This window comes from Paenibacillus phyllosphaerae, from assembly GCF_014192105.1.
Lineage (GTDB): Bacteria > Bacillota > Bacilli > Paenibacillales > Paenibacillaceae > Paenibacillus_Z > Paenibacillus_Z phyllosphaerae.
In genome coordinates, this window is sequence record NZ_JACHXK010000013.1 from 1 (window position 1) to 57,671 (window position 57,671).

The 57,671-nt window shown below is 57.0% G+C and carries 42 protein-coding genes and 3 riboswitches (1 of these 45 running past the window's edge); of the genes, 16 read left to right on the forward strand and 26 right to left on the reverse strand.

The annotated features are described in order from the left end of the window. Window positions 1–618: 618 nt before the first annotated feature. Complete coding sequence (locus tag FHS18_RS22600; protein WP_183602649.1) at window positions 619–1,467, reverse strand: alpha/beta hydrolase; 849 nt, start codon at window positions 1,465–1,467, stop codon at window positions 619–621. A 296-nt stretch (window positions 1,468–1,763) separates the two neighbouring features. On the opposite strand from FHS18_RS22600, the gene FHS18_RS22605 reads away from it, so the two are divergent. Further along, complete coding sequence (locus FHS18_RS22605; RefSeq protein ID WP_183602650.1) at window positions 1,764–3,296, forward strand: MDR family MFS transporter; 1,533 nt, start codon at window positions 1,764–1,766, stop codon at window positions 3,294–3,296. 110 nt (window positions 3,297–3,406) lie between these two features. Here the strand turns inward: FHS18_RS22605 and gcvH are convergent, their stop codons facing one another. Beyond that, window positions 3,407–3,796, reverse strand: coding sequence for a glycine cleavage system protein GcvH (gene gcvH, locus FHS18_RS22610; protein ID WP_183602651.1), 390 nt, complete (start codon window positions 3,794–3,796; stop codon window positions 3,407–3,409). Window positions 3,797–3,846: 50 nt separating this feature from the next. Then, window positions 3,847–4,050 (reverse strand): hypothetical protein, encoded by a 204-nt coding sequence (locus tag FHS18_RS22615; protein WP_183602652.1) that lies wholly within the window; start codon window positions 4,048–4,050, stop codon window positions 3,847–3,849. Between the two features lie 122 nt (window positions 4,051–4,172). After that, window positions 4,173–4,285, forward strand: a riboswitch (glycine riboswitch). A 3-nt stretch (window positions 4,286–4,288) separates the two neighbouring features. Beyond that, window positions 4,289–4,404, forward strand: a riboswitch (glycine riboswitch). Window positions 4,405–4,513: 109 nt separating this feature from the next. On the opposite strand from FHS18_RS22615, the gene gcvT reads away from it, so the two are divergent. The 3 genes from gcvT to gcvPB are packed head-to-tail and all read left to right on the forward strand — an operon-like array spanning window position 4,514 to window position 8,509. Then, on the forward strand, window positions 4,514–5,614 hold the full coding sequence (gene gcvT, locus FHS18_RS22620; protein ID WP_183602653.1) for a glycine cleavage system aminomethyltransferase GcvT: 1,101 nt from the start codon (window positions 4,514–4,516) through the stop codon (window positions 5,612–5,614). Between the two features lie 52 nt (window positions 5,615–5,666). Further along, window positions 5,667–7,043, forward strand: a complete 1,377-nt coding sequence (gcvPA, locus tag FHS18_RS22625) for an aminomethyl-transferring glycine dehydrogenase subunit GcvPA (protein WP_183602654.1) — start codon at window positions 5,667–5,669, stop codon at window positions 7,041–7,043. After that, on the forward strand, window positions 7,040–8,509 hold the full coding sequence (gcvPB, locus tag FHS18_RS22630; RefSeq protein ID WP_409348588.1) for an aminomethyl-transferring glycine dehydrogenase subunit GcvPB: 1,470 nt from the start codon (window positions 7,040–7,042) through the stop codon (window positions 8,507–8,509). The genes gcvPA and gcvPB overlap by 4 nt, the downstream gene beginning before the upstream one ends. Window positions 8,510–8,590: 81 nt before the next feature. Here the strand turns inward: gcvPB and FHS18_RS22635 are convergent, their stop codons facing one another. After that, the gene (locus FHS18_RS22635; RefSeq protein WP_183602655.1) at window positions 8,591–9,712 is read right to left on the reverse strand and encodes a KamA family radical SAM protein; all 1,122 of its coding nucleotides are present in this window, start codon (window positions 9,710–9,712) and stop codon (window positions 8,591–8,593) included. Between the two features lie 140 nt (window positions 9,713–9,852). Further along, window positions 9,853–10,077, reverse strand: a riboswitch (cyclic di-AMP (ydaO/yuaA leader). Window positions 10,078–10,407: 330 nt separating this feature from the next. Continuing rightward, window positions 10,408–11,022, reverse strand: a complete 615-nt coding sequence (locus tag FHS18_RS22640; protein ID WP_183602656.1) for a phosphatase PAP2 family protein — start codon at window positions 11,020–11,022, stop codon at window positions 10,408–10,410. Window positions 11,023–11,314: 292 nt separating this feature from the next. Between FHS18_RS22640 and FHS18_RS22645 the strand changes: the two genes are divergently transcribed. Next, window positions 11,315–12,250 carry a GH25 family lysozyme gene (locus FHS18_RS22645; RefSeq protein ID WP_183602657.1) on the forward strand — a complete coding sequence of 312 codons (936 nt, stop codon included), beginning with the start codon at window positions 11,315–11,317 and terminating at the stop codon, window positions 12,248–12,250. A gap of 103 nt (window positions 12,251–12,353) precedes the next feature. On the opposite strand, the gene FHS18_RS22650 is transcribed toward FHS18_RS22645, so the two are convergent. Continuing rightward, a complete protein-coding gene (locus FHS18_RS22650; protein WP_183602658.1) occupies window positions 12,354–12,620 on the reverse strand; it encodes a hypothetical protein in 267 nt (88 codons plus the stop codon). A gap of 175 nt (window positions 12,621–12,795) precedes the next feature. On the opposite strand from FHS18_RS22650, the gene FHS18_RS22655 reads away from it, so the two are divergent. Further along, entirely contained in the window at window positions 12,796–13,695 is a 900-nt protein-coding gene (locus FHS18_RS22655) for an SDR family oxidoreductase (protein ID WP_183602659.1), read from the forward strand. Between the two features lie 112 nt (window positions 13,696–13,807). Here FHS18_RS22655 and FHS18_RS22660 read toward each other — a convergent pair whose 3' ends face one another. Continuing rightward, the gene (locus tag FHS18_RS22660; RefSeq protein WP_183602660.1) at window positions 13,808–16,063 is read right to left on the reverse strand and encodes a GDYXXLXY domain-containing protein; all 2,256 of its coding nucleotides are present in this window, start codon (window positions 16,061–16,063) and stop codon (window positions 13,808–13,810) included. A 214-nt stretch (window positions 16,064–16,277) separates the two neighbouring features. Here FHS18_RS22660 and FHS18_RS22665 point away from each other — a divergent pair, with 214 nt between their 5' ends. The 4 genes from FHS18_RS22665 to FHS18_RS22680 are packed head-to-tail and all read left to right on the forward strand — an operon-like array spanning window position 16,278 to window position 20,405. Next, window positions 16,278–17,852: a spore germination protein gene (locus FHS18_RS22665; RefSeq protein ID WP_183602661.1), complete on the forward strand. Its 1,575-nt coding sequence runs from the start codon at window positions 16,278–16,280 to the stop codon at window positions 17,850–17,852. Continuing rightward, on the forward strand, window positions 17,849–19,027 hold the full coding sequence (locus tag FHS18_RS22670; RefSeq protein ID WP_183602662.1) for a Ger(x)C family spore germination protein: 1,179 nt from the start codon (window positions 17,849–17,851) through the stop codon (window positions 19,025–19,027). Before FHS18_RS22665 ends, FHS18_RS22670 begins: the two co-directional genes overlap by 4 nt. Window positions 19,028–19,050: 23 nt before the next feature. Next, on the forward strand, window positions 19,051–19,251 hold the full coding sequence (locus tag FHS18_RS22675; protein WP_183602663.1) for a hypothetical protein: 201 nt from the start codon (window positions 19,051–19,053) through the stop codon (window positions 19,249–19,251). A gap of 20 nt (window positions 19,252–19,271) precedes the next feature. Then, the gene (locus FHS18_RS22680) at window positions 19,272–20,405 is read left to right on the forward strand and encodes a GerAB/ArcD/ProY family transporter (RefSeq protein WP_183602664.1); all 1,134 of its coding nucleotides are present in this window, start codon (window positions 19,272–19,274) and stop codon (window positions 20,403–20,405) included. Between the two features lie 137 nt (window positions 20,406–20,542). On the opposite strand, the gene FHS18_RS22685 is transcribed toward FHS18_RS22680, so the two are convergent. After that, complete coding sequence (locus tag FHS18_RS22685; protein WP_183602665.1) at window positions 20,543–20,806, reverse strand: YqkE family protein; 264 nt, start codon at window positions 20,804–20,806, stop codon at window positions 20,543–20,545. A 121-nt stretch (window positions 20,807–20,927) separates the two neighbouring features. Then, on the reverse strand, window positions 20,928–25,076 hold the full coding sequence (locus tag FHS18_RS22690) for a choice-of-anchor I family protein (protein WP_246427848.1): 4,149 nt from the start codon (window positions 25,074–25,076) through the stop codon (window positions 20,928–20,930). Window positions 25,077–25,326: 250 nt separating this feature from the next. Here FHS18_RS22690 and FHS18_RS22695 point away from each other — a divergent pair, with 250 nt between their 5' ends. Then, window positions 25,327–25,755 (forward strand): organic hydroperoxide resistance protein, encoded by a 429-nt coding sequence (locus tag FHS18_RS22695; RefSeq protein ID WP_183602667.1) that lies wholly within the window; start codon window positions 25,327–25,329, stop codon window positions 25,753–25,755. A gap of 121 nt (window positions 25,756–25,876) precedes the next feature. On the opposite strand, the gene FHS18_RS22700 is transcribed toward FHS18_RS22695, so the two are convergent. The 4 genes from FHS18_RS22700 to cysK form a co-directional block, all read right to left on the reverse strand. Beyond that, window positions 25,877–26,398: a DUF402 domain-containing protein gene (locus tag FHS18_RS22700; protein ID WP_183602668.1), complete on the reverse strand. Its 522-nt coding sequence runs from the start codon at window positions 26,396–26,398 to the stop codon at window positions 25,877–25,879. Window positions 26,399–26,411: 13 nt separating this feature from the next. Then, window positions 26,412–29,021, reverse strand: a complete 2,610-nt coding sequence (locus FHS18_RS22705; protein ID WP_183602669.1) for a hypothetical protein — start codon at window positions 29,019–29,021, stop codon at window positions 26,412–26,414. Between the two features lie 168 nt (window positions 29,022–29,189). Further along, window positions 29,190–31,745: a beta-mannosidase gene (locus FHS18_RS22710; RefSeq protein ID WP_183602670.1), complete on the reverse strand. Its 2,556-nt coding sequence runs from the start codon at window positions 31,743–31,745 to the stop codon at window positions 29,190–29,192. 327 nt (window positions 31,746–32,072) lie between these two features. Beyond that, window positions 32,073–33,005, reverse strand: a complete 933-nt coding sequence (gene cysK / locus FHS18_RS22715; protein WP_183602671.1) for a cysteine synthase A — start codon at window positions 33,003–33,005, stop codon at window positions 32,073–32,075. A 256-nt stretch (window positions 33,006–33,261) separates the two neighbouring features. On the opposite strand from cysK, the gene FHS18_RS22720 reads away from it, so the two are divergent. Together FHS18_RS22720 and FHS18_RS22725 are read left to right on the forward strand one after the other, a co-directional pair. Beyond that, the gene (locus FHS18_RS22720; RefSeq protein ID WP_183602672.1) at window positions 33,262–33,882 is read left to right on the forward strand and encodes an NAD(P)-dependent oxidoreductase; all 621 of its coding nucleotides are present in this window, start codon (window positions 33,262–33,264) and stop codon (window positions 33,880–33,882) included. 654 nt (window positions 33,883–34,536) lie between these two features. Beyond that, entirely contained in the window at window positions 34,537–35,868 is a 1,332-nt protein-coding gene (locus FHS18_RS22725) for an FAD-dependent oxidoreductase (RefSeq protein ID WP_183602673.1), read from the forward strand. Window positions 35,869–36,000: 132 nt separating this feature from the next. Here the strand turns inward: FHS18_RS22725 and FHS18_RS22730 are convergent, their stop codons facing one another. The 13 genes from FHS18_RS22730 to FHS18_RS22790 form a co-directional block, all read right to left on the reverse strand. Further along, window positions 36,001–36,831, reverse strand: a complete 831-nt coding sequence (locus FHS18_RS22730) for a mechanosensitive ion channel family protein (RefSeq protein WP_183602674.1) — start codon at window positions 36,829–36,831, stop codon at window positions 36,001–36,003. 314 nt (window positions 36,832–37,145) lie between these two features. Next, window positions 37,146–38,273, reverse strand: coding sequence for a C40 family peptidase (locus FHS18_RS22735; protein WP_183602675.1), 1,128 nt, complete (start codon window positions 38,271–38,273; stop codon window positions 37,146–37,148). Window positions 38,274–38,415: 142 nt separating this feature from the next. After that, entirely contained in the window at window positions 38,416–38,943 is a 528-nt protein-coding gene (locus tag FHS18_RS22740) for a YfiT family bacillithiol transferase (protein WP_183602676.1), read from the reverse strand. Between the two features lie 13 nt (window positions 38,944–38,956). Then, entirely contained in the window at window positions 38,957–39,277 is a 321-nt protein-coding gene (locus FHS18_RS22745; protein WP_183602677.1) for a thioredoxin family protein, read from the reverse strand. A 36-nt stretch (window positions 39,278–39,313) separates the two neighbouring features. Next, on the reverse strand, window positions 39,314–39,871 hold the full coding sequence (locus FHS18_RS22750) for a hypothetical protein (protein ID WP_183602678.1): 558 nt from the start codon (window positions 39,869–39,871) through the stop codon (window positions 39,314–39,316). 33 nt (window positions 39,872–39,904) lie between these two features. Continuing rightward, the gene (locus tag FHS18_RS22755) at window positions 39,905–40,462 is read right to left on the reverse strand and encodes a GNAT family N-acetyltransferase (RefSeq protein ID WP_183602679.1); all 558 of its coding nucleotides are present in this window, start codon (window positions 40,460–40,462) and stop codon (window positions 39,905–39,907) included. Between the two features lie 94 nt (window positions 40,463–40,556). Continuing rightward, on the reverse strand, window positions 40,557–41,072 hold the full coding sequence (locus FHS18_RS22760) for a hypothetical protein (RefSeq protein WP_183602680.1): 516 nt from the start codon (window positions 41,070–41,072) through the stop codon (window positions 40,557–40,559). A gap of 43 nt (window positions 41,073–41,115) precedes the next feature. Further along, window positions 41,116–41,535 (reverse strand): metallothiol transferase FosB, encoded by a 420-nt coding sequence (gene fosB, locus FHS18_RS22765; protein ID WP_183602681.1) that lies wholly within the window; start codon window positions 41,533–41,535, stop codon window positions 41,116–41,118. A 109-nt stretch (window positions 41,536–41,644) separates the two neighbouring features. Continuing rightward, window positions 41,645–42,139 (reverse strand): GNAT family N-acetyltransferase, encoded by a 495-nt coding sequence (locus FHS18_RS22770; RefSeq protein ID WP_183602682.1) that lies wholly within the window; start codon window positions 42,137–42,139, stop codon window positions 41,645–41,647. A 256-nt stretch (window positions 42,140–42,395) separates the two neighbouring features. Beyond that, a complete protein-coding gene (locus FHS18_RS22775) occupies window positions 42,396–48,932 on the reverse strand; it encodes a hemoblobin-interacting domain-containing protein (protein ID WP_343060635.1) in 6,537 nt (2,178 codons plus the stop codon). Window positions 48,933–49,467: 535 nt separating this feature from the next. Continuing rightward, window positions 49,468–51,249 carry an extracellular solute-binding protein gene (locus FHS18_RS22780; protein WP_183602683.1) on the reverse strand — a complete coding sequence of 594 codons (1,782 nt, stop codon included), beginning with the start codon at window positions 51,247–51,249 and terminating at the stop codon, window positions 49,468–49,470. A gap of 229 nt (window positions 51,250–51,478) precedes the next feature. Beyond that, window positions 51,479–52,357, reverse strand: a complete 879-nt coding sequence (locus FHS18_RS22785) for a carbohydrate ABC transporter permease (RefSeq protein ID WP_183602684.1) — start codon at window positions 52,355–52,357, stop codon at window positions 51,479–51,481. Window positions 52,358–52,369: 12 nt separating this feature from the next. Continuing rightward, window positions 52,370–53,266: an ABC transporter permease gene (locus FHS18_RS22790; protein ID WP_183602800.1), complete on the reverse strand. Its 897-nt coding sequence runs from the start codon at window positions 53,264–53,266 to the stop codon at window positions 52,370–52,372. A 405-nt stretch (window positions 53,267–53,671) separates the two neighbouring features. Between FHS18_RS22790 and FHS18_RS22795 the strand changes: the two genes are divergently transcribed. The 3 genes from FHS18_RS22795 to FHS18_RS22805 form a co-directional block, all read left to right on the forward strand. After that, the gene (locus FHS18_RS22795) at window positions 53,672–55,405 is read left to right on the forward strand and encodes a sensor histidine kinase (RefSeq protein ID WP_183602685.1); all 1,734 of its coding nucleotides are present in this window, start codon (window positions 53,672–53,674) and stop codon (window positions 55,403–55,405) included. 154 nt (window positions 55,406–55,559) lie between these two features. Next, window positions 55,560–57,191: a response regulator transcription factor gene (locus FHS18_RS22800; protein ID WP_183602686.1), complete on the forward strand. Its 1,632-nt coding sequence runs from the start codon at window positions 55,560–55,562 to the stop codon at window positions 57,189–57,191. Between the two features lie 371 nt (window positions 57,192–57,562). Beyond that, window positions 57,563–57,671 carry the 5' portion of a hypothetical protein gene (locus tag FHS18_RS22805; protein WP_183602687.1) on the forward strand. The gene runs 62 nt beyond the window's last position, so only the first 109 of its 171 coding nucleotides appear in the window; its start codon is at window positions 57,563–57,565; its stop codon lies off the right edge, out of view.

Genomic DNA, 57,671 nt, shown 5'->3' on the forward strand with positions numbered 1-57,671 from the left:
GTGGAGAAGGATTATTTGTTATGCACAAAAATAAGTATACCAATAAAACTCGTACTCACCAAGTCCAAAAGCTTGACAAGTATTAGCTGGTTTTCTTGCGTGGCCCGCTTTTGTTCCGTCGTGGATTGCTTGGTGCAATCCACGACGGAACAAAGCTCACGTGCGAGCTTCGTTCGCGGCTTTGGTGCCTTGTGGAGCAGACCTGGGGCTTCGTGCACGATGCAGCTTCCCTGCTGACTCTCGCTTGACGTCCACTTTCGTGGACACGCTTTATGCGTCGGCAGCAAACCCTCGGGCTTCGTGCATGATACAGCTTTCCTGCTGACTCTCGCTTGACGTCCACTTTTCGTGGACACGCTTTGTGCGTCGCCAGCAGACCTGGGGCCTCGTGCATGAATGCGGCTTTCCTGCTGACTCTCGCTTGACGTCCACTTTCGTGGACACGCTTTATGCGTCGTCAGCAGACCTGGGACTTCGTGCACAAGGCGGCTTCCTTTGCTGACTCTCGCTTGACGTCCACTTTGTGGACACGCTTACCTTTTTCGTCTTGCGTGAGCTTTGCCCACGCAAGGCGTAAAAAATCCCAAGCCACGCTTGAGGCTCGGGATTTTTTTGCGTTTATGTTAGTGCCGCGATTCGCTTTTCCAACCAGTCCACGATAGCCGCGAATACTTCGCTGCGCCTTGTTTCGTTATGAAGTTCGTGTTTGAAAGCCGGCCACTCTTGGAATTCGCACAACCCGCCCGCTCCTTCCGCGAATTCTCGGCTGGCCTCGATCGAAGTGACCTTGTCGTCTCCCCCGTGCATCAACAGGATTGGCACAGAGAGCTCATTCGCATGCTGGATCGCCCACAGTCCCGCGCGCTGGACGCTGAAGAAGAACCGTACCGATATGTCGCCGTGGCCCAGCGGGTCTTCGACGTAACGCTGCATCATCTCCGGGTCGGACGTCAGGCTTTTCACGTTAAGCGGCCGCGTGTTGATGTAACCCGGGAAGAAACGTTCCACGACCCGGCCGACCGCCACCGTTACAGGCGGCGCTTGAAAAGCCAGTTTCAGCCACGGGCCGGTCACCACCGCTCCGGCTAGATTGGGCTTGCTACGCAGCAAGTAATTGAGCGTAACGTTGCCGCCCATGCTGTGCCCATATAGAAAAAGCGGCAGCGCCGAATACTGCTCGGCAGCCAGGCTTAGCATCCAATCGACACCTTCCAGCAGTCCCTCGTACTCCGGCACATGGCCGCGCTTGCCCTCGGTTTTCCCGTGGCCGCGCTGATCAAAGGCCAGCACCGCGAATCCATTGTCCGTCAGTTCCTGCGCCACATGCCCATATCGTCCCGCATGCTCGCCCATGCCATGAACCAGACAGACGACCGCTCGGATCGGCACGTCCTGCTCGGGCGTCCATGCACAGCCATAGGCCAGCGTGCCGTCCGCCGTCCGCCATTTCGTCTCGGAGTGTATCATCCTATTCCTCCTTTATCCACCAGCCCATAATCATCGTTACCCCATTATACACCTTTCACTCCCCGCGCCTGCAAAGGGTCGCCGAACCTCATCCGCCTGAAAATGATCGACGTCCTAATAAGACTTCGAGAAACCTTGACACACTCTTGTCAGTGTTCTTTTGTTATTGTAAAAACAGAAATTTGCCGCTGTTAAAATCGAGGGCGCCAAGGTATCATATGGAAGCCGGCATTGGGCTCCTATGCCAGTCCTCGAATCCTGGCAAACAATCCAACCGTGAAAGGAAACTAGAGAGAATGAGTAAGACTAAAAACAAAACCGGCGTGGTCGTCGCCGGTCTGCTGCTCGCCATCTTGATGGCTTCGATGGACAACACAATCGTGGCCACCTCGATGGGCAATATTATCGGCGAGATGGGCGGCCTGGACAAATTCGTCTGGGTAACTTCAGCCTATATGGTGGCCGAGATGGCGGGCATGCCGATCTTCGGCAAACTGTCCGACATGTACGGACGCAAACGGTTCTTCATCTTCGGCATCATCGTCTTCATGATCGGTTCAGCGCTGTGCGGAACGGCGAATTCCATCGTCGAGCTGTCGATGTACCGCGTCATTCAAGGGATCGGCGGCGGCGCGCTCGTGCCGATTACGTTCACGATCATGTTCGATGCCGTCTCGCCTCAAGACCGAGGCAAGCTCGGAGGCTTGTTCGGCGCCGTATTCGGGATGTCCAGCATCTTCGGCCCGCTCCTTGGCGCCTACATCACCGATTACATTTCGTGGGAATGGATTTTCTACATCAACCTGCCGCTCGGACTGATCTCCTTCGCCATGATCGCCTTCTTCTATAAGGAGTCGCCGGTTCACAACAAGCAGCGGATCGACTGGTTCGGCGCCATCACGCTGGTGGCCGCGATCATCTGCCTCATGTTCGCTTTAGAGCTCGGCGGCAAGGAGTATGCGTGGGATTCGGCCCAAATCATCGGTCTGTTCACCGGATTCGCGGTCTGTGCCATCCTGTTCCTGATCATTGAGACGCGCGTATCGGAGCCGATTATCTCCTTCGGCATGTTCCGCAACCGGCTCTACGCCTCCAGCAATGCCATCGCGATGCTGAGCGGCGCGGCCTTCATTACGGCTTCGGTCTACATCCCGATCTTCATCCAGGGCGTGCTGGGCGGAAGCGCGACGAACTCCGGCCTGGTTCTGCTGCCGATGATGCTCGGCTCGGTCGTTACGGCAACCGCCGGCGGTTTCCTGCTGACCAAGCTGCCGTACCGGACGATCATGATCCCGACGCTGATTCTGCTGGTCGTCGGCCTTGCGCTGCTGACCACAATCGGTACGGACACGTCCCGTTTCGTCGTGACCATCTATATGGTTCTCGTCGGCCTAGGCATCGGCGCTTCGTTCTCTGTCCTGAGCAATGCCGCAATCCATTCGTTCAAAGCGAACCAGCGCGGCGCAGCCAGCTCGACGCTGAACTTCCTTCGTTCGCTCGGCATGACGCTCGGCATTACCATCTTCGGCATCCTGCAGAGCCATGCGCTGACGAAGAAACTTTCGGATTCCTTTGCAGGCGCGGACCAACCCGCCGTTCCGGAAGGAATGGACTTTAGCGACCCGCACGCGCTGTTGAATCCCGAGGTCCGCGCGAACATTCCGCAGGAGGCGCTTGCGAAAGTTACGGAAGGCCTCTCCGACTCCATCGTCTTCACGTTCGCATGGGGTATCATCCCTGCCGCGCTGGCGGTTGTGTTCGCACTCGTGATGAGCAAGGAAAAAATGGATCCGGCTGCGGAGCAAGAGGAATATGCCGCAGGCCACTAAGCCGCTTGGCTGTTGGCCAGCCTGACTACGAAAACCTCCGGTTCACCTTACGGTGAGCATGGAGGTTTTGTGCGTTGGTGCCAAGCGGACGGGGATCACAGAAATTGTCGCTATTCGATATGCGCTCGGTATTGGTCGGGCGTCAGCAGTTTGGCGAACGCCTCCTCTGCGGGCTCGGACAGCTCGATCTCGACGATCCAGCCGCCCTCGTAAGGCTCGGCGTTGAGCAGCTCCGGGCGATTCTGCAGCTCCCCGTTGACGCTCACGATGGTGCCGCTCACGGGGGAATAGAGCTCGGAGACCGTCTTCACCGACTCGATCGTGCCGATGCTTGCATCCGCTTCTACAATGTCGCCCACCTGCGGATATTCCACGAAGACGATGTCGCCGAGGAGATCCTGCGCATGATCAGTAATGCCGACGCGCACGCGATTGCCCTCCGCCAGTCCCGCCCACTCATGCTCCTTGCTGTAGACCAGATCGTCTCTGATTTCGCTCATTCCCTATCGCCTCATTCCCTGAAATAATGACTATTCTTTGCGCATCCGCACTATACAGCACATAGAACCGCCCTGCTCTCCATCGCATGCATTACCGATTCATACGCTTGCCCTCGTAAAGACATGCCTGTTGCAGGCAGCATGCCGAAGATTGCCCAAGGACGGGCCGACTTCCACATGGCAGCCCCCTGCGTAATGTCGTTCTTCACCCCGTCCAGTCCTACGGCCGACATAATGCCAAGCAGGAGCCGCATAAGTTAGGAAGACCACTACTCATCGTCCACGCTGACTGGCGATAGCCAGAACTGCACATAGCCGTATTCGGACTACGAGCCCTATTCACCGGTTCTGCAATACCACCCAACTGAATAAGCGGATGAACGCGTGGGGAGAGATTACCAGCAATGGCCTAAAGGTTATGGCTGGTAACGCCGAAGGAGTAAGCCAGTTACGGGTGAATCTCTCAGGCAAAAGGACCTTTGCGGGACGCATCTCTGGAGAGCATCCTCCCAAGGGGGGATCACCGACGGGGAAACTTGCGGCGGAGGCGAGGCTACAGGACATGTCTCCTCCAGTCGCGAGGCAACTCTCAGGTACCAAGGACAGAGCGAAAGGATCAAGGAAAGGCGTCCCGGCAAGGACGCGCACCCTGAACCTTTTGCCTGTCCTTTTTGGCTTAGACGTCTTGATTCGAAGAAGAATGAGGTGATCGAAGCGATGGCTGTTCTGAAACGCACCCCGCTTTATCCGCTGTACGCGGGTTACCCGTCGGCGCGCTGCATCGATTTCGGCAGCTGGGAGCTGCCCGTGCAATTCCTCGGCATTACCTTCGAACACGAAGCTGTGCGCACGCGGGCAGGACTGTTCGACGTGTCCCACATGGGCGAGTTCATCGTAACGGGCCAATATGCGGAGACGTTCGTGCAGCGCCTGACGACCAACGATGTCGCCAAGCTGACCGACGGGCAGGCGCAATATACGCTGATGTGTACGCAAGACGGCGGCACGGTCGACGACCTGCTCGTCTACAAGTTGTCCGCCGATCAATTCATGCTCGTCGTGAACGCTTCTAACATCGAGAAAGATTGGCAGTGGCTCATGGACCATCTGATCGGCGACGTCTTCATCCGCGACGTGTCGAGCGAGACCGCGCTGCTTGCCCTTCAGGGACCGCGCGCTGCCGCCATCCTATCCCAAGTGGTCGATGCGAACGCCATTGCATCCCTGAAGCCTTTTCACTTTGTCCGCTCGCTCGACATCGACGGCGTTCAGGCGCTCGTCTCGCGCACCGGCTATACGGGCGAGGACGGATTCGAGCTCTACGTTCCTGCCGGGGATGCGCAGCAGCTGTGGCGGTCGCTGATCGTCGCCGGCCAGCCGGAGGGGCTCGTCCCTTGCGGCTTGGGCGCCCGCGATACGCTTCGCTTCGAAGCGCGGCTTCCGTTGTACGGGCAAGAACTCGCCGACGATATTTCGCCGCTCGAAGCCGGCCTTGGTCCGTTCGTTAAGCTCGATAAAGGCCCGTTCATCAGCAGCGATGCGCTGAGCGAGCAGAGACGCAGCGGCTTAAAGCGCAAGCTGGTCGGCATCGAGATGATCGACAGGGGCATTCCCCGCTCCCGCTACCCGATTCATGCTGAGGGTCAAATCGTCGGCGCCGTTACGACGGGCACGCAGTCTCCGACCTTGAAGCGCAATCTCGGCCTCGCCCTCGTCGAGACCCCATATGCCGCCCTAGGCACGAAGTTGCTCGTCGAGATCCGCGGCAAGCTGCTGAGAGCCCAAGTCGTCCCCACCCCTTTCTACAAAAGAAGCTGAATTAACCAAGGAGCGCCTCCCGCGGCGTTTCCTGCAGAAGGAGCCGATTGCCATGAAGCACCGCTATATCCCGATGACCGGGCAGGATGAAGCCGAAATGCTGGCCGTCATCGGCGCGGATACGATCGAAGCGCTGTTCGCGGACATTCCGGCAGCCATCCGCTACGAAGGCGTCCTGCCGATGTCCGGACCGCTCGATGAGCCCGCCCTCCTCCGCCATATGCGCCTGCTTGCGGGGCGCAACGCTAATTTCGACGAATATGTCAGCTTCCTCGGAGCCGGCATCTACGATCACCATATTCCCGTCGTCATCAACCATGTGATTTCGCGCTCCGAATTCTACACCGCCTATACGCCGTATCAGCCGGAGATCAGCCAAGGCGAGCTGCAGGCGATCTTCGAATTCCAATCGTATATCTGCGAGTTGACCGGCATGAAGGTCGCCAACGCCAGCATGTATGACGGGGCGACCGCTTTGGCCGAAGCGGCGGCGCTCGCCGGCGGCTATACGAAGCGCAGCCGGATCGTCGTCTCCTCCGCCATCCATCCCGAAGCCAAGGAAATCGTGCGCACCTCCGCCCGCGGCTTGAATCTGGACATTGTCGAGGTCGCCGCGAACAATGGACTCACCGACCTTGAAGCGCTTGAATCGGCGCTTACGGACGATACGGCAGCCGTGCTCATCCAATCGCCGAACTTCTTCGGCGCTATCGAAGACGCAAGGGCCATCGAGCCGGTCATCCACGGAAGAGGCGGATTGCTCGTCATGAGCGTCAATCCGCTGTCGCTCGCGCTGCTCGAAGCCCCCGGCGAGCTTGGCGCCGACATCGTCGTCGGCGATGCCCAGCCGCTCGGCATTCCCGCTTCGCTCGGCGGACCGACATGCGGCTTCTTCGCCGTCACCGACGCGCTCATGCGCCGCATTCCGGGGCGGATCGTCGGCCAGACCGTCGATAAGGAAGGCAGACGCGGCTTCGTGCTGACGCTGCAAGCGCGCGAACAGCATATCCGCCGGGAGAAAGCGACGTCCAACATATGCTCCAACCAGGCGTTGCTCGCCCTATGCGCGTCCGTCTACATGTCGACGCTCGGCAAGACCGGCATGCAGGAAGCCGCCCTTCTCAATGTGCGTAAGGCGCATTATGCCGCAGACAAGATCGCAAGCCTTCGCGATCCGCATACGGCGGCGCCGGTATTCGAGTTGCCCTTCCAAGCGCCGTTCTTCAACGAATTCGTCGTGAAGCTGCCCCAAGCTCTCGACGCTGCCAAGCTGAACGCCAAGCTGCTCCGCAAAGGGTTCATCGGCGGGTACGATCTGGCGCTTGCCGACCCATCCTTGAGCGGCCACATGCTGATCGCCGTCACGGAACGCCGAACGAAGGACGAGATCGACCGATTCGTCCATGAGCTGGAGGAATGTTGCCGATGAACATGAAGCCGACGCCGGATAAAGCCCTTATATTCGAGCTGAGCAAGCCCGGACGCGTCGCCTACTCGCTGCCTGCCTGCGATGTGCCGGAGACGGAAGCCGCTTCGCTCATTCCGCCCCATCTGTTGCGCGCCAAGCCCGCCGAGCTGCCCGAAGTGTACGAGGTTGATGTCATCCGCCATTATACCGAGCTGTCCCGCCGCAACTTCGGCATCGACAACGGCTTCTACCCGCTCGGCTCCTGCACGATGAAATACAATCCGAAGATCAACGAGGATGTCGCCCGCTTCCCGGGCTTCGCCAAGATCCATCCCTATCAGCCGGAGGAGAGCATCCAAGGCGCATTAGAGCTGCTCTATACGCTGCAAAACGACATCGCGGCGCTGACGGGCATGGATCAAGTGACGCTCCAGCCGGCGGCCGGCGCCCATGGCGAATGGACCGGGCTGATGCTCATCCGCGCCTATCATGAGAGCCGCGGCGAGAAGCGCACGAAGGTCATCGTTCCCGACTCTTCCCACGGCACGAATCCGGCGAGCGCGACCGTCGCCGGATTCGAGACCATCACGATCAAATCCGATGCCAAGGGGATGGTCGACCTTGATGCACTGAAAGCTGCGGTCGGTGCGGATACGGCGGCGCTCATGCTGACGAATCCGAGCACGCTCGGCCTGTTCGAAGAGCGAATCGTCGAGATTGCGAACATCGTGCACGAGGCGGGCGGCCTGCTCTACTATGACGGCGCCAACTCCAACGCCATTATGGGCATTACTCGCCCTGGCGATATGGGCTTCGACGTCGTTCACCTGAATCTGCACAAAACGATGAGCACCCCGCATGGCGGAGGCGGTCCGGGCGCAGGCCCGGTCGGCGTGAAGAGCAAGCTGATCCCTTTCCTGCCGAAACCCATCGTCAGCCGCCGCACGGACGGCGCTTACTATTGGGACTATGACCGACCGGCCTCGATCGGCAGAGTAAAGGCCTATTACGGCAACTTCGGCATTCTCGTCCGCGCTTATGCGTATATTCGCACCTACGGGCCGGAAGGATTGCGCCGCGTCTCCGAATGCGCCGTTCTGAACGCCAACTACATGATGCACCGTCTCGCGCCTTATTACGAAGTCGCCTATCCGGGGCTGTGCAAGCATGAGTTCGTCCTCTCCGGCCGCAGGCTGAAGTCGTTCGGCGTGCGCACGCTCGATGTGGCCAAACGGCTGCTCGACTTCGGCTACCACCCGCCGACGATTTATTTTCCGCTCAATGTGGAGGAGTGCCTTATGATCGAACCGACGGAGACGGAGAGCAAAGAAACGCTGGATGCCTTCATCGACGCGATGATCAGCATCGCCCAGGAAGCGGAGCAGACGCCTGAGATCGTACGGAATGCGCCACATACGACGGTCGTGAAACGGCTGGATGAGACGACGGCCGCCCGCAAGCCGGTGTTGAACTGTACTTGCGGCTAGCGCGGCCACCCGTGGAGCCGCAAGACAAAAAAAGCGCTCCTGCACCAGCAAGTCTGGTGTCAGAGCGCTTTTCCCTATAGACTAATCGCCAATCGGCATCATGTTGACGGATACGACATCTTCAATGCTCGGCCTCAGATCGATCTCGATCTCCAGATCGGGCACGCGCTTCACCCACGGCTCTTCGGCGGCCGGTGCGGCTTCCGCAGCCGATTGCTCCAGCTCGTCGATCCACAGCGCGTCCTGCGGACAATCGACCATCAGGAAGCGGCCCTGCTGTCCGTTGCCCGTCGGATAATGCTTCAGATAAGCCTTCGTCTGCTCGATGGCCAGAATTTCGACCATCCCGCTCGCATGGCTCATCGACAGCCGCACCCTTTTGCCCAGCCCGCTTGCGAGGGCCTTCGCCTCTTCAATCAGCTGATAAGCGCGCGCGAGCGGCAGGACGAACTCCGCGTTCGACTCCGTAGGCGCTTGAACGAAGAAATAAAACGGCGCAACCCCGCTCCACACCAAACGGTCGAGCAGCTCAGCCAGCACGGCAGCCTCGTCGTTAATTCCCCGCAGCACATGCGTACGGTTCACGAGAATGGCACCTGCCTGCTGCAGCGATTCCAACGCTCGCTTGGCTTCTTCCGTAATCTCCCGCGGATGGTTGATATGAACAGTCAAATAGATGCGCTTCTCCGGGGTGGAATGCGTGCGGATGACCGAGAGCAGCGCCTCATGCGCATAGATCCGGGACGGTTCTCTCACCGGCAGCTGCGAGGCGAGCCGGATAATCCGGACATGGTCGATGGCGCGAAGCTCCGACACGACGAACGCAAGGCTCTTCTCATCCAAAGCCAGCGCGTCGACCCCCGTTAGCAGGACTTGGTTAATCTCGGGATGCTCCGCGATATAGCCGAGGCTTCGCTTAAGCTCCTCAAGGCCAGCGATACCGTCCTCGGTCAAATTCAACGTCGCATTCGTCCCGTACACATGCTGCAGCCCAGGCATAATCTCCTGTCTGCTGAGCCCTTGAGTTTCCCAGCGGTTCAGACCGCCGAGTCCCCCGGACAGAGGTGAGGCAAGCTTGCGGATCGGATCATCGGGATTAGCCCAATCAATAAGGCTGGCGTAATAATTATCGTGTGGCGGAGTGGAAACATCAGGTGTCGTAGCTGCATGATTGGCGCTTCGTACATTCTCCGGTGCAGTCATGAATCATCCTCCTTCGTCCTGAAATCTGCAGGCTGCGTTAACCGCAGCGATAGGTTCGGGTCTTTCTTTATTGAAAAACAAAAAAAGACCCCAAAAAAAAGCGGGTCTTCTGGTTTGTATTCAGTAAGGTATGAACACATCAGACCCATCTTCTGCTGACGAGGTTAGCTGACGGACTCGGGATAGATGGTTCCCTACGTTACGATGCGTAACGATTCGCCCCTGCCGCAGGCGTGAATCCTCAAGCCTGCAAGCTTCCCAATCGGATGACCTTGCTGCAGACCCGGTCCGCTGCAAGCACGATTGAAAGTGGTTCCCCCGCTTCTTCATGCCATAGAGACACGAGAATTAAGCGTACTCCGAGTTTAACCCCATTAATCTGAAAAGTCAAACGAATATTACAAGGTGAAACGCCTTTCGCCGTCCTATGGCGGCGTATTAAGTTTCATTCCGGAGAAATAGAAGATGAAGTATAAGGTGAAACATATACTTGCTTATATTTGAGGGAAATAGGCCAGCCCTTTTATCCGAAAAAAAGAACTGGCCCTGCCCGTCCGCTCCTGGCATAAGACAATCCCGCCCGGCGATATGCTTGAATTAAGGCACACCCGTTACCGCCGATGGCGACGATGGGTGTGCTACGGCATTACCTAAACGCTTCCCCTCCGCACCTTCGGACGAGCACCTTTAGCGCTTTAGCGGCGGACATGGGCAAGCCGGCGGAACAGCTTGATGCATACCGCCAGCCAGCATGCGCTGACCCAATAACCGCCGAGCAAGTCGGACGGATAATGAACGCCGAGATACACGCGGGACAGACCGATGCACATGATCATGATCACGCCGAAACCGATGAGCACGCCTCGCCATAACCGCGACGGCATATGGCGCCACAGCAGATAAGTCAGCAACCCATAGAACGTAAAGGCCGCCATCGAGTGGCCGCTCGGGAAGCTGTAGCCGGTCTCCTCGACGATGCGGTGAATATCCGGCCGTGCCCGCTCGTAGAGCCCCTTGAGCACGACGTTCAGCAAGGTCGAGCCCAGCATCCCGCCGATCAGCAGGAACAGCTCCTTCCGATGTTTCAAGAAAATATACAGCACGACCGCGACGACCAGCACGAGCGGAATGACCACCGATGAAGAGCCGATTTTCGTGAACAGTTTGGCAGCAGCCGTAAGCCCGTCCGATTCCGTCCCCTGAATCGCATCGATCAGGGACAGGTCGAATCGCATCAGTTTCTCGCGCGTGACCAGCATGGCCAGCCCTTGGAACCCCGCAAGCGCGAGGATGAGATAAATCCACCACATTGAAGCCATGACCTCCGATAGTCTGAAAATAAGCGAAGCCGATGAAACAGATGACTTTACAGTTTCTTATTATACGGGACAGCCCGCGCGAAAATCCAAAAAATATGCTGAAATTTGGCCGTTTGCCCGTTGCGGCGTCCCGCTTTTTCACGTATGTATAGAACAAGGTGAAACGGCTTGCGCCGTCCTGGCGGCGGATGAAGTTTCATTCCGGAGAAATAGAAGTGTCATTTATAAGCGTGCAACTTATAAAATGCTTCTATTTCAAGAAGGAGAAGGAAGGTGGGACAACATGCAAGCTCGAAGAGACAGCAATATAGACGGGATTGACGTCAGCCGTTATCAGGGCAACATTAATTGGAGCTCGGTCAAGGCAGGCGGGATTGCATTCGCGTTTATTAAAGCTTCCGAAGGCACCGGCTCCACTGATCCCCAATTCGAGCGCAACGTTACAGGAGCGAAAGCGGCCGACGTTAAAGTAGGGTTCTATCATTACGCACATCCCGAGCGCAACAATGCGGCTGCCGAAGCGGCCCATTTCATAAGCACCATCAACGGCTATGAAGCCGATTTCCCCCATGTGCTGGACGTGGAAGGCGATGCTTCGGCGATCGGGGCGGCAGCGCTGACCGATTGGGTCGACGCGTGGCTGAAGGAAGTCCGCAAACAGACCGGCCATCCGGTCATGATCTACTCCGGCGCCAGCTTTGCAAGGTCGTATCTGGGCAAGGAGCTGGGCGATTATCCGCTCTGGATTGCGCATTACGGCGTCAACACGCCGATGGCCAACAGCACCTGGAACCGATGGGCCGTATTCCAATACTCGCAGACGGGCCGGGTGAACGGCATTAGCGGCGATGTGGACTTGAACGTGATGGAGCGCGCCTTCTACGACCAATTCACGACGACCCCGCAGGAAGTCGAAGATGTCGATGCGACAAGTCCGGATACGATCAAGGTCGTCATCAACGATAAGCTCGCCACGCATGGCCGCGCGATCGACGGCCATGTGTACGCCCCGCTTCGCCAGATCGGCGATGCGACCGGCAACACGGTCGGCTGGAACAACGAGCTGAAGGTACCTGCCTTCAACGGACAGCAGGTCGACAACTTCACCGTCATCGACTCCACGACCTACGTGCCCGTGCGGACGGCAGCAGATCTGCTCGGCGGCAATGCCTTCTGGCACGCGGACACGAAGAAAGTGTATATCTACTATAAGCTGTAACGCCGTTTTCTACGCTCGCGCAAAAAAAGACCGTCCTCGCCCGAAGCATCAGCTGCTTCGGCGGGACGGTCTTTCATACCTATAAGGGATATGCGCCTATGTCTTAAGCTTCGCTGCCGATCTTCGTCAGGAACTCAGCCTCGAGCTTATCGAGATGCTTATCCATGCATTTGCAGTAGTAATCCTTGCGGCACATTGGGCAAGGGATGTTCAGCAGACGATTCGCCGATTGCAGGTTCCACTCCGGGTTCTTGCTCAGGAACAGACGATACTTGGACTTGTCATGAAGCGTGACGACATATTGGTACAACTTCGTCTTGTCATTGATATCCGATACTTCCATGTCCGTAATTTTAGGGTTGAATGCCATTGTTCAGACCGCCTATTTTCAAGATTTTTATGTAAAATAGCATAGCGTGTTAACCCTTGTGTTGTCAATTTTTCTATCCGTGCCCGCCGCGTAATTATGCCATATAGCTGTCAGTATTCCCTGGATACAATAGAAGTATGCAGTGGAACAATGATCAGATAAGGAGTTATATGACATGACACAACCATTACTAGGCAAAGTTGCGGTCGTCGCGGGAGCGACACGGGGCGCGGGGCGCGGCATCGCCGTCATGCTGGGAGAAGCCGGGGCCACCGTCTATGTGACCGGACGAAGCACGCAAGGGAATCTCTCGGATATGGGGAGAAGCGAGACGATCGAGGAGACGGCCGCGCTCGTCGATGCGCGCGGCGGACGCGGCATACCGGTCCGCGTCGATTATACGGCGGAAGCCGATGTGGCGGCTCTTGCCGCCCGCATAACGGACGAGCAGAACGGCCAGTTGGACCTCTTGGTCAACGATGTATGGGGCTGTGACTCCCTCACCTCCTGGGGCGTGCCCTTCTGGGAAGATTCGCTCCACAACGGGCTGCTCATTCAGCAGCGGGCGGTGCATACGCATCTGACCGCCAGTCTCCATCTCGTTCCACTAATAGTCCGCCGGGGATCGGGGCTCGTCATCGAGATTACGGACGGATTCGATTACCGCTATCGAGGCAACCTGTTCTACAGTCTGGCCAAAGTCTCGACGATCCACCTCGCGCAAGCGATGGCGGCCGACCTGCGCCCGCATAACGTGGCAGCGGTCTCCTTGAGCCCTGGATTCCTCCGCTCGGAGGCCATGCTCGAACACTTCGGCGTGACGGAAACGAACTGGCAGGACGGTGCCGCCAAGGATGTCCACTTCCTGCAGTCCGAGACCCCGTCCTACGTCGGTCGGGCGGTCGCCGCGCTTGCCGCCGATCCGGGTATTATGTCGCTAAGCGGCCACATCCTTACCTCTTGGGGGCTCGCAGATCGCTACGGCTTCACCGACCAGGACGGCCGAACGCCGCATTGGGGCCGTTACGCGGCAGAACAGGGCTTCTATGAGCCATATATCCATTCCGGCGAATAACTTCATTCCATGAGACCGCAAAAGGCACCTTGAGCAGCACAGCGCCCCGTAACGAGGTCGCTGCTGATACAAGGTGCCTTCTTGTTCGCGGGAAGCTAATGGGAAGAAGAACTCACGGCTTCGGCAGCAGCTCGACGATCATCCCGTTGCTGGAACGGCTGACGATCACCCTTGCATACTTGGCCTCCTCCTCTACCTTCGCCCCCGTCCCTTCCGGAATAAAATAGTTCTCGATGCCGTAGGTCACTTCGCTCGCGTATTTCCGCGTCCCTTTCAGCACCACCTCGCCTGTTCCCAATTCCTCGCCCGGTTTGTACAGACGGTCGTACACATAGACGCCATCTTGCCCCGGCTTCAGGACGACCTGTATCTTGTCTCCGTCCTCAGCGCCCGGATTCGGCACCGTGGAGATATCGTAACGCAGCTGAACGTAATCGCCTTGGAGCATTGATCTAGGATCGATTGGCGCAAGCTTCAGCGTAATCTCGGTCCCGCCGCGAAGCGCCGCCTCATTCGTATAGATCGCTGCGCCGAGCAGCAATGCCTGCAGAACCAACAGCGTGGCAACCGTTGCGCGTGCCGTCCGCATGAAGGAAGTCTCCTGCAGGGAGGAGATGCCTGAGCGGCGGTCCAGCCAAACGGCGATGCCGATGACGATCAGGCCGGCGCAGGCCAGGCTGAACGATTTGTGCAGCAGCTTCCATGCCGTCTCGTAATATTTGACCGCAAGGAACAGACTCCAAGCCGCCACGCCCCATCGGAAGTAGAAGCGTTGGCTGCGCTGTGCCTGGCTGATCAGCAAGGCCGTTAACGCAATGAAGAAGATGATGCTTGCCGCCAGATGGCGGTAGGTGCTGCCGTAATCGTCCCATGTCAGCATAAGGCCCAGGCCAAGCAGGGCTACATAGGCAACGCGCTGCTGATGCTTGGACTTAGCGGCTCCGAGCAGCCCTTTCCAGGCCAGCCCGAATACGATGAGATTGAGCACGAACAGCAGCGCGAGCAGGTTCCAGCCCCGATCGTACGGATCAGGGAACGCCAGATCCGCCAGCTGATAGACATAAATATTCGCCAGCAGGTAGAACATGGCCGGACCGAATCTTCCCTCCGTACGCAACCACACGAAGACGGTCAAGACGAGATAAAGCAGCGCGTAAGCGATCGATTCGGTGCCGACGATGATGACCGTTCCCGTCAGGGCCGCGATCAGAGATACGGTAAAACGTACCGGAGCAGGCAGTTTTGCGCGCAGCAGCATGCTCGCCAGCACCAAGGCCACGCTTACGAAAGCTAATACGTGCTGCGCCGCATCTTCGGCGATGATCATGATCATGCCGACCAGGCTGCTGAAGCCGATCAGCACGCCGACAGCCGAGACGACCGACCAGAGGATGCCTTGAACGTCGAACGCCGGTTTGCGGCGCGGTTTAGGCGCAGGATTCTCGCTGCCCAAGGTATCCGAATCCGCCGGTCGGGACGGATCGTCCTTCTGGGTCGCGCCAGCTTCGGTTGGCCCGTCATAGTACCGATTCAGGAAGCGGATGAACCACGTGCAGCCGACCAGCAGCGCCGCAACGAAGAGGAGTCCAAGGCCGAAGAACGACAAATTCCAATAGTGAATCGTAAGCTCGATATATTTGGATATGGCGAACAAAGCGATGAACACGCCGGCGATCGTCAGCAGCCGCTTGCCCTCTTCCTGAGAGTTAAGCGCATGCAAGATGCAGCGCAGCGCCCATGCGGCAAACAAGATATTCAGCCATAGGCCCGCGTCGTCGAAAATAAGGCTGTTCGACAGGATGATCAGCTGGGCCCACACCATCAGCAGCGTAAGGGTGGTGATCAGCTTCTCGCCTGAATGCTTCCGCTCAAGCCACATGTAAAGCAGAACGTTGATCGTTGCGATGACTGCCGCAACAACCAGCCAGGCATACGGATCCTCGACCCTCATCAACCATGGCGCAACGTCTGCGTAAGCATATACGGTGATATGGAGCAGTATGAACGCCAGCAGCTTGAACGGCCAATACCGGGTCACGATCGCGAACCCAAGCGCCGGAACGCTCCAGAGCAAGAACAGTCCGTAGCTGTCCGCGTGGGAGTTGTAGATGCGTCCTACCAGGGCGACGCTCGCGCCGAAAGCGATGCAGCCGGTGACCGCCGCCACCTTGCTGAGCCATGCCGTGCGCGGACTGGCGGACAACGCATAGGCCGCTCCGTAGAATAATGCGGTCAGCAGGACGCTAAGCGTAATCTGCGCCGTTCGTCCAAGCGCTTCCCAGCCGGAAGCGAAGAAATAAATGATCGCGGCCGCCACCATCGCGGCGCCAAGCGTATATGCGGTACGGATGCCGTAATTTGTCCTCATCGATGTAACCTCCTGCATGTGGACGGCCCATCCTTCAGCCGCCCCTCGTAGCTACAGTATATCCATTGCCGCTTCGGATCGGTAAGTACCATCTTTTCTTGGTACCCCGGTCATTAACCGCTTAAACGAACACGCAACTCCGCGCGACTTTTACATAGAAAGACCTCGCGTGGCAAATAATGTTTTCAGTTGCGTCAGTCGAGGTGAATCCGCCATGTCCTTCTTCCGTTCTATCCTGCATCGTTCCCAAACGTCTGATCTAGCGAACACCGCCGCTCCGGCCGAGATTGAGGAGCCCGGCATTGGCGCATCCCTGCACGACCGTACCGCATGGATCCATGCAAAGATGCAGCCCGCCTTCGATCTGATCATCCATGAGTTCCAGGCTGCGGGCGGGCTGCCCTGCGCCGTCGTCTATATCGCCAGCATGATCGATCTGGAGACCTTGCAGGATAATATCCTGCATGCGCTCACGGCCCCAGGCTCCGCTTCTTCCAGAGAAGAGCTGGTACGCCAGGTCTTCGAGACGCGCCAGCTCTCGGTCGCGGCCTGTGCCATCGATACCCGGCTTAGCTCGGCGCTGAATGCCGTGCTCGAAGGCAATATCGTGCTGCTGATCGACGAGGAACCTCGTATCGCCATGTACCCGCTCGCCTCGTTCGAGAAGCGGCAAGTAAGCGAATCGAAGAACGAAGGCGTCATCCGGGGCCCGCGCGAGGCGTTCGTCGAGGATGTCGGCACGAATATTACGATGATCCGCCGCAGGGTGAAACGTTCGGAGCTCAAGCTGCTTCAGCTGCATGTAGGCGAGTACACGAAGACGGACGTGGTCGTTTTTTATATTGAAGGCTTATGCAAGCCCGAGCTGGTGGAAGAAGTACGCTCGCGAATCGAGAACATCCGGATCGACAGCATTATTGGAAGCAGTTACCTGGAAGAGTGCATCGAAGACAATCCCTTGTCGGTCTTTCCCCAGATGCAGAACACCGAGCGGGTGGATACCGCATCGTCCGCCCTGCTGGAAGGCCGCGTCATCATTATGACGAACGGGACGCCGATCGCGCTCATCGCGCCGGCGACGTTCTTCGTCTTCATCCAATCCGCTGAGGACTATTACGAGCGCACCTTCACTTCCAGCTGGATTCGCTGGATCCGGTTCTTGTATTTGATTCTGGCCGTCTTGCTGCCGTCCATCTATATCGCGCTGACCACCTTTCACCCCGAGATGATTCCGACCTCACTGCTCATCAGCCTTGCCGCGGCAAGGGAGGGCGTGCCGTTCCCTGCAATCGTGGAAGCGCTCATTATGGAGATTACATTCGAAGCGCTGCGGGAAGCAAGCATACGCATTCCGTCGTCCATCGGGCAAGCGGTATCCATTCTCGGGGCGCTCGTGATCGGGGAAGCGGCGGTTAAAGCCGGCATCGTATCCGCACCGATGGTCATCGTCGTCGCTTTGTCCGGCATCTCTTCTTATATCGTGCCGAACTTCAGCATGGGGCTGTCGCTGAGGCTGCTCCGCTTCCCGATCATGTTCCTGGCCGCGAACTTCGGCGTCATTGGGATCGGGGCCGGCATTACGATCATTATGCTCCACATGGTGTCGCTGCGTTCGTTCGGCATCCCGTATTTCGCGCCGATCGCGCCGCTGTCCATGAACGAGATGAAAGACGTATTCTGGCGTTCCTCGAGACGGTACATGGAAGAACGCCCCACGCTATTCGGGGCAGCTCCGGGTAAGCGCATGTCTTACCGCAGGAGCCCCCGTAATGAGGAGGATTCCGATTGAGCCTGCATCCTCGATGTAGCCGTTTCCTTCGCATACTCGCCTTATTCGCCTGCACCGTTCCGCTGGCGGGCTGCTGGTCGCGCGTCGAAGTGAATGACAGGGCTTTCGTGCTTACGATGTATGTGGACGCCGCTCCCGACGGCAAGGTAGAACTGACACTCAGCCTCCCGCTGCCTAATCAATTAACCAGCGAAGGAAGCTCAGGAGGCGGGGCGAGCAACGAACCGCCGTTCGGCCCTATCACAGCCAAAGGGAGAACGATCGCCGATGCCTATCGCGAGCTGAACGCGGACCTCTCCCGGGAAATCTATTGGGGCCAGATCAAAACCATCATCATTGGGGATGGCTTCGCGAGGCAGGGCATCGAGCCGCTCATTGAGTTCGCTTCGCGCAATTCGCAATTTCCCATTAAAACGTTCGTGATGGTGGCGCCGGGCAAAGCAAAGGATGTGTCCGAGATTATTCCGAGGTTCGAGACCTTCCCGTCCGATGTCTTCCGGGAATTCGCCAATCGCAGGGTCATGCTCGATACGAGCGTCCGCGACATTCTGATGGCACGCGAATATACGAACGACTTCATTATCGGGAGGCTGGATATTCGAGAGAGTCAGAATTTCGGCAAGGTCAAGAAACGCGTGCTCTCCGACGGAGGCGTCTACTTCAAGGACGGCAAGCTTGCGGCCACGATACCCGAACGAGGCATGCGGGGCGCGATGTGGCTCATGGACCGGATGAAAGACGCCGTCATTACGATCAACGCCCCGGTGGACGACAAGCCCATCAGCATTATCGTCCATCGGACGACGACCAAGATTAAGCCGAAGCTCGTGCAAGGGAAACCGGTTTTCCATGCCAAGATGAAGCCTGTCGCCCAGATCGTTTCCTCGGACTCGGCCGCGGATCTGGCGGATCCCCGGCAGCTGGAGGCATTGGAGAAGCTCTTCAATGCGGATATTCAATCGCGCGTGCGCCTTGCCTTCGACAAATCGAAGCAGGTCGGGGCCGACGTCTTCGAGCTGGCCGCCTATCTGAACTGGTACAAGCCCAAGCAATGGAGTCATTGGAAGAGCGATTGGGATGAGGTCTATCGGAACGACGTTCAATTAGAAGTGGATGTGGAGACGAAGCTCGAGCTGCCCGGGCAGATCATTCGCAATACACAGCCCAGGCAATAGGAAGTCCGGATAGGGGGATAATCATGCTGATGCTCGTGGTCATATTCGCGCTAATCGCTTACGTGGAGTTCAGATACTTGAAGCTGCATAACCGGAAACGCAAGACCTATATCAAAGTCTTCGCCTTGCTTGCCTTTGTATTCATGTACAGTGTGCTGCTATCGTTGTCCCCCCTGCCCTCCTTGACGAAATGGGTTAGCGCGGTTCTCCAATCATTGGCCTGACAGAAAGCGTGGTGAACACGATGAATCGATTAACGCCGGGGCTCATCTTCACCCTGATCTGCGTGGCAAACGTGGGGAATATCTCCAACGTCATGTCAACCGTCATCCCCGTAGCCGGGTTCGTATCGCCCGTAAGTCTTCTAATCGGCTGTTCGATCGGCTTGTTGCTGACTTTGATGGCCTTGAAGCTAGCGCTTCGGTTGCCGGCTCATAACTTCCTGGCCGATGGCTCGGCCATAACGGGCAAGGTGATTCATCGTCTGGCCGTATTCGCCTTCTTTATCTATTTCCTGAGCCGCGCCGCCTTCGAGCTGCGCGGACTGACGTTTCAAGTGAATGCCATGTATTTGCCGCAGACGCCCCATATCGCGATTGCGGCGCTCTTCTGCACCGTAACGGCCATTGCCGTCCGGTACGGGATACTAACGATCGCATACATCGGGCAATATTTTGCCTTAATGGTGTTCCCGACCTTCTTCATCATTATCGGCTTGTCCGCGACGATGCCGCTTAAGACCGACATGCTCATTGCCTTCATCACCCATATGAATGCGCAGCAACTGCCAAAGGCGATTGCAGGCGGGATATTCTGCGCGCCATGGTTCGGCGAGTCCATCTTTATCTTGTTCCTGGCTCCCCTGTTCGCCAAGGAGAAGCGCATGAAGCATGCCTTGATAGCGGCTTTCGCCTTCTTTGCGGTACAATCCCTGAGCCACCTCATTACGATTCTGCTTTCATTCGGGCCATTGGTGGCCGGGAACATGGTCTTCCCGATCGCGGAACAGCTGCGGTATATCCGGGTCAGCGATTTTCTGGAGAATTTGGACCCATTCCTGCTTGTGCTGCTCTTCCCGATTGTCACGATCAAAATCAGCTTGTACGTGTATCTGGCTACGCTGACATTAGGCCAGCTTATGGCGATGAAAGATCTACGCCCATTATCTTTGACCGTTACGGCGCTTACCTGCGCGTTATCCTTCCACATCGTCTCGCGCTTGTCGGAGCTGCCGCTCTTCACCCGAATGTTCTGGACGTGGTACGCCTGGCTGATTCAATGCATCCCGCTCCTGTACCTGCTGATCGCCACGTTAAGAGCCCGAATCGCCGGCAAGAAGCATACGCCGGAACCCGCCGCTCCGGCAGCTGATTCATAATTCATAGGACGACAAGACGCTAAGCGATAATGAAAAAGATGTTCGCCTGTGGTAGACGAACATCTGGGTGGGTTTCTCTTAAAAGGGCGTAAGCGCCTCCCGGTATGCTTAGGCAAGAGCGCTGCTAGGCGCCCGCCTTACTTGTGCTTGCGCCAGTCCATCTTGCTGTTCTCGAGCAGATAGGAAAAATCGTTATCGCGTCGCTTCTGCTCCGCTTTACGCTCTTCCTCGGCTTTCAGCCGCGCCTCTTCCTTGCGCCGCTCCTCCGTCGCTTTCATCTCGCTTGCCTGCTCCTTCAGCTTGCTGAGCATCTCGGGCTTCAACAGATCGGCTAGCGTCGTCGGTTTGTCCTGCGCCTCTGCTGCGCGCGGGGCGGGAGCCGTTCTCTTCTTCTTGGCCATACGATCACCTCGATTCCTTGCTTCTCATTATAGCATGTTTGCCGCGCTTGATCGCCCCTGCCGCGCAGCGCGAAGAGGACGCCGATTCCGGCGCCCTCCTTGCGTTCTTACCTTGTTTCAATTACTCGGACATGCCTTGCAGCAGCGCCGCCAATACCATGGCTGCTTCCGCACGGGTTGCCGTATCTTTCGGCGCAAAATTCACCCCGCCGCCGGCAGCGGGCTTGCCGCTGATGATGCCGGCCATCTGTACCGCCTCTACAGCCTTACGCCCGAAGGAAGCGATGGACGAGGCATCGGCGAATGCAATGGCAACCGTCGTCTTCGGCAGTTCATAGCCCGTTGCCTCGGCGAAGCGCACGATCATCGTCACCATTTGCTCCCGGGTAATGGAAGCGAGCGGATCGAACACCCCGTCTCCGATCCCGCTGACGATGCCCTGCTGGACCGCCCATGCTACGGCGCCGGAATAATAAGCTTGAGGCGATACATCCGCAAATGCGGTTTCGCTAGTGCCGAGAGTTTCCCCTGCCAGACGGGAGAGCAATACGACGAAGTCAGCACGCGTAACATGATCGCCCGGTGCGAAGTGAGTCGCATCTACGCCGGTAATAACGCCGCGCGCAGACAGGTACGTAATCGCGGACGAAGCGAAACTGTTCGCGGAATCGCTGAACGACAATTTGTTATAACCGACCGCATAACGGGAGAAATGTGCCACGCTGAAGCTTACGGCACCCGTCGCTGCATCATAACGGCCGTTCGTGACGACTTCCAGCTCTCCGTTGTCCTTCACATAATAGATCACGATTGCGTTCGGATCTTCGCCTGCCGCCGGTGCGTACGGTACCGCTATCGAGACCGCTCCGCCGCCGAAGGCGGTTACCGCCTTGCCGCCCGCCGTGATCGTAAAGTCATAGACCGGGCGATGGTTCAATGCGCCTTCTCCGAGCTGTGCCACGGCTACGGATACCGACACATCGCCGTTTGCGCCCGCATTGCCTACAGCCGCCAAAGTAGCCGCATCCAGCGTGAGCTCAGCCAATCCCGCATTCAACGTCACGTGCTGAACGCCGCTGCTTGCGATCTGGCTGAAGGCGTCGCCAGCAACGGTAAAGCTCACTTGCTTCGCATCGGCAGGCGCAGTCGCTTTCAGTTCCAGCGCCTTGGACGTACCGCCCGCTTGCGCCAGTTGGCCCAGCGCCTCGGTGATCGTCTCCTTGCCAACTGCCGCCGTAGCCTTGCCATCTGTGCCCGTTACTGCTGGAACGCTGACAGCTGCGGTTGTCACGCCGTCGGTTGTCGTTGTGCCGTTACCTGAACCATTGCCCTCGGTTGGCGTGGTTGTGCCGCCTGTCGAGCCACCTGTCAGATCGCCTGGGAAGTTCGCCCCCGTATCCGCCGCCGTTACGGTCACAACCGCTTGTCCCGAGCCGTAGCCGTCAGCGGACAATGCCGTAATGATAGCCGTACCTGCCGCGACCGAAGTGACTTTCCCCTGCTCATCGACAGTTGCCACCGACGTATTCGAAGAAGACCATGTTACGTTCGTCGAGCCGCCCTCTTCCATCGGTTCCACCGTTGCCGTGAGCTGAGCCGTTTTACTGCCGGTTTTCAGCGCCACGGTCTTATGGTCGAGCGTCACTTTCGTCACATTCAGTTCCATCAGCGATACTTTGCCGCCGACCTCGTACGCGACGAGCAGGAGCGGACGGCCTGTCGGGCTGTCTGCCGCCGGAATGAACTCAAGGCCTTCGGGCGCCGAATCCGTGTCCAGATCCGCATTGAAATCGCGCGTATTCGTGTAATTCATGAACACGGGGTTCGCCGGATTCGTAATATCGTACGTCATGATGCCGCCGATCCGTTCCAGGCCCGTGAACGCGAACGTTCTGCTGCCGACCTTGCCTACTTTAACATCCTCCGGCTCAGGCCCTTTTTTCCTGCTGCGGCTGTCCAGTTCGGCATCGTCATTGCCCGCATTGAAATAAGCCGGGAGACGCTGCGCGGTGATCGTCTCGAAATCGTTGCCCGAGTCGAACACCTGCTCCATCGTCGTGGCATTCCAGATCGAGAAGGAGCGGCCGCCGAACATGTAGATGGTGTCGTTGCCCATATCGGTCGCGACTTCGACCTTGTCGAACCTGGTCGCGTTCTCCGGAAGCGCAAGGAATTCCGCCGCTGCCGATCCCTCTGCCAGATTATCTCTGACGTCCTTCAGATCAGCGCCATTCTTCCGGTCGGCTGCATCGCCCTCACGATCTGCCCACTCCGTCACGTCGCCTTCGTTCGCGGTCAGCACATACGTCTGGCCGTCCAACGTATACGAAGCGATGCCGTCCGGCATGTACATGCTCTTGAACGGTACATTCTCCGGATTGATCTTGCCATTCTTGTCCAGATCAAGCGCATTCTTCGGATCGCTCAGATCCTTGAAACCCAGACTCTTGACCGCGGTAAATGACTTGCCTGCAATATCGAGCACCGCAATCGCGTTGTTCTCTTGCAGCGAGACGTACGCTTGTTTGCCGTCTGCAGACAACGTGATGTATTCCGGCTCCAGGTCGAACACGGCATCTGCCTTAGTGCCGGAAGTCGTAATTTGACCGTCGCCGTCCTTGCCGCGGATATGAACGTTATCATCGATAATAGCCGGATTCGTAAACTTGACGTGCGAAACGGTTTTCTTCGTCGTATCGACAACGGTGACGCTGCCCTCCGGATCGATCGCCGACGTGCGCGGCTCGCCTTCGTCTGCCGTCAGGATGTAACGGCCGTCCGGCGTCGATTTGATCATATCCGGCTGAATGCCCGCTTCATACGTTTGGAGCAGGTTGCCGTCGTAGTCGAGCACGAGGATTTTGCCCGGCTTATTCGGCGCGGCCTCTTGGACGGATACGGAAATGCGGTCCGTCGTGGTATTGACGTCCACGCTCGTCAGATCACCATAGGCAAACCCGTTCGTCTCGGCCAAGTCCTGCACCTTGATCTGCTTCTCATGCGTCAGCGTGCCGTTAGCATTCAGCTTCACGATCTCCAGACTTGGCGGGTTGCCCGAGCCATTGACGAGATAGAACTTGCCGTTGTCGGCGTTGTACTTGACGATCTCCGCCACGCCGCCTTTCGCGTTCGTCGTGCCGACGTCATAAGAACCGATCTTGGTCATGGTGATCTGGTCTTCGATCGGCGCCTCCGGAGCCGCGTTCACCTTGAGCGACAAGGATACGTTCGAGGTCGCAGCCGTCGCCGCGCTGTCGGTCACCGTAATCGCGATGTCGGACGAACCTTCAACGGTTGGCGTACCGGACAGGACGCCCGTATCCGCATTCAGCGTCAGGCCATCCGGCAGCCCGGTTGCGCTGTAATGATACGGCGCCGTTCCGCCTTCAACGCTGATCGTCGCTGTATACGCTATGCCAGCGTAAGCTTCCAGCAGGGTCTTGGTCGTGATCGCGAGCTTCAATTCCTTGCCGCTGCGCGGGCGAACCTCATCGAGATTCGTCGCCGTGCTGTAATTGACGACATCGAAGTCCGTCCGGTTGTTGTCCGTATCGATGAAATTGACGCGGCGCAGCGCTTTTTTCTTCGAGTTGCCTTCCGCATCACCTGTCGGATAGTCCAATTCGGTGGTACCTTCATAACCGTCAATCTTACTTCCTTCATCATTACCAGCCGTACCGAGCATGTCCACATAACCTGCCGTCTTGCCTGCGAACGGATTCTTGTTCTCCGCCGCGAGCAGCACGTCATTGCTCATAAGCACGACTTTAAGCGCCTTGTTGTTGATATATGTCGTTAGCCAGCCTTGATCATAGTAATTCGGGTCCGAAATATCGACCTTCTTGTTCTCTGCCGAAGCGCCTGTCGGCTTGGCCGCGATAAGGAAGAACGATTTGGCCTTAATCGTGCCCGTCAGGCTCAGCTTGGACCAATCGCCGGAAACGCCGGTTTTCGGAGTGGAAGAGTAGGCGTACTGCACCGACCATCCGTCCAGTACGATATCGCTATCCGTCGGATTATATAGTTCAATGAAGCCATTGGAGATATAAGTATCGTCTGCATCCTTCGTACCCCCGCCATACACCTGATTAATGATGACATGCGGCACCGATACGTCATACGTTCCGTCCGCTTTGTAAGGAGTACCAACCTTCACCACCGGTATGGCCGTATCCTCCGCCCATACGGATTGTCCGCCTGCAAGGGCAGCGTTCACCATCATCCCTGCCGCCAGCACACCTGCCAGCTTTTGCCGATTACGTTTGTTCAAAGTCATCCCACTCCTGTTCTCAAGTAATGAACACGCATACAGCTTGGATCACACAGCCGGATGAGAGGCGTCGCTGTGCCCATGCGCGAGCTATCTTAACAAGAAGCTTAATGATTCCATGTAAAGGGGACATGAAGCTGGAATGAAGTTTTTGTAAACCGCATATATTGTCAGAGCCACCTGCGATTCATCACCCCGTTCATTCGGGTAAATAGGACCGAACAAGCTATCGATAAAGGAGAGATTTCTGATGAAAACGGTATATACCGCACATGTCACTTCGCACGGCGGACGGGACGGCTTCGTTCGTTCCGATGACGGTCAGATCAATCTGAAGCTGGGCATGCCGATGCCGGGACAGACGAACGGCACCAATCCGGAGCAGCTGTTCGCCGCCGGCTACAGCGCCTGCTTCCATAGCGCGCTCAAGATGATTGCCAGAAGCAAAGGCGTCGACGCGACCGAATCGCAGGTGACGGCCCATGTAGCGCTTAATAAGGACGAGCATCATACATACAGGCTGGGCGTCGTGCTCGAGATCGCCATTCCCGGACTTGCTGACGAAGAAGTGCACCAGCTGGCCGAGGCGGCGCATCAGATGTGCCCGTATTCCAATGCGACCCGCGGCAATATTGTCGTGGAGCTAAAAGTCGTCCAGGCTGAGCCGCTGCAACGCTAACCGTGCGGACAGCCTAGATCCCGTAAGCATGTCCATAGCGGCGGCGAACCTCCCCCACGCATATGAAAAAGCATCGTACGTCATCCATGATGATCGTGCGATGCTTTTTTGCCATACACGGCTAATGTCTCGGCACTTGCGCCGCTAAGCGCTCCAGCGTGCCATCGAACGGAAACCGCCGCTGCGCAATCCGCAGCTGCAACCCCGCAAGCTCCGACCGCGCCCGCGCGATCAACGCCTCCGGATAGCCGAACGCAATGCTGTGGCGCTCGAACTCATCCTCGTCGACTACGCGCCACTGGCCGTCTTCGCCGAGCAGATCGAGATCCAGGTCCACGAACGACACGGCATTCTCGGCAATAATAGCCGGTTCATTGATGTTGCAATAATAATGGACGATGTTGCCGTCCCTGACGTCGGCGCTCACCGTGAACCAGTAGGCCGAGCTGAAGAACTCGATCGTCCAGCGGTCGATCGTGAAGACCTTCTGCTTCGTGTAATGATGAAGCTTGCGTCCCCGCTCGGCGAGCACGAAGACATGGGTATCCGTTCGCTCGAGCAGCTGCGTCTCCCACTCGTAGTGGAGCCGGTCGCCGTATTTCAGGGCTTGAATAGTAATCTTGGGGAATGCTGACTGACTCATGATTCGTTCCTTTCTAATCCAGCTTAAGCGTATCTTCAACAAGGATACCATTAAGCTCAGGCTGCGGCACGTTCCCTCGCAGCTTCTCCGTCATCAGCGTCCCGAAATCATGGAATCGCCATACGCCGTCCACCAGCTTCAGGACCGCCTCCATATGGGCCGCTTGCCCGATCGCATAGAAAAGGTTCAGCGTGAACGTCACTTGGATCGTATCCGGCGACACGAATCGGTAATCGATCGGCTCCCAAGCGAACTCGCGCAGCGGGTTCTGCTTGCGCTCTTCCTCGAATTCCCGCTTCATGATCCGATAACCCGGATTCGCGCTGGCCTGCTCCAGGATGAGCCGCTGCAATCTGGGTTCATCCATACGTCCTTCCGGCAAATTAAGGCCTTCATCCAATCCGAGCGATTGCTCGAACAGATGCGAGTACCGGCTGACGATCTTATAGAGCGCCGCATATTCCTTCTCTACGTTTCGCAGCTCGACGATACGCAGCTCCTGATGGACCGCGTCCACTTCGGCCTGCACCTCGAAGCGCTGACCGTCAAGTCCGGCGTGAGCAAGCAAGCGGTCCTCGTGAACGATGACGGGCGCATTGTCATTCAATAGCCAATGGGCGGCGGTCTCCTCTTGTTCGCTTGCATCGGCGTAGCGGATTCGAAGCGGATAAGCCTCATGCTGATCCGTCACCGCATAGACGAGCACCGCACTATAATCTTTCTCGAAGCCCTTGTTAAATAGGAACGCGTTCGTGTGCAACAAGAGGATATCCATACCATCGAGCTCAATCCGCTCCATCTGCGCTTCTTCGTCTGGCTGACTCAGCGTCAGTTCCCCGGCATCCGGCAGCGGTCGGCTAACGCCCCGCTCATCGGTGTACGTCACCGAATAGCTGCCATGGTACTGGTTTTGCACGTCGTAGAGAAGCTTCACTTCATCCGCCTTCGACTTCAGCTGGATCTCACCGTAACGAGAAAATCCGGTTACTCGCAGTGCGCCTGGCTTACTTGACTGCACATAACGATCGGATTGCGTCCACCACGTCCAAGCTTCCACGCCGGTGTCTTCTAGAGGCGCAACCGGTAACCCGTCCTCGCTATCCGCAACGTGGTCCTGCATTTTGACATAGGCAAGCGAATCGCCTACGGTTCCCGCGTGCCGGGTGTACACGAGCCATTGATCGTTATGAATGACTGGCGCGGAACGCGCATTGCCCCAGTCATATTCCGGAACGGACGCCTTCCAGCGCCACTGCGCGGCCTTGCCGTCCCAGCGCATGACATAGCCGCCAATATCGGTGCCAAATTGCACATAAGCATCTCCCTGATGCACGCCGAATGCAACAGCCTCTGCCGGAGATTCCCACACGATGCGCTGGACATGATCGGCCAGCAGAACCGTTTCCCGATCCAGACCCTTTGCATACGCGCTAGCCGTCCGCAAGGAGGCAGATGAAGCTGCCCTCCGATAGGACAGCTGTTCGCCGGTTCGGACTTGGTAGAGCCAGTAGGCAATGTCCTTCTCGGATTCTGGTCGTGCAAGCCAGACGGACTCCGCGTCCGCCCAACCGAATACGTCCACCTGTCCGCGGCTCTTCGTATCAGCGAAGTCCAACGTACGGACGAGCTGACCGTCCCGGTCATAGAAGCGGACACCTGCTGACGCATGACCGCTGTCCTCCATCAAGTAGAACATGCTGCCATCCGCATTCCATACTGCGCGCGAGCTTGCTGCTGCGTTGTTCGGCCCTACTGGAATTGAGGCGATCGGCACAGCACGTACAATATCGAACAGCTCGACCTCACTTCCTGATGCGGTCTGCGCCAAGAAGCGCGTTAAGTCCGGCGACGGATCGATACGGTCTTGCGGATTGCCATCATCGGAATCCAAGTAAGCATCGTACAGCCCCTCCCAAGCATGCTCGTACGGTCCTGCATTCATATGAACCATCTGCACGCGGCCACTTTGACTAGTGAGCATGATCTGATGAACGGATCCATCGTCTGCTCGCCTCTCATGAATGCCGACGATTCCGTCGCCTGAACGATCGCTCGCGAGACGCTCCTGCGCGAATAATCCGCTAGCGACCACTTCCTGAACGCCGGTGTCCAGACGGATCCGCACGATCTCGTAATCGATCCTTCCGCTTCCCCCTGCCGTTCTTATGAACCATCCAAATTGGTCGTTAAGCCGACGGATGGCGAACGCATCGCCGCTGCCGGTTATGGGTGTTTCATACAGCGGATAAACCTTATGCTCTCCCGTATCGGGATTGAGGACAACCGCGTCATAAGCCGTCCACATCAGATTCCGCGCTCGTTCGCGCTCCTTTCGGACCACGGTATGTACAATTCTGCTGCCAATACTTGTCGTAGCCAGTACAACCGGCGCCTGCCGATTATCGAACGTCACCGTGAACCCGCTATCTGAGCGAGCGATATGTACCATCAGCTGATCAAAATGCGTTAGCCCCGCCTCCTGCTCCGCTACCGGCTGCAAACTCTCCGGTGCCTCAACCGCTACGGAAATGGATGTCTCCCGCTCCTCCCCAGCCGGCAGCAGGATAAGCGCAACGAGGAGCAAACTTCCCGCAATAACGATGCTAAGCTGTCGTCCTGTCATCCCTGACCTCCTTGCGTTGGATCCGACTTCCTACTTGACGCTTAGTATTTCCAAATAGTTACACCTACCATCTCAGCCCGCTTCCGTTACCGAAACTTTCGCCCAACGCGAAAAGCCGACCCGAATCACTCGGGTCGGCTCAGGTTCGCCTATGCCGTTGCTGCCGACTTATGCGTTAACGAGCGAGTTAATAAAATCTGCCATCGAACGAACTTCGATCGTCCCCGGGGAAGCCGGCGCGAATGCCGCTGCGCCGTCTTGGCGGGCTTGGAATCCGACCGTCACCGGAACGCCCGGGACGAGGTCGAAGAAGTTGTCGCTGAAGATCCCTTCGGCTTCCGAAGCGATCCACACCTGCTTGGCCAACACATCGGTCGTCAGCGTAAACTGCGTGCCGCCGCTGCCTGCCACCTCGGTAATCCGGATCGTCGGCGCCGCAAGCTTGATGTCTTTGGCAGGCACGAAGTAGTGTTCCTTACGGTCCAGTTCCTCGCCGCCTTGTTTCAGCACGGCCTGCAACAGCACGCTGCCCGGCTCGCGGCCTTCCAGCAGTTCTTCCACGGTAAGCGAAGCGACCTGCTGTGCCGAATTCGCCGCAGCTTCAGCCGCGATCGCAACCGTCTTCAGCACTTCGCCGCTGAAGGTTAGCACTTGAACGTCAATCGTGCCGGAGATCGGTGCCAGCAAATCGGTGATGACGTGGAAGTTCACATGCGTCCCGCTCGTGCCGTCGATGGACAACGATACGTCCTTGAAGCTGCGTTTGGCATGATATTGCATCGCCTTCCATCGGCCATAGTAGTCGACGCCGGCCCATGAAGCAACCGGCCAGCAGTCGTTCATCTGCCAGTACAGCGTCCCCATGCAGAAGTCCTTGCGGCGGCGGTGCGCTTCGATCGCGGAACGCATCGCATCTGCTTGCAGCAGCTGGCTCATGTACAGGAACGACGGGAAATCCTTCGGCTCCGGCAAGTACATATCCATGTATTCCTTGATCAGGCTGTTGCCGCGCCCGTTCTTCTGATGCGCCAGCATCACCTCGGACTCCAGCGCCAAGTCGCTCTCTTCCGCATACTCGCGCACGGTCTTGTATTCCGGGAACGACTGGAAGCCGTATTCGCTCATGAAGCGTCCGATATGAACGTTGTAGTTCTCGAGCGGCTCGACCGCATGCCAGACGCCCCAGTAGTGGATATCGCCACTAGTCGACGAATTGGTAGCATGCTGCGACGCATCGCCGGTCAGTGCCTGCATAGGCGAGGATGGCCAGTAGTCGGTTCCGGCTATCATCTTGTTCACGGCCTCAGGCAAAATGCGATGGAAGATCGCTTCATAATCCGCCCACATCTTCTCGCGCTGCTCCGGCGTATACAGCTGCTTCCAGCCCCAGCCGATGTTCTCGTCGTAATTCCCCCATGCGATATCGATCTCGTTATTGCCGCACCAGAGCGCGACCGACGGGTGGTTGCGCAGGCGCTTCACGTTCTCTTCGGCCTCCAGGCGGACATTCTCCAGGAACGCCTCGTCTCCAGGATACATGCTGCAAGCGAACATGAAGTCCTGCCAGACGAGCATGCCGTATTCGTCGCACAGCTCATAGAACATCCGGTCTTCATAGATTCCGCCGCCCCAGACGCGAAGCATGTTCATGTTGGATTCGGCGGCAGTCGCGATCTCGTGGCGGTAGCGCGCATACGTAATCTCGGTCAGGAAGCTGTCGTTGGGAATGTGGTTCGCCCCTTTGGCAAACACCGGCACCCCGTTCACTTCAAAATAGAACGACGTGCCGTGCGCATCCTTCTCGCGGACGACGCGGATGCTGCGCAGGCCGGTACGAATCGACTTCGACGCCCGAACCGTCTCGCCTTCAGCCAGCGAGGCTTCGAAGGAGTACAGATGCGCGTCGCCTAAGCCGCGGGACCACCACAGCTTCGGATTCGCAAGGTCTGCCTGCAGTTCGACCTTGTTCGCGCCGGCGCTAAGTTTGACCTCGCGCTCCCACGCGTAGCCGTCTGCGGCAAGGCGCAGCGTTCCTTCCCAAGCGGTCTCGGATTCAATCTCCACGATTGCGGTAAAGTTCGCGTTAGCTGCTGTTATGTTGTCTTGGCGGATATAGATATCGGTAATGCGCGTATCCGACCAGCCTTCGAGACGAACTTCGCGCCAGATGCCGCTTGTGACGAAACGCGGTCCCCAATCCCAGCCGTAGTGATATGGCGCCTTACGGGCAAAAATACTCACTTTCTTGTCGCCAAGCTCCCCAACGTCCGACTGATCGTTCGACGCCGGCAGCGCGTAGCCCAGCTGCTCAAGCTTCGGCAGATCCTGCTGGATCGGCGAGCGGAAGCGGATATGCGCGACATTGCCTTCGCACTTAAGAAGATCTTTCACATCCGCCTTCCAGGTGCGGAACATATTGTCTGCGGAGATGACCCGCGTGCCGTTGATCGAGACGTCCGCATACGTGTCCAGACCGTCGAAAACAAGTTCAAGGCGCGATTGCGCGAATAATTCCTGCGGCACATCGAAAGCGGCCGTATATTCCCAATCCTTCTTGTCGATCCATTGGACCAGGCGTTCATTCGTTCCGTAGAACGGATTCGGTATCCGGTCGTTCTTGAGCAGATCGGTATGCACACAGCCTGGTACTTGGGCCGGCAGCCACTCTTGCTCGTCACAGGCTTTGAATGTCCAGGCATCAAGCTTCAAATTAAGTTCGCTCATCCTTTGTAACCTCCCTAATTTCCTATCCTCATGTATGAGACCTTATTATTCAAACCATTTCGTTAGGTTAAACTACTACCATTTTAACAAAAAGTAGGTTTACTTCCTAATAGTTTTTTGCTAACTTCCATAACTTTTTAGTCTTCGTTTGGCATGAAATTAGGTTGGCCCAAGAAAAGCGCTCGAATAAGACGAACAAGCCGGCGGAATATCCGATGGTTCAGGTGCATTTCATCCCGGGAATAGAAGGCGTAACTTCTCCATTCCTGCGTCTTTACGCAGGAAAGACGCTTCCCCAATCAGAAGCGTCTTTCCTTCGCGTCGATCCTATTCTTCTTTGAATAACGGCGTGGACAAATAACGTTCGCCCGTATCCGGCAGCATCACGACAATCGTTTTGCCATGATTCTCGGGACGCTTCGCCAGTTGCATCGCGGCGAACACCGCGGCGCCCGAAGAGATGCCGACCAGGAGCCCTTCCTTACGGCCGAGCTGGCGCGCGGTTTCCATCGCCTCTTCATTGCCGACCGTTACGATCTCGTCGACGACCGTGCGATCGAAATTGCCCGGCACGAAGCCTGCGCCGATGCCTTGAATCTGATGGGCGCCACGCTGGCCGCCCGATAGGACCGGGGAGTCCGTCGGTTCGACCGCGATGACTTGAAGCGACGGATTCAGCTCCTTCAATCTGCCGCCGGCGCCGGAGATCGTGCCGCCCGTACCTACGCCTGCGACGAATATATCGACCGTTCCATCCGTATCGCGCCATATTTCCTCGGCCGTCGTCTCCCGGTGAATCTGCGGGTTTGCCGGATTCTCGAACTGCTGCGGAATGAACGCATTGGGGATCTCGGCCGCGAGCTCCTCGGCTTTGCGAATCGCGCCAGCCATGCCTTCCTGCGCCGGCGTGAGCACCAGCTCGACGCCAAGCGCGGTGAGCAGCTTCCTGCGCTCGATGCTGAACGATTCTGGCAGCGTAATGATCAGCTTATAGCCGAGTGCCGCCGCGGCGAAAGCAAGCCCGATGCCGGTATTGCCGCTCGTCGGCTCGATGAGGACGGAGTCCTTCTTCAGCAGGCCGCGCTGCTCGGCATCCTTGATCATTGCGTAGCCGATCCGGTCCTTCACGCTGCCCGCGGGATTGAAGTATTCCAGCTTAGCAACCAGATTCGCCTGTATATGTTGGCTTTCGCCGAAGTTAGACAGTTTGAGCAGCGGGGTATTCCCGATCAACTCCGTTAAATTTTGTGCGATACGCAAACCAATCACCTCTATAATCTGTTAATCCTATCTGTTAACTTAGCGCCCCACCACTATACCATGAAAGGTTTTCAAGCCACAAATTACAGCATCTCCCGCAACTCTGCTTTCAATGCTCGAACCGTTTGGAGAAAGATAACCGCTGCTACTGGAAGCGAAGCGGCCATTCGCAAGCATTACCTAACGAATAGCTGGCTCAACCGTACAAGCTCCGGTATAATGCACGGAATAAGGATAGCTAAGGAGATGGACCTTGATGAAACTACTCTTGTTAGGCGCTACCGGACGCGTCGGGCAGCACCTGCTGAAGCTCGCGCTTGCCGAAGGCCACGAAGTCACCGCGCTTGTAAGAGCGCCGGACAAGCTGCCTCAAGCCGAGGAGCGATTAACGATTATAGAAGGAAATGTGCTGGAAGCGGCCAAGCTTATGGCGGCGACTCAAGGGGCGGACGCCGTGCTTAGCGCGCTTAATACCGACGGCGGCGAGTTGCTGTCCCAAGCTGCGCCTCTCCTGATCGAGACGATGAACCAATGCGGAATGAAGCGGATCATCACGATTGGCACCGCGGGCATTCTCGACAGTACGGCCGAGCCGGGCCTGCTCCGCTATCAATCGAGCGAGTCCAGGCGAACGCTGACGCGGGCAGCGGAAGAGCATCACCGGTTTTATCTGGCGCTGGCGCAATCCGGACTTGATTGGACGATCGTATGCCCGACCTACTTGCCCGATGGCGAATACACCGGCGTCTATCGTATCGCTCGCAATAGACTGCCCGAAGAAGGGAAACAAATTTCGGTTCCGGATACCGCCGAATTTGCTTTCCAGCAGCTTCAGAGCACGGATTTTCTCGCTGCTCGAGTCGGAATTGCGTACTAAGATAAAGACAGGCTACGGCGGGAGCAGTCGAATCAAGAGCGGCTATAGCTCGGAAAGATCCGCTATTCCCGCCTCTTTTTTGCCTGGCAAATGGAACAAGTGGCTGATACTATGTTCGAAGGCATGACGCGCGTTTCATTCCGATGAGACACGCGAGATAAATAGTCCTGAAACGTATTCTTTTTTGTAAATTCAAAAACTTGAAAAACACCTATTGCTTTTTCATCACAGTAGTCGTATGATTAAGTCATCAAGAGGTTGTGAAATTAATCACAAGCAAGTAGCAGCCGACAATAAGCAGTACGATCGAGCGGCAAGCAAGCGGCAAGCGAGTATTAATCTTCGATCGCTAAGCAGCAAGACAGCACGGTAGTAACTATCAGCTCCCTGCACGCGATAGCAAGTTTAGCCAACGTGCCGCCGCATAATCAGTCATCGAATGGCAGAACAATAAGCCAACTGCTGCAACTAGCCCGCATTTAAAACCAGAATCGGGCGTGATGAGGCAGGTACTTATCGCCTTCTTCCTCTGCCGGTAACGAACTATACCTTAGATTGTGAATTAAATCACAACCATTGCTTACTGGCTACTTTGTGAATTTAATCACATTTAATATGAAATCCATTGATTATTCATCCTAGGAGGAATTAACTATGAAAGTAATCGTTATTGGTTGTACACATGCCGGAACAGCAGCTATCACGCAAATGGTCAAATATCATCCTGAAGCGCAAATTACGGTCTATGAGCGTAACGACAACATTTCGTTCCTCTCGTGCGGCATTGCCCTCCATGTAGGCGGCGTCGTGAAGGAAGCCGACAAGCTGTTCTACGCAAGCCCTGCGCAGCTAGCCGAAGCCGGCGTAACGACGCACATGAAGCATGATGTACTCGCAGTCGATACGCAAGCCAAAACCGTTCATGTGCGCAATCTCGAGACCAATGAAGAACTGGTCGACACCTACGATAAGCTCGTTATGACGACCGGCTCGTGGCCGATCATCCCGAATCTGCCAGGCATCGAGCAAGAGAACATCCTGCTCTGCAAAAACTACGCCCACGCCCAGACGATTATCGAGAAGGCCAAACATGCGGACCGCATTACCGTCGTCGGTGCCGGCTACATCGGCATTGAGCTCGTCGAAGCGTTCGAGCTGCTTGGCAAAGAAGTCACCTTGATCGATAACATGGATCGGACGATGTTCAAGTACCTCGATCCGGAATTCACGAACATGGCCGAGAGCGCGCTTGAAGAACACGACATCCGGCTTGCCTTGGGCAGAACGGTCATCGGCTTCGAAGGCAAACAAGGCCGCGTAACGCGGGTGCAAACGACGAATGGCGATTTCGATACCGATCTGGTTATTCTGTGCATCGGCTTCCGCCCGAATACCGAGCTGCTGAAAGGCCAAGTCGATATGCTGCCGAACGGCGCCATCATCGTCGATGAATACATGCAGACGAGCAACCAAGACGTTTTCGCCGCAGGCGACAGCTGCGCGATCCACTACAACCCTACTGGCACGCATGCCTATATCCCGCTGGCTACCAATGCCGTACGGATGGGAACGCTCGTGGCCCGCAACCTCGTGAAGCCAACCGTCCGCTACATGGGTACGCAAGGTACATCGGGCATTAAGATCTACGATTACAATATCGCTTCGACCGGCATGACCGAGCAAGCCGCGCTCGCCGCAGACATGAAAGTGAAGGCCGTTACGCTGAACGAGAACTATCGTCCGGAGTTCATGCCAACCTTCGAGAAGGTGTTGCTGAAAGTCGTCTATATCGAGCAGACCGGCCGCATCATCGGAGCTCAGGTGCTGTCGAAAGTGGATCTGACACAGGCCATTAACACGCTGTCGGTGTGCATCCAGAACGGCATGACGATGGATGAGCTGAGCTTCGTGGACTTCTTCTTCCAACCGCACTATAACAAGCCATGGAACCTGCTGAACCAAGCGGGCCTCCAAGCCATCGGCTAAGCGCAACTGGGCTCGTCCCTTTGCGGGAACCGTATCTATGAAAAAGCCACCGGGGATTTACTCCCCGGTGGCACTTTTGCGTTTCGCGCTGCGCATACTGCAGTTACGCTTCTTGCTTAGAATGTACCTTGGTTACGCCAGTTGGATGCCCCGCTCGTGGAATTTTTGGGCAAGCGCCTTCCGCAGCTCGCGGCCAGCCCGCCAGTAATGGACATCCTTGACGAGACAGGTAACCGTGTACTGCGCGCCAAGCTTATTGTCATCCAAGTCCGCCAGTCCGTACAGCTGCGGCGGCTCGAGCGGCTTGCCTTCGGCATCATGCAGGAACAGATACGGCATCGTGTCCGTCAGCTCTTCGGAGACGGCATGCACCGCTTCCTCGATCTCCGCCGGTTCCGTATCGAACGGGACCGATACGTTGACGATCGCCCGCATCCGCTCCCGATTGTAGTTCTGGCTCACCTTGATCTCCGAATTCTGAATGACGACCACGTGCTGCGCCCAAGTGCGGATCTTCGTCGCCCTCAGTCCAACGCTCGTGACGGTGCCGTTAATCTGCCCGCTATTGATCGAGACATAATCCCCGACGGAGAACTGATCCTCGAAGATGATGAAGAAGCCCGTGATCAAATCCTTCACCAGCGTCTGCGCGCCGAAGCCGACGGCAAGCCCGACTACGCCGGCACTGGCGATGATGGGAGCGATCTCGACGCCTATATTGCCCATGCACATCAGCACCGCGATAATATACAGAATATAGCGGGTAAACGACATGAGCAGCGACTCTAGCGTCGCGCGCTGCTTCTCGTCGAGCCTCGTCAACTCGAACGTGCGGCGAATGACGCTTCGCCTTATTTTCAGAATAAACCAGGTCACGAACAAGATGATTGCGATCACGAGCACCTTGCTGCCCACAAGATGAAGGCGGTCCAGCCACAGCGTGCGATCCAGCCATTGCGGCATCGCTTTCCCCCTCCTTCGCCCACGCGCCTTGTCTACCTTCTACTTAACGCATTAAGCTGTGGGCGTAAACGGGAGGAAAGCTCATTGGTTTGCGTTCACAATCGCAGGATTGGAAATGCAGCATTGAGCGATGAGAAAGCTCATTGGTTTGCGTTCGCAATCGTAAGGTTGGGAATGCAGCATTGAGCGATGAGAAAGCTCATTGGTTTGCGTTCGCAATCGTAAGGTTGGGAATGCAGCATTGAGCGATGACAAAGCTCATTGGTTTGCGTTCGCAATCGTAAGGTTGGGAATGCAGCATTGAGCGACAACTATTAATAAGCGACGCGTCTTGCTCTTATATACCGTTTGGACCAAGAGCCGGAATTCATCGAGGATACGTGGACTCCGCCCGCTCCATAAGTATGGATCATGTTGCCGCCGCCGATATAGATTCCGACGTGACCGATCACGTTATCTGTTTTGAATCGGCCCGGAACGGAGAAGAATACGAGATCGCCCTTCTGAAGATTGGCGCGGCCCACGAAGATCCCCTGCGTCCCCTGATTACGGGATACACGATTCAAGCGGACACCGTACTTGCCGAACACGTATTGCGTAAAGCTGGAGCAATCGAACCGTCTGGTCTTGGAATACGGTCCCGCGCCGAACAGATACGGCACACCACGATATTTCATCGCCGTCTGGATAAGCGCGGCAATATCAATGTTCGGCAGGCCTGCGGCCAACGTCCGGATGCCGCCGTTGGTGCTTCCGGCTTGATTGAGCTTGCCTGGTCCCACATCCATGATGGAATCCTTCAGCGGATCATCAGGATCCTCGCCGAAGAATGGCGGTCCCTCCGGTGCGTCGCCGTCTTCTATATTGTCCATGGTAATGTCGTCGTCGGTCAACGCGCTCAGCTTCAGATCGGTGCCATCCTCCATATAACGGATGTCGCGTTCGAATAGATCGATCAGCGTGGACTCCGGCAAGTACACCTTCTCATCTTCAATCACCGGCGCTTCGGACAATAACAGCGTCTCGCCTTCGCGCTCCGCCTTATTCGAGCCGATCGTCAGCTTATAGAGCGGATCGATCCCGCCGATCCAGATTTCTTTGTTATCCTCGGAGATCGTCATCTGATACCCGATCACCTGCAGCAGCTCGCCGAGCGGAACGAGGATCCGGCCTTGGACGAGCCGGGTCGGAATCCGTGCTTCTTTATCCGTCACCTGCAGCATGCCGATACGCTTGACGTCTTTGCCATTAGCGCCATCCTTGGACTGCGCTTTCGTTGTTCCGCCTTTTGCCGATGTACTTGCCTTGTCAGCGGTCTGCCCGCTCTTCTCCGTGTTCTTCTGCCCTGTATCGTTGCTGTCCGCGGTTGCGCAAGCCGACAGCAGCAGGATGAGCATCATGAAGGAAAGTCCGACCGCAATCGTTCGTTTTGTACCTACCATGTTAAGGCACCCCTGTATCTGTGATGTGATTCGAAGATAGCATCACCAGCGGCACCAATCTTATGCGGCACGTTCAGCGTGCATAACGCTATTTAAAATGAAGCAACCGCCCTGATCGGCGGTTGTTCGTAAGCCCGTTAGATTACCAGCCTTTGCGCGCTCGCAGGCTGGTGATATGGGCAGCGTGATGGTTGCCATGCCACGCGTAAGTGCCCAGATTGTAATCGAGCGGAATCGTTCGCTGCGATTCGGGATGGTAGAAGCTCCGCTCGAAGTCCGCGTCGCTCATGGCATGAAGCAGATGGACCCAGCGCTCATGCAGCGCCTCGAGCAGATGCAGGGAAAGCTCGATCGGCGCCGTCGCCGTGTCGGCAAGCTCCGCCCAGCGCTTCTCGCTGTAAGGCTTCACCGTCGGCTTGTCCTCGGTAAGCGCAAGTTTGAACCGGATGAAGCTGTTCATATGGCTATCCGCCAGATGATGAACGACCTGCCGGACGGTCCATCCTCCGTCACGGTATGGCGTATCGAGCTGCGCTTCGCTCAAGCCCTCGATCGCAAGCCGAAGCTTGCCGGGCAGCTGCCCGATCTCCTTTATCCACAGCTCCCGCTGCCCAGCCGTAATCGGCCCTTCCTGCTCAAAATGCCCGATCGGAAATCGGTAATCTTCCATTACATATCCCCCTTTAGCGTTCGGATCGCAGCAGCTCGAACAGGTAATCGACGCCATGCATCGCGTACGTCTGCTGCACCGGCTCCCCGTCCTCGAGCACAACCAAACATGGCACGCTTGCAATCTGCCACTTCGTACGCAGCTGAACCGCATAATTAATGTTGATTTTGCGGATCGGAATGGACTTTCCCGCAGCTTCGACCACCTGCAGTATCCGCTCGGTGATCTTGCATGTGCCGCATAGCGGCGTCACGAACAGCAGCGCTTCGCGCTTCGTATCCCCGCCTGCCGCGCTTAGCCACTCTTTCTCCGTAATCTCCGTCAGTTCCTTCATGGTGCACGGCCCCTAATCGTAAAATATCTTCTTCTCTTAATGATACGCGATGTCGTAGTCGGAAACCTGCCCTTGATCGAATGAAATCACGAGCAGCGCTTCTTTCATGGAAAAGAAACCGGCGCCGCCTAAATAATAGGACAGCTGATGCTGGGGCTCCTTCACTTCTTGGCTTGGCGACCCGAGCAGTACGTGCACTTCCTCCGGCGAACGTCCCTTGAGCTTGTGGCGGTCCAGCATATGATCGACCATAACCATCCTGCTGCTCGGTTCGCTCGCCCACCGCTCAGCGTCAAAATGCGAGTTCAGCTCATTGCCGGTTATTTTGTACACGGAATAGGAGGTGACCAGCATACCGAATGCTAGCCCGCCTATAAGGAATGACCTGGCATAACGCGCAGCCTTCTTGTTCTTGTAATAGGTGACACTGCCCAGTACCCAGAGCCCAAGCGGAAGCAGTGTGATGACAATCGCCGGCGGCGTCAACGTCACGAATAGAAAGTCGACGGCGAGATTGATCAGCGTATAGACGCCGATATAGACGGCCAAGCCGAATAGATAGATGATCGGAATGAGGAAAGACCATCGGCGCATAGAAAAACCCCTTAAGCCTCGCTAGAACATGTTCTAGCCGCGGCGCTGCTCGTAATCCCGCTTCAGCTGACCGAAGATAACAGCGTCGACGAATTTCCCTTTCTCGTAGAAATAGTCTCGCAGCAGCCCTTCTTCCGCAAATCCGACCTTCTTCAGCAACTTGTGAGAGCTGATATTGGCCGGATCGATATAGGCGTTGATCCGGTTCAGCCCAAGCGACTCGAACCCGTAGGCGATAATAGCCGATGCGGCCTCCGTCATGATCCCTCGCTGCCAATATGCGGGCGCAAGCTCGTAGCCCAGCTCGGCCCGGTAGTGCTCCTTTTCCCATTGGTGGAAGCCGCAAGACCCGAGAAGCTGATCCTCCGCTCCTTTCAGCGTAATCCCCCAGCGGTAACCTTTGCCTTCCTCATAGCGTTGGTTGAACATCGCGATTAAGTCGGAGGCTTGCTTCACTTCGGTGAAACTCTCGAGATCATAGTATTGCGTCACTTCGTCCTTGGAAAAATAATCGAACATGGCCGGCGCATCCTCCTCGACCATCTTCCGCAGTACAAGGCGCTTCGTCTCTAAGCGCGGAAATGTTGGCATGGTGCATACTCCTCTCCCATTGATGTGTCGTACTATTTCGGTCAGCGTACTCCGCAGCGTATTGATTGTAGTTCACGATTGGGCATACGCTCGCTCATCGCCGTTTGCGTCTTGCCATTAGACGCGAATAGCCGAGCAACAGCAGACCCGCCAGAAGCAGCAGCGGAATGCTTATGAGCAGTCCCCTCAACCATAACGGTCGGAAGTCATCCTCTAGCGATACTTTATTCGTCGGCGTAGTTCCTGTCCCAAGCTGTTCGAGGTCTAGACTCGCTTGGCTGATCTCCGCACTGCGGCCGCAATTGATGACGTACAGCTCATCTTTTTTCGTATAGGGGTACAGCAAGTATTCTCGTCCCTGCTCGAATTCGAATTGGCAGCTGCTCCAAGTTGTCCGAACGATAACCTGCGAATCCGTAACGCCCTTCCAAGCTTGCGTGACTTCCAAAAGGACGACATCTTCGCCTTCGGACCGATCCTGTTTCATCTGGATGACTTTGCCCGTGAAGGCTGCCGAGCTCTCGTCGACAGCAGCTTGGGCATTAGGCGGTATACCGCAATCGCAGGCATAGATCCGCTCGCCCGGCCAAAGCGAAAGCACTGTACTCATCCCAAGCACCATAGCCAGCAACAACACTAACCGTCGGTAACGTCTAGTCATAGAACACCATATGGTCTTTCGTCTCCCGGTAATAGGCGAGCCGATCCTCGAGCGTACCGGTATGGAACTCGAACCGATGGCCGTCCGGATCGAGAAAATAAACCGACCTCCGGTCGCGTTCATCCCGCTCGCGTCCTGGGAGCACGCGAACCTTCAGCTCGTGCAGCCGCGCTACGGCTTCATCGAACTCCTCGTCTCGGACCGTGAACGCCATATGCGTGTACGTCGACGGCATTTCTTCACGAGGCACATCCTCTTGGTTGAGCGCAATCCATAGTCCCTGCAGATCAAAGTACGCCAGCTTGCGACCGGTGACGAGCAGCTTCGCCCCGAATACATCCCGATAGAAAGCGATCGACCGCTCCAGATCCGCTACCGAAAAACAAAGATGGTTGATGCCTTGAAGCTGCATGATTCACACTCCTCCTCGCAATCTTTGCCCCGCCTAACCATTCTTGGTTACAAACGTCTCCTTCTATCAAAAGGTTCCACGATCATCCATTCGCCATTAGCGCTTTTGCCTATACGAGCAACTCGAACTCCAACTCATGCTCGATTGGAATGCCGCCATGTCCGATGAGCGGAATTTGCGGCTTCATCCGTCTTGCCTCATGAACCGCCCCCGGGTACAACGCCTTCATCGTATAGCCGCGGCGCTGATAGAACCGCATGGCAGGCACATTGTCGTTCGTCGTAATGAACCAGATCCGCTTAATCCCCGTCGCTGCGGCGAACGTCTGCAGGTGGGTAAGCAGCAGGCTGCCGAAGCCTTGCCCTTCCTCCAGACTGTCGAGCGAGACCATCTCGAGCTCGTCCACCACGATCTCGTACGTCAATAACGCCGCAAGTTGTCCATGCTCATCCAGTACGACAAAACCCGGAAGCTTGTTCATCTCGTGCTGCTTGCCGCGCGTCACCATCACCGATGATCCCCAATGCCTAGTAATGATAGCCGTTACTTCGTCGCGATCGCCATCTTCAATTGCCCTTACAACAATCGGATGCCTCTGATTCATTACCATCACCTCGCTTAGGTGTGTCTATCTTGTAATTCTCCTTCGCGAGACCTTTTTCCTGTTTTACCCATTTAAGTGGTATGCAGAATTCGTCTACTTCTTCGAACAGAGACGAGATACGTAATAAAAACACCCTCCCCCTGCCGCCGGCAGGAAGAAGGTGCTTGGCTGTTCGAACGGGTTGCTTCACTACTACTGCCCAACAGATTGCTTCATTACTATCGTTCATCTAGTTGCTTCACTCATCATTGCTTCATTAATAGACTTCGACCTCGAACAAAGACGGACCGTACGGAGGCAAACCTTTGTCGCTCAAGTAAAGACGGATGTAGCGCCCCTCAGCAGCTGCATCGCCCAACTCGACCGTCTCCGCGTAGCTGCCCGTGAAAGTAAGCTCGCGGCTTAACGTCTCCACCGTCTGCCAACTGCTCTCATCTTCCAGGTTCGCGCCTTCGCCAGCGGCCTGAACGAGAACGGACTTGGCATAGGCCGTCTCCCAGACCAGCTTCAGCTGCGTGATCGATTGCTCACTGCCGAGGTCAATGACAATCCACTCCGGCGAAGTCGATTCGGCGCTCCAATCCGCTTCCCAACGCGTGCCCGCATCGCCGTCTACGAGGGATCCGGCCGTTGTAGGCGCTTTGGCACTAGAGGCAGTGACCGTTGCACCCAACGCCAGATTGGTATCCGCCGCCGTCACGCTCTGGCTCACCTCTGCCAACCGATACCCCGTTGCAGCAACCGAGATGGCATAACTTCCGGCCGCCTGGAAGGCAGACGCCTTGATCGTCAACTTGCCGGAAGCAACCGTATACTCCTCCGCTGCAAGCGCCGTGCCATTCACGGAGACCGCGGTAACTGCGCTTTCCCAGCTGCCATCCGCACCGAAGGTAAGCTCGATGTCTTGCCCGACTTTGTTCAAGGACGTATCTGCCGTAACCACGGGCGGAGCGGCTAGTTCAGGTTGCTCCGGCTCAGGCTCGACTTCGCCGCCCACCGGTGTCCCGTACGCTTCCAGTTCCCAAAGCGAATAGCCATACTGCGTGCCTCTTACCGTGCCATACGCCCGGATGTGGCGTGCTTCCGTTCCGCCGAGAACAATCGTGTCGGTGCCGCCATTACCATTGGCTTCAGTGAACACGTCGACCCAATCGCCCTCGCCAGGGGAAGCGGATGTTGCCGCCTGAACCTTGTAGCCTTTGCCGTAAGCGCCCTCCCACTTCAGCACGACAGCGTCCAGCTTATAGACGGCGCCAAGATCAACCGCGATCCACTGCGGGTCAGCCGTTGCCGACTCCCATCGTGTGCTCGCATTGCCATCAATCGCCAGATTTGCCGGCTGCGGCTGAGTGGAAGCAGAAGCCGTTGCGCCAATCGCCACGTTCGGTGCCGCTGTCTTCACTTCCTGCACCACGACCGCAGAGCCATAGTTGGCGGCTTGCACGGCAATGGTGTAATTGTTCATGGCCGGGAACAAGTCCGCAGCAAGGTGAATCTTACCCGCTTCGATCGTCATTTTGTCCGCTGGCACCGCTGCTGCGTTGATGGTTACGGATGTGATCGCTTCGCGCCACACGCTGTCATCGGCGAACGTTATGTCGATCGCTTCGCCGACCTTGTTATCCGAAACATCGGCAGTTAATGCCGGCCCCGTCTTCACTTCCTTCAGCACTACATCGTCGATCGTAATCAGATGCGGGCCATCGGGGGTGGCCGCTGCGCCGCTTACTACGTTACCCAGCAAATATTTCAGCGTCAGCGTCGATGCTGCGCCCGGCTTGATCGTCGACGTGTAGACGGCCGACGCGTCATCCGTAATGTTGAACGCCTGTTGCTGGTTGTTGTTCACGCCGCTAAATTCCACCAGTATCGGACGATCGACCTGCGACCAAGCGCGGAAGCTCAGCTCATACGTCTTGCCCGCTTCGAGCTTGATGTTCTCTTGCATCAGCTGGGTCGACCAGCTAATCGGAATGTTCCACTCCGGATGAATGCCGCCATGATAGTTGATCTGTACGTTGGCTGCGCCGTTCTCCACGCTGAAGGACGAGTAGTCCGGCATTTCGTTCCACAACGACCATCCGCTATCGCCCGATGAAAAATGGCCGTTCTTCAGCAGATTGCCGTCGCTCGTCAGCAGCGATTGCACGACTATCGTATCCCCATAGCCATCCGCCTTCACTGTAATCGTCTGCGCGCCTTCCGCCGTGAATACGTCGCCGCTCAGCACAATCGCGCCCGCTTCCACCGTATATTTGCTTGCCGCAAGCGTCGTATCCCCGACCTTAACCGCCGAGATCGTCTGACGCCAAGCCTCATTATCGGTGAAAGTAATGGCGATCGGCTGACCGACCTTATTGTCGGTCGTATCCGCGATCAGCTGCGGCGGACGCTTCACCGGCGCATCCTTCACTTGCAACACCATGTTGCGGAACTGCACCTCATGCGCGCCAGCCGGACTTTGCGCCGTTTTGCCGAGCAGCAGCTTCAAGGCGAGATTATCGTCGGCGGTCAGTTTGACCGTATAATCGAACTTCGTCCACTCGCTGCCGATGGCAATCGAGCCGGAGTCGAATCGCCGCGTGTATGACGCATTCTCCAGCGTCGCTTGCATGTCGCGGTCAACGCTCGAGAGCGCCTCGAAGGAGAGTTCGTACGTGAAGCCTTTTTTCAACTGCAGCCCCGACTGATTGAACATGACGTTCCACGCCTCGGTGCCGACATTCGTGATCGCGACCTTCGCTACGCCGTCCGCCGCGTTGAAGCCGGCTTGCGCCCCTTGAGTGAACGGCTCCCAGCCGGACAGCCCTGCCGAGAAATCGCCATTGACGAGCGGGAACAGATTGATGCCGCCGTAATCGATATTGTTATTCGTCGTCCGCACCAGCTTCACGTTGTCGATCGTGACATCGGCGTTGCTGCCGCCCAGATCGAAGACCAGCTGCCCTTCGAGATCCGTCACGCCGGCCGGCATCGTGAAGGTGAGCTTCTGCTCGCTTGAAGACGTACCGATGGCAAAATCATTCCGGGACGCGTAAACGTTCTCGCCGTCCTTGCTGATCACTCGTACGCCAACCGCGCGCGCCGCCTCGGCTTTCGCTTGGAAGGTCAGCTCATACGTATCGGTCTGAAGCAGATTCATCCCCTTCTGCACGAGCGTAACCGCCTCAGGCGCTGTACCGCCATTCGTGATAACTGTCTCCAGCTGTCTGCGTTCGGCGTCGACGCTGGCAGTTGCAACTGTCCCCTCGCTAACGTTGAAGTTCCAGTATTTCATCCGGTCCATCGTACCGAGATCGAACGTTCCGTTATATACGTGGTTGCCATTCTCGAGCGGCTGCTTGGCACCATTCGGGTCCTCCAACAACTCCGTCTCCTCCACCCGCACATTGCCGATCCATACCGCGTTGGCGTTCAAACCTAAGTTGTATTCGAGGCGCGCCGTGGGATCCGTGTCGCTTGCCATCTGGAAGCGGTATTCGTAGTGCTTCACTTCCGTGGTCAGCGCCACGTCGAACTGGTCGGAATACGAGCCCCAGCCGTTGTCGCCGTCTCCGCCGAATTTGACGGCCATGTTCCGGCTTGCCGCCGCCTTCGCATCGAAGCTCAGCTTGTAGACGCGCCCTTTGGCCAGCGGCACGTGCTGGATCAACTGAATCGAGTACGCCTGATCCCCCGGCTGCGTAATACCGACTTTCGCGAACGTGTCGTCTCCGATCACTTCCTTGCCCGCCGTACCCGTCCCATTAAAACCATTCAGGAAGTACCAGCCTTCGCTGTCGATGGCGTCGGGATCTATGCTGTTCTTGAACGGCTTGGCGTAATCCGCGTCATAGATATAACTGCCGTCCACTGCCGGCTTAGCGCCCGCCGGAATCGGATCTTTGTCCATGGATGGCTCGACCGGCGTACGGTACGGCTTGCCTTCCAGCTCGTAAGCCCGGACGTAGTCCACCTCCATCTTCGCCGGCAGCTTGCTGTCCGGCGGGATGAGCCCTCCGTCGAAGTTGCCGCCGACCGCCAGATTCAGGATCATGTAGAATTCTTTATCGAACGGGGCAGGGAACGCATATTTGTCCGGTTGTCCTGCGCCCTGGCTGTTCCAGTTGTTCATGGTGTTGAACAGCTTGCCGTCGACGTACCAGCGGATCTCGCCCGGCTCCCATTCGACGCCGTAGGTGTGGAACCCCGTGATCGATTCGCCTTCCGGAAAATCGTACGAACCGCCATCCGCCTTGTTATTCGGCCATGTCTTCCCATAGTGGAGCGTACCTGCCACCTCTTCCGGCAGACGGCCGCGCGCTTCCATGATGTCGAGCTCGCCCGACGAAGCCCAGGCGCCATACTCGCTGTCCTTCGGCATCATCCAGAATGCCGGCCATATGCCTTGGCCATCCGGAAGCTTCATCCGCGCTTCGAATTTGCCGTACGTCTTGCTGAAGGTCGGTGAGGTCCACAGCCTGCCGGACGTATACGGCTTGCCATTCACCGTCTGCTTCTTGGCCGTGATGACCAGGTGGCCATCCTTCACTTCAATATTATCCTTCTGATAATACTGCTGCTCGTTATTGCCCCAGCCATCGAGTCCGTATTCGGCTCCGGTGCCGTTCTGATATCCCCATTTCGACAGATCGACACCATTCGTATCGAAGTTGGCCCCAGTGCCGCCGTCGAACTCATCGTTCCAGATCAGCTCCCAATTGCCGAGTTGCTGCGTTACCGATGCATCCGTATAGCCTGCAGCCTGGACCGTGATCGTATGGCTGCCTTCTTGCGAAACTGCAGCCGTCTTGATCGTGATCGCTCCTGCCGCGACGGTGTAGTCCTCTCCCGCCGTGAGCTCCGTTGCGCCGACCGTTACCTTGCTGATCTTGCTCCGCCAATCGGCGTTATCGGTGAATGTCAGCGTGATATCGCTGCCCAGCATATTATCTGTCGTATCTGCCGTAAGCGCCGGAGCCGTCTCGATACCTGGCGGATTGCTTACCGTCTGGAGAATCGCCGCATCCGTGTAACCTGTTGCTTTGACCTCAATCACGTAACTGCCTGCTTGCGCAAAAACGGCTGCCCTAATCACGATTTGCCCCGCGGAGATCGTATAATCCGTACCTACCGTCAGTGCTTCCGAGTTGATGGCCACGCTTGTAATCTTGCTCTGCCATCCTTCGTTATCGGTGAACGTTACCGTGATGTCGCGGCCGATCGTATTATCCGTCGTATCCGCCACAAGCGCCGGCGCGAACCGCAGCTGAACCTGCTGCGTCACCGTAGCATCCGTATAACCCGAAGCCTTGACCGTGATCGCATAACTGCCAGCTGCAGCGAAAGCAGCAGCCTTGATCGTGATCTGCCCCTCGGCAACGGTGTAGTCCGTTCCGGCCGTCAGCTCGCTTGCGCCGACCGTCACGCTTTTGACCTTGCCCCGCCAGGCCGCGTTATCGGTGAACGTCAGCGTAATATCGTTGCCGACTTTGTTATCCGTCGTATCGGCTGCAAGCGAAGGAGCTGTCTTCGTGCTCGGCGTCGTCGTTCCACCGCCCCCGCCGCCTCCGCCAGTGCCGGGAGTTCCGCTATTGCCAGGATTGCCGCCAGTACCATCGGTTCCGCCGCCTGCCGGAGGTTTTTTCACCTGTCCCTTCTCTACCTCATGCGAGCTGCCTTTATCGATTGCCTTGTCATTCAGCTTCGTATCCCCCGCCTCGGTCTTCAGTTCACCGGCCGTACCATTGATGTCCAGCTCGGTGCCGTCCGCCGTTTCGTCTACAAACAAATGATCCACTTTGGCGCCGGAGCCGATCTCGATATTCGCGCCGCTCTCAACCTCTATGTCACCGACTTCCGAATCTCCTTCGAGCACCACGCGCACCGGAGCATCCGGCTTGTCGACGACGATCCGCTCAATGTTCGAATCGTTCACGTGGATGGAGTTCACGCCGCCTCCGCTGACGTACAGCGTCCCTTTGACCGTGACGCCGTCAAGCGTGACATCGCCTTCGCCAACGCCTGGCGTGATGAGCACGTTGCGGTCGATCGTACCGTCCTTAAGCGTCACGTCCGGGCTGCTGATCAGGAAGCTGCCTGCCGTCTGCACCTGATTACGCGTTCCCGGCGAATTCACGATCTCGCCGGCTAGACGATCGAGCAGGACGATGGCCTCGGCGCGGGAGATCGGCGCAAGCGGCCGGATCGTCTGGTCCGCGAAACCCTTCATATAGCCGCCGCTTACTAGGCGGGCCATTGCATCCTTGGCGAATGCGCCGATCTGCGAGGCATCCCGGAAACTTGCGAGCACGCCCGCATCCGCGCCCGGCAGCTGGAACAAGCCAGCCGCCATCTTCGCCGCTTCCTGTCTCGTCACGGCCGCTTCCGGCTTGAACAGCTCGCCCGGATAGCCGGATATATAGCCGGCTGCCTCGGCAACCGCCACCGTATCGGCGTACCACTTGCCCGCCTCCACATCCTTGAAGCTTGCCGGGCCCTTCGTCTTGAATCCGAACAGCGTGTTGAGCAGCTTCGCGAACTCCGCACGGCTGATGCTGTCGCCCGGCCGGAATTGCCCGTTGCTGCCGCTCGCGAGCCCAAGCGAGGCCCATTTCGTAATTTGCGCTTCGCTCCAATTGCCATGAATATCGCTGAAAGTCTGACCCGTGCCAGCTGCCGCCGCAGCAGGCGCATTTCCTTCGCTGCCAGCGTCCGTCGCCGCCCAGCCGGTGCTGACGGAACTCGTCATTAATGCAGCGCTCAGCAGAACGGCTGACAGCTGCCGCCGTTTCCTGGAAGTTCTTTTTGCCACGTCCAATCGCTCCTTCGATCCCTATCGTAAGTTGGTTGGTTCACTTGCGACACATTGTATCCGCTTACATATATGAGGCCGAAGAGCCGGCCGCGAAGCCGGATTCGTGCTCTCACTTCCATTAAGGTGCAAAAAAGGAACGCCACATGCCAATTCCTGCAGCGTTCCTTCTCGGATGTCTTGTTGCTCATGATGTCACTTCATTACCTTGCGCTCGTTGAATGCTGTATTCCCAATCACCTTTATGGTCGGTGAATGCTGTATTCCCAATCTCCCGATTGGGGATACAAACCAATCACCTTTTTGGTCGGTGAATGCTGTATTCCCAATCTCCCGATTGGGGATACAAACCAATCACCTTTTTGGTCGGTGAATGCTGTATGTCCCGTCTTTGTTCGAAGAAGCTGACGAATGCTGCATATCCCGTCTTCCGACGTGATACGCAAACCAATCGTCCTAACACAAACCAATCGTCTTTATGGTCGGTGAATGCTGTATTCCCAATCTCCCGATTGGGAATACATACCAATCACCTTTACTGACCTGATGCCGATTTGAACCAGTCGTTAACCTCTTGCGTAATTTGGTCGCCGCCGGACTTCTTCCAGTTTTCGACCATTTTGTCGAACTCGTCGATCGGCGATTGGCCGTAGATGATCTTCGAGTAGGTCTGGTTAACCAGCTTGTTGAGCAACTCGTTCTTCTGCTTCATCGTCTCGGTCAGCGGGCCTTGGAAGTAGTTCTTCATCCGGATATCCTTCTGGTCGAGCACGATCTTCATCGCTTCGACGTTCTCCGGTTTACGCACGGCTGCCGTCTGCTTCTCGTACGGCGTCTCCGGCGTGCCGCCATTCGCGATCTTGATCATCGTGTCGGCATAGAGCGAAGGAATACGCGCGCCCTCGAATGTGAGCGAGTAGTAGATCGGTTCAACCAAGTGCGTGCGGTCCGCATAGTCCGGGAATAGGTCCGGATATTTCGCCGGGTCCTTCGTGATCGTGCCGTCCGGCAGCTTCGCCCAGTCGTAGCCTTCGGCAAAGCCGTTCTCGAATTCGCTGCCCGGCTGCGGGTTCGCCCAGTTCTCGAAGAAGAAGTTGTAGTAACGGATGAGCGCCTCCGGATTCTTCGCGTCCTTGTTGATCAGCATCCAGCCGTTAACCGACGGGTTGCCGCTCTGCGCGCCGATCTTGCCGTCCGCGCCTGTCGGCAGCGGGTAGCCTTTGTACTTCGACCCTGGCACGTTGTTCAGCAGATCGCCGAACGGCCAGTCCGGCAGCCAGTTGCGGCCGACGATCGCGCCGGCTTGCCCTTTGGTGAACAGCTCGGAGCCGGATACTTCGTCCTTGAGGCCCGAGTCTTTGGAGATATAGCCTTTATCCATCCAATCCTTCAGCTGCGTCAAAGCTTGCTTGGCCGCCGGGTCGACCGAACCGTACGTCAGCGTACCGTCCGCCCCTTTGTTCCATTGCCCAGGCAGCGTGCCGTACGTGCCGAACAGCCAGCTGATATCGCTCATCCAGCCGAGGTACGTGTTCTTGAAGCCGGTCGCAAGGCCGAGCGTATCCTTCTTGCCGTTGCCGTCCGGATCTTGGTTGACGAACGCGTCCATGATCTTCTCGAAATCGGCCACCGTCTTCGGCGCCTGCAGGCCGAGTTTATCCATCCAGTCCTGGCGCAGCCACAGCAGCATGTCGTCGTTATACGCGTAATCGAGCACCGGCAGCGCCATCCGCTTGCCGTCGCGGGTTACCGGCAGCCATGTATCTTGGTTAAGCGCGACGCCCGCTTTGTACGTCTCGCCGGCATACTTGTCGAACAGCTCGCCGACGTCCATGAATTGGCCGGAGTCGATCAGCATGTTGACCGTCTCCATATCGCCGCGGTAGGTGATGATATCCGGCATTTTTTCGCCCGAGGAGAGCATGAGGCGCAGCTTCGTCTTGTACGCATCGTTCGTGTCCGTGACGACCCAATCGTACTTCACGTCAATGCCGAGCTTCTCCTTCATGTACTTCTGGAGCACGTTGTTCTCCATCGTCTCGCCGTTCTTGAAGTAGTAGTTCGTGCCGACGCCCTTAACGGTCGACAGCGTAATCGTCTCCGCATATTTGGTGCCGTCCCAGCCCGTCTCGTCGACGTTGCTCGCCGGCGTGCTGTCCGTATTCGTCGTGCCGGTGTTCGTATTCGTGCTCGCTTCGTTGTTCGCCCCGTTATTGGCCGGCGCGTTATTGTTGTCGCCTCCCGAGCAAGCCGCAAGGCTGAGCGACAGAATGGCGACAAGCGAAGCGCTGAGCAGTCTCGTTCCCGTGATCCGCATGAATGAGTTCCCCCTGTATCTTAAATGTGAGCGCTGTCAATCGCTCTAGTGAACACTATAAATCTTAGAAGCCTTCCCACGAAATACCACGATTTCGAGGGCGATGCTAATTATTTGTTCAAATACAAGCGTTTATAAGTTTCACGGTTAAAACCATCTTGTATTTCTCCGGAATGAAACGCGCCCGCGCCATGAGAGACGGCGTCAACCGTTTCACCTTGTTTCTGTTCTACTCTTTCACCGCGCCAAGCACAATGCCTTTGACGAAAAACCGCTGCAAATACGGATACACGAGCAGCACCGGCAAGATCCCGATGAAGATCTGCGCGGCCTTCACCGTCCGCTGCGAAATGTTCTTCAGCTCGTTCACGTCCGGATTCAGCTTGCTGAAGTCCTGGGTGACGATGATCGTCTGCAGGAACGTGGCGAGCGGATAATTGCGGTAGTCGTTAATATAGAGCAGGCCGTCGAACCACGCATTCCAGTTGCCGACGATCGAGAAGAGCGACAAGGTGGCGATAGCGGGCAGGGCCAGCGGCAGGTACACCTTGAACAGAATCGTGAAGTGGCCCGCGCCGTCGATGAGGGCGGCTTCTTCCAGCTCCTTCGGCGTGGCTTTGAAAAAGTTCATGAGCAGAATCATGTTGAACACCTGCACCGCCCCCGGCAGCACGAGCGCCCAGATCGTATCCATCATGTGCAAGTTGCGGATGAGGATGTACGTCGGAATGACGCCGCCGTTGAACAGCATCGTGAAGACGAAGAACCACGCATAGACGCTGCGGCTGCGAAGCGCGGAGCTGTCCTTCGAGAGCGCATAACCCGCCAGCGTAATGACGCTCATCGTGATGAAGGTGCCGAGCGCCGTCCGTTCGATCGCGATGAGGAACGCCCGCAGGAAGTTCGGGTTGTTCATCGTCTTCGTGTACGATTCGACGTTGAAGTCCACCGGCCATAGGCCCACCAGATGGGCGTTGGCCGGCGCGCTCGCGCTGAAGCTGACGGCTAGAATGTGAATGATCGGCAGTACGCAGAGCGTACCCGCCAGCAGCAGCACCAGATAGTTGAATACCGTAAACGTTCTATATCCCGTAGATTTGTAGTACATGCCCCGCACCCCTTAAAAGATTTTGTAGTCTGCCAGCTTATACGCAATCCGATAGCCGATTACGATGAGCACGAATCCGACGACCGATTTGAAAATCCCGACCGCGGTGCCGAAGCTGTACTGGCCGTTCAGAATGCCGGTGCGGTACACGAACGTGTCGATGATATCCCCTTTCTCGTACACAAGCGGATTGTACAGGTTGAAGATCTGGTCGAAGTCCGCGTTCAGAATGTTGCCCATCGCCAGCGTCCCGACCACGATCACGATCGGAATGAGCGACGGTATCGTCACATGAATCGTCTGCTGCCATCTCGTTGCGCCGTCGACCTCGGCCGCCTCGTACAAGGACGGGTTAACGCCCGCGAGCGCCGCCAGATAGACGATCGTGCCGAAGCCGAACTGCTGCCAGACGTCGCTGAGCACGACGGTGAACCGGAACCAATTGCCTTCGCCGAGGAACAGGATCGGTTCGATCCCGAACCAGCTGTTCAAGAGGCTGTTCACGATGCCGTCCGACGCGAGCATGTCGGTCAGAATGCCACCCAAGAAGACCCACGAGATGAAGTAGGGCAAGTACACCAGCGTCTGCACGGTCCGCTTGACCGAACTGCGGCGCACTTCGTTGAGCAGCAGCGCGAAGATGAATGGCACCGCGATGTTGAACATGATTTTGAGCCCGGCGATCAGCGCCGTGTTGATGATGACCTGCTTGCTGTCCGGATATTCGAACATGAAGCGGAAGTGCTCAAGGCCCACCCAGGCCGATCCCCAGATCCCGTCATAAGGCTTGAAGTCCTTGAAGGCGATCACGAGGCCCCCCAGCGGCAAATAGCCGAAGATTAGCTGCAGAATAACCGCCGGAAGCAGCATCAGGTGCAGCGGCCACGTTCGCCTCAGGAACCCTTTCATCCTGGCCTGTCCGCTTTGTATGCCCGGCGCCCGGAGCGCCTTCGTCGTTGTCTGCATCCCTTAATCCACTCCACCCTCTTTACGCTCGGATTGACAGCTGCGCTATCATCCTGCAATAGTAAGTATAGCAACGGCCAATTTTATCCGTCTGTGCCAAAGATTTTGGAACGAGACCACAAATTTTGTTTTCTGCGAGTCATTGCGTGTTCAAAAAGACGACAATTCAGCGCCGAGAAGGTTACGTGAAGGCGAAGAAGGAGGAGCTTAAGTTTAGGCAAACCTAAATGAGCACCAGACTTCAAGGCTGAACGCAAGATTCGATGCCGAGCTGCTCCTTGAATGGCTTCGTGATCAATTGGTGACTTTTTGAACTACCTTTACCACATCCGCCTGGGGGGATGCGTTATGCTGAAGCTCCGTTTGAATACGTTTACAAAAATCGTCGGCCTTATCCTTATGCTGCTGATCCCGATCATCGGGCTGTACTGGTTCTCCAATCGTACCAGCCTGCAGATCGTCTCGGACGAAGTGGAGAAATCGATGTACAAGGACCTCTCCTTCTTCGCCGCCCAGACCGATGGGATCGCGCAGCAGCTGTCCAAGAGCGGGCTCGTCATCAGCGAAGACATCAATGTCCGGGCGCTCGAATTCATCGAGATCGCCACGCTGTACGAGCAGACCTACGAGAAGCTGCGGATCGACGACAAGCTGAAGCTGCTCATCGCCTCCTCCACTTGGGACACGACGCTCAGCATCTATGCGCCGGATACGCGCACTTTCGTCTCCTCCAACTCTTCGCTGCAGTACGATTACGACCTGATCCACAACAACTTCTCGCGGGTGTGGCGATATACCGACGACGTCGCGCCCTACTTCCGCAAGCAGCCGCGCTTCGTCCGGTACATAACCGAGCCGTTCGACGCGCCGGTGGACAAGGCGACCTTGATCGTGGAGATGAGCTTCCCCGTGACGGAGCTCAACAAGGCGCTCGACCGGTTCAAGGAGGGCGGCAAGGGCGATCCGTTCTTCATCTCGCCGGAAGGCGACGTCATCGGGACGCATAATGCGAACCGGGAGCTGCAGCAGGAGCTGATCGGCAGGATGGATCTGCAGACGCTGACGGAGCATCCGTTCACCCGGTTCGAGCTCGCCGGCAGTGAATATGCGGTCAGCTGCGTGCTGCTGCCGGAGCTCGGCATGTACCTGGTCGACTACATTCCGATCCAAGACGTCGTCCGCCCGATTACGCTGAACAGCTACCTGTTCTACGGTTCGATCTTCTTCCTGCTCATCGGCAGCACGATCGCCGCCTACTTCCTGTACACGAACGTGCAGGTGCCGATCCGGGAGCTGGTGCGCGGCGTGCGCAAAATCAAACGCGGCGAGTACCCGACGCTCCGCACCTTCCATCCGGGCAACGAGTTCCACTTCCTGCTCGTCAGTTTCAACGACATGGCGCGGCAGATCGAGCAGCTTATCCAGAACGTGTACATGGAGACGATCCGCTCGCGCGACGCCAATCTGAAGCAGCTGCAATCGCAGATCAATCCGCATTTTCTGTACAACTGCTTCACGCTGATCCGCAGCTTGACCCGCCTTGGGGAGAAGGAAACCGTTATGGAGCTTGCCCTTCATCTGAGCAAATATTACCGCTACACCACCCGCTCCGAGCGGCATACGGCCGAGCTGCGGGAAGAGCTCGATCTGGTGTCCAGCTACCTGGCGATCCAGGCGATCAAGGTACAGGATTTGACGTACGAGATGGATATTCCGGAGTCGATGCGGGAACTCGAGATTCCGCGCCTTATCTTGCAGCCGCTCGTCGAGAATGCGGTGCTGCACGGCATCGAGCCGGTCGGCTGCGGCATGATTCGGGTGACCGGCAGCCGCAATGACCGCTACAACGTGCTCACCGTCACCGACGACGGGATCGGCGTCACGGAGGAGCAGCTCGCCGGGCTGCTCCAGCAGCTGTCGATGCCGCTGACCGAGGACAAAGGCTGCGCCCTGTGGAACACGCGCCAGCGGATGCAGCTGCAGTTCGGCGCCGACGCGGGCCTGCGCATCATTCGCCCCAGCGAAGGCGGCCTCACCATCGAGCTGTACTGGCCGAACAAAGCGGATAGCGCGGTGGCGTGAGGGACGGCGGAATGTTTACTCGACTGCTGCTCAGTCGTGCCAATGCTGCTTTTTCGCTCACATAGGCGCTCGGCATCGGATTGATTCGCGCTTTTACCGCCATGCAACGAACGCAGGCTTCACACTAGCCCTAACGAAAGAGAAAGAGGTGTCCATGATGCATTCCTTGCTCATTATCGACGACCAGACGGTGCTCGCCGACGATCTGGCCGACATGCTGCCTTGGGATACGGTCGGGATCGATACGGTCCACAAAGCTTACTCGGGGCGGGAGGCGCTCGAGGTGATGCGGGAGCATTCCATCGACGTCGTCGTCACCGATATCCGGATGCCGGGCATGTCGGGACTCGAGCTGATCGGGGAGATCAAGAAGAACTGGAAGCATACGAAGTGCATTCTGCTGACCGGCTACGCGGATTTCGAGTACACGAAGCAGGCGCTCCAGTTGAAATCAAGCGATTATCTGCTCAAACCCGTCGCCGACGAGGAGCTGATGGAAGCCGTCCGCAAGGCGATCGGCGACCTCGAGCAGGAATGGCAGGAGATCGCCTCGACCCAGCGGGCCATGTATGCCCTGCGGGAACAGCTGCCGAAGCTGCGCGAATACATGCTGCTCGACTTGATCACGGGCAAAACGACGCCGTCCGCCTCCCTTCTGGCCAAGCGACTCGACATGTACGAAATCCCGCTGCGCGAAGGCGACGGCTGCCACATGATGCTGCTGCGGATCGACGATACCTCGCAGCGTTATGACGGCGACAGCGAAGCGCTGCTCGATTATGCGCTGACGAATATTGCGCAGGAGCTATTCGGCGACCGGATGCATCTGTGGCACTGCAAGGATATGAACGGTTACATCGTCTGCCTGCTGACGCCGAAACAAGCCGAGGCTGCGCTAGACCCCGCCGAGCTCGAGAGCTGGCTGGAGACACAAGCGGCCCTCTTGCAGCATGCGGCCAAATCTTACTTGCGCGTCGGCATCTCGGTGCTGACCAGCAACCGCGGTCAGTTCCCGGGCGAGATCAGCTCGCTCTATCAATCGTCGCTCGCCAGCTTCCGGCATTTCATCGGGCGCGATACCGAGCTGTTCGTGTCGCTTGCCAAGGCGCCGACGCGCGGCGAACCCCAGCTGCTCAGCGAGCTTCATCGTCCCCCGACGCTCAGCTCCATGCTCGAGATCGGCAATTGGGAAGCGGCGGACGAGAAGCTCGAAGCCATTCTCCGCGAGTTGGAGAACGAGTGGCATGGCTCGCAGGAGTATATTCTCGAGGTATATCTCATGCTGGCAGGCACAATCGCGGCGCTCATCCATAAGAACAAAAAGTGGCTGGCCGACACCATCGGCAGCGACTTCTACACCGCCCCAAGCGGACAGCCGCTCGCAACGGTGGAGGAGCTGCGCAGCTGGTCGCAGCGCGTCATCGCCAGCTACCGCAAGTCCGTGAGCAGCGGCGACAAAGACTCCCGTTCGTCGATCGTCCGGCAGGTGCAGGACTTCATCGCGCGCAATCTCGACAGCGCCTCGCTCCATACGATCTCGGCGAGCGTCTACCTCAATCCGTCGTATTTGTCCAAAATCTATAAGCTCGAGACCGGCGAAGGCATCAGCGAATATATGCTGCGGATCCGCATGGAGAAAGCTTCCACCCTGCTCGCGCAGTCGCCGGAGAAGATCTATGAAATCTCGGTCATGCTCGGCTACCAGAAGCCCAGCTATTTCATCCAGCTGTTCAAAAAGCACTACGGCTTAACGCCGCAGGAGTACCGGAATAAACTCGGGGTCTAGCAGTTTTAGGCGGTAGAAGATACATCCCGTTACATACATGCAACAGGAGGAGGATACCCGTTATCGGTCCCTCCTCCTTCGTTCGTTTCGCCATCTTCAAGCAGTCTCCGACGTTCTCATCTCCTGCTCGTTCATAATCCGTTCGCCACATGAATCATTCGCACGCTTAACTTTTAACTGCGCTTATATTTCACTAGCTGCAACTAAGACAGCCTCTCCCCCATTACCCCCTCCGTAACCGGTAACCGTTTCCATCGACATTTCCGATTCTTCCCATCACAAACGTTCGATAACTGGTTCGGCCGCAGCGATGGTACGATGTGAACAACAAAGACACAATTTGTTCACAACATGCTCGGGGGGCGATAAAAATGTTGAACGAGGAATATGTTGCTTATAAACTATGGGAATACGAGCGTAAGGAAGTCGACCGCAAGCTGGAGCTGCGCCGCCAAGCATTCGGGATGGAGAAGCCGAAGC

What these genes read in the sequence shown, in the direction of transcription:
- FHS18_RS22600 (WP_183602649.1), bottom strand. Translation starts at nt 1,467, where the DNA reads ATGATACACTCCGAGACGAAATGGCGGACGGCGGACGGCACGCTGGCC.
- FHS18_RS22605 (WP_183602650.1), top strand. Translation starts at nt 1,764, where the DNA reads ATGAGTAAGACTAAAAACAAAACCGGCGTGGTCGTCGCCGGTCTGCTG.
- gcvH (WP_183602651.1), bottom strand. Translation starts at nt 3,796, where the DNA reads ATGAGCGAAATCAGAGACGATCTGGTCTACAGCAAGGAGCATGAGTGG.
- FHS18_RS22615 (WP_183602652.1), bottom strand. Translation starts at nt 4,050, where the DNA reads ATGCGGCTCCTGCTTGGCATTATGTCGGCCGTAGGACTGGACGGGGTG.
- gcvT (WP_183602653.1), top strand. Translation starts at nt 4,514, where the DNA reads ATGGCTGTTCTGAAACGCACCCCGCTTTATCCGCTGTACGCGGGTTAC.
- gcvPA (WP_183602654.1), top strand. Translation starts at nt 5,667, where the DNA reads ATGAAGCACCGCTATATCCCGATGACCGGGCAGGATGAAGCCGAAATG.
- gcvPB (WP_409348588.1), top strand. Translation starts at nt 7,040, where the DNA reads ATGAACATGAAGCCGACGCCGGATAAAGCCCTTATATTCGAGCTGAGC.
- FHS18_RS22635 (WP_183602655.1), bottom strand. Translation starts at nt 9,712, where the DNA reads ATGACTGCACCGGAGAATGTACGAAGCGCCAATCATGCAGCTACGACA.
- FHS18_RS22640 (WP_183602656.1), bottom strand. Translation starts at nt 11,022, where the DNA reads ATGTGGTGGATTTATCTCATCCTCGCGCTTGCGGGGTTCCAAGGGCTG.
- FHS18_RS22645 (WP_183602657.1), top strand. Translation starts at nt 11,315, where the DNA reads ATGCAAGCTCGAAGAGACAGCAATATAGACGGGATTGACGTCAGCCGT.
- FHS18_RS22650 (WP_183602658.1), bottom strand. Translation starts at nt 12,620, where the DNA reads ATGGCATTCAACCCTAAAATTACGGACATGGAAGTATCGGATATCAAT.
- FHS18_RS22655 (WP_183602659.1), top strand. Translation starts at nt 12,796, where the DNA reads ATGACACAACCATTACTAGGCAAAGTTGCGGTCGTCGCGGGAGCGACA.
- FHS18_RS22660 (WP_183602660.1), bottom strand. Translation starts at nt 16,063, where the DNA reads ATGAGGACAAATTACGGCATCCGTACCGCATATACGCTTGGCGCCGCG.
- FHS18_RS22665 (WP_183602661.1), top strand. Translation starts at nt 16,278, where the DNA reads ATGTCCTTCTTCCGTTCTATCCTGCATCGTTCCCAAACGTCTGATCTA.
- FHS18_RS22675 (WP_183602663.1), top strand. Translation starts at nt 19,051, where the DNA reads ATGCTGATGCTCGTGGTCATATTCGCGCTAATCGCTTACGTGGAGTTC.
- FHS18_RS22680 (WP_183602664.1), top strand. Translation starts at nt 19,272, where the DNA reads ATGAATCGATTAACGCCGGGGCTCATCTTCACCCTGATCTGCGTGGCA.
- FHS18_RS22685 (WP_183602665.1), bottom strand. Translation starts at nt 20,806, where the DNA reads ATGGCCAAGAAGAAGAGAACGGCTCCCGCCCCGCGCGCAGCAGAGGCG.
- FHS18_RS22695 (WP_183602667.1), top strand. Translation starts at nt 25,327, where the DNA reads ATGAAAACGGTATATACCGCACATGTCACTTCGCACGGCGGACGGGAC.
- FHS18_RS22700 (WP_183602668.1), bottom strand. Translation starts at nt 26,398, where the DNA reads ATGAGTCAGTCAGCATTCCCCAAGATTACTATTCAAGCCCTGAAATAC.
- FHS18_RS22705 (WP_183602669.1), bottom strand. Translation starts at nt 29,021, where the DNA reads ATGACAGGACGACAGCTTAGCATCGTTATTGCGGGAAGTTTGCTCCTC.
- FHS18_RS22710 (WP_183602670.1), bottom strand. Translation starts at nt 31,745, where the DNA reads ATGAGCGAACTTAATTTGAAGCTTGATGCCTGGACATTCAAAGCCTGT.
- FHS18_RS22720 (WP_183602672.1), top strand. Translation starts at nt 33,262, where the DNA reads ATGAAACTACTCTTGTTAGGCGCTACCGGACGCGTCGGGCAGCACCTG.
- FHS18_RS22725 (WP_183602673.1), top strand. Translation starts at nt 34,537, where the DNA reads ATGAAAGTAATCGTTATTGGTTGTACACATGCCGGAACAGCAGCTATC.
- FHS18_RS22730 (WP_183602674.1), bottom strand. Translation starts at nt 36,831, where the DNA reads ATGCCGCAATGGCTGGATCGCACGCTGTGGCTGGACCGCCTTCATCTT.
- FHS18_RS22735 (WP_183602675.1), bottom strand. Translation starts at nt 38,273, where the DNA reads ATGGTAGGTACAAAACGAACGATTGCGGTCGGACTTTCCTTCATGATG.
- FHS18_RS22740 (WP_183602676.1), bottom strand. Translation starts at nt 38,943, where the DNA reads ATGGAAGATTACCGATTTCCGATCGGGCATTTTGAGCAGGAAGGGCCG.
- FHS18_RS22745 (WP_183602677.1), bottom strand. Translation starts at nt 39,277, where the DNA reads ATGAAGGAACTGACGGAGATTACGGAGAAAGAGTGGCTAAGCGCGGCA.
- FHS18_RS22750 (WP_183602678.1), bottom strand. Translation starts at nt 39,871, where the DNA reads ATGCGCCGATGGTCTTTCCTCATTCCGATCATCTATCTATTCGGCTTG.
- FHS18_RS22755 (WP_183602679.1), bottom strand. Translation starts at nt 40,462, where the DNA reads ATGCCAACATTTCCGCGCTTAGAGACGAAGCGCCTTGTACTGCGGAAG.
- FHS18_RS22760 (WP_183602680.1), bottom strand. Translation starts at nt 41,072, where the DNA reads ATGAGTACAGTGCTTTCGCTTTGGCCGGGCGAGCGGATCTATGCCTGC.
- fosB (WP_183602681.1), bottom strand. Translation starts at nt 41,535, where the DNA reads ATGCAGCTTCAAGGCATCAACCATCTTTGTTTTTCGGTAGCGGATCTG.
- FHS18_RS22770 (WP_183602682.1), bottom strand. Translation starts at nt 42,139, where the DNA reads ATGAATCAGAGGCATCCGATTGTTGTAAGGGCAATTGAAGATGGCGAT.
- FHS18_RS22780 (WP_183602683.1), bottom strand. Translation starts at nt 51,249, where the DNA reads ATGCGGATCACGGGAACGAGACTGCTCAGCGCTTCGCTTGTCGCCATT.
- FHS18_RS22785 (WP_183602684.1), bottom strand. Translation starts at nt 52,357, where the DNA reads ATGTACTACAAATCTACGGGATATAGAACGTTTACGGTATTCAACTAT.
- FHS18_RS22790 (WP_183602800.1), bottom strand. Translation starts at nt 53,266, where the DNA reads ATGAAAGGGTTCCTGAGGCGAACGTGGCCGCTGCACCTGATGCTGCTT.
- FHS18_RS22795 (WP_183602685.1), top strand. Translation starts at nt 53,672, where the DNA reads ATGCTGAAGCTCCGTTTGAATACGTTTACAAAAATCGTCGGCCTTATC.
- FHS18_RS22800 (WP_183602686.1), top strand. Translation starts at nt 55,560, where the DNA reads ATGATGCATTCCTTGCTCATTATCGACGACCAGACGGTGCTCGCCGAC.